Source organism: Nocardioides zeicaulis, from assembly GCF_042432345.1.
GTDB lineage: Bacteria > Actinomycetota > Actinomycetes > Propionibacteriales > Nocardioidaceae > Nocardioides > Nocardioides zeicaulis.
In genome coordinates, this window is sequence record NZ_JBHLXH010000001.1 from 2,187,839 (window position 1) to 2,243,249 (window position 55,411).

The 55,411-nt window shown below is 73.2% G+C and carries 52 protein-coding genes and 1 tRNA gene (2 of these 53 cut by a window edge); 27 read left to right on the forward strand and 26 right to left on the reverse strand.

What is annotated here, in order from left to right:
* The 3 genes from ACFFJG_RS10695 to ACFFJG_RS10705 all read left to right on the forward strand — a co-directional run.
* Positions 1–279: the final stretch of a cation diffusion facilitator family transporter gene (locus ACFFJG_RS10695; protein ID WP_378518683.1), read on the forward strand. The gene continues 624 nt to the left of window position 1, outside the view; 279 of the gene's 903 nt are visible here — the last part of the coding sequence; its start codon lies off the left edge, out of view; its stop codon occupies positions 277–279.
* A gap of 175 nt (positions 280–454) precedes the next feature.
* Positions 455–721, forward strand: coding sequence for a GlsB/YeaQ/YmgE family stress response membrane protein (locus tag ACFFJG_RS10700; protein WP_378518684.1), 267 nt, complete (start codon positions 455–457; stop codon positions 719–721).
* 179 nt (positions 722–900) lie between these two features.
* Positions 901–1,140, forward strand: a complete 240-nt coding sequence (locus ACFFJG_RS10705; RefSeq protein WP_378518685.1) for a hypothetical protein — start codon at positions 901–903, stop codon at positions 1,138–1,140.
* Positions 1,141–1,165: 25 nt separating this feature from the next.
* Here the strand turns inward: ACFFJG_RS10705 and ACFFJG_RS10710 are convergent, their stop codons facing one another.
* The gene (locus ACFFJG_RS10710; RefSeq protein ID WP_378519481.1) at positions 1,166–1,945 is read right to left on the reverse strand and encodes an HAD-IIA family hydrolase; all 780 of its coding nucleotides are present in this window, start codon (positions 1,943–1,945) and stop codon (positions 1,166–1,168) included.
* Positions 1,946–2,137: 192 nt separating this feature from the next.
* Between ACFFJG_RS10710 and ACFFJG_RS10715 the strand changes: the two genes are divergently transcribed.
* Together ACFFJG_RS10715 and ACFFJG_RS10720 are read left to right on the forward strand one after the other, a co-directional pair.
* Positions 2,138–2,872: a hypothetical protein gene (locus ACFFJG_RS10715; protein WP_378518686.1), complete on the forward strand. Its 735-nt coding sequence runs from the start codon at positions 2,138–2,140 to the stop codon at positions 2,870–2,872.
* Positions 2,869–4,764, forward strand: a complete 1,896-nt coding sequence (locus ACFFJG_RS10720; RefSeq protein WP_378518687.1) for a YhgE/Pip family protein — start codon at positions 2,869–2,871, stop codon at positions 4,762–4,764. The genes ACFFJG_RS10715 and ACFFJG_RS10720 overlap by 4 nt, the downstream gene beginning before the upstream one ends.
* A 9-nt stretch (positions 4,765–4,773) precedes the next feature.
* On the opposite strand, the gene ACFFJG_RS10725 is transcribed toward ACFFJG_RS10720, so the two are convergent.
* From ACFFJG_RS10725 to ACFFJG_RS10735, 3 genes are all read right to left on the reverse strand, one after another.
* Positions 4,774–7,299 (reverse strand): MMPL family transporter, encoded by a 2,526-nt coding sequence (locus ACFFJG_RS10725; protein ID WP_378518688.1) that lies wholly within the window; start codon positions 7,297–7,299, stop codon positions 4,774–4,776.
* Positions 7,300–7,353: 54 nt separating this feature from the next.
* Positions 7,354–7,992: a TetR/AcrR family transcriptional regulator gene (locus ACFFJG_RS10730; RefSeq protein WP_378518689.1), complete on the reverse strand. Its 639-nt coding sequence runs from the start codon at positions 7,990–7,992 to the stop codon at positions 7,354–7,356.
* A gap of 188 nt (positions 7,993–8,180) precedes the next feature.
* Entirely contained in the window at positions 8,181–9,833 is a 1,653-nt protein-coding gene (locus ACFFJG_RS10735) for a methyl-accepting chemotaxis protein (protein WP_378518690.1), read from the reverse strand.
* A gap of 164 nt (positions 9,834–9,997) precedes the next feature.
* Here ACFFJG_RS10735 and chrA point away from each other — a divergent pair, with 164 nt between their 5' ends.
* Complete coding sequence (gene chrA / locus ACFFJG_RS10740) at positions 9,998–11,359, forward strand: chromate efflux transporter (protein ID WP_378518691.1); 1,362 nt, start codon at positions 9,998–10,000, stop codon at positions 11,357–11,359.
* Positions 11,360–11,363: 4 nt separating this feature from the next.
* Here the strand turns inward: chrA and ACFFJG_RS10745 are convergent, their stop codons facing one another.
* On the reverse strand, positions 11,364–12,401 hold the full coding sequence (locus tag ACFFJG_RS10745; protein WP_378518692.1) for a zinc-binding dehydrogenase: 1,038 nt from the start codon (positions 12,399–12,401) through the stop codon (positions 11,364–11,366).
* A gap of 161 nt (positions 12,402–12,562) precedes the next feature.
* Between ACFFJG_RS10745 and ACFFJG_RS10750 the strand changes: the two genes are divergently transcribed.
* Positions 12,563–13,030, forward strand: a complete 468-nt coding sequence (locus tag ACFFJG_RS10750; protein WP_378518693.1) for an aminoacyl-tRNA deacylase — start codon at positions 12,563–12,565, stop codon at positions 13,028–13,030.
* 12 nt (positions 13,031–13,042) lie between these two features.
* Here ACFFJG_RS10750 and ACFFJG_RS10755 read toward each other — a convergent pair whose 3' ends face one another.
* Together ACFFJG_RS10755 and ACFFJG_RS10760 are read right to left on the reverse strand one after the other, a co-directional pair.
* Positions 13,043–13,375: a YidH family protein gene (locus ACFFJG_RS10755; protein ID WP_378518694.1), complete on the reverse strand. Its 333-nt coding sequence runs from the start codon at positions 13,373–13,375 to the stop codon at positions 13,043–13,045.
* 59 nt (positions 13,376–13,434) lie between these two features.
* A tRNA-Ser gene (locus tag ACFFJG_RS10760) sits at positions 13,435–13,524 on the reverse strand.
* Between the two features lie 154 nt (positions 13,525–13,678).
* On the opposite strand from ACFFJG_RS10760, the gene ACFFJG_RS10765 reads away from it, so the two are divergent.
* The 3 genes from ACFFJG_RS10765 to ACFFJG_RS10775 are packed head-to-tail and all read left to right on the forward strand — an operon-like array spanning position 13,679 to position 18,425.
* A complete protein-coding gene (locus tag ACFFJG_RS10765; protein WP_378518695.1) occupies positions 13,679–15,598 on the forward strand; it encodes a lysophospholipid acyltransferase in 1,920 nt (639 codons plus the stop codon).
* Positions 15,595–17,028: an HAD-IB family hydrolase gene (locus ACFFJG_RS10770; protein WP_378518696.1), complete on the forward strand. Its 1,434-nt coding sequence runs from the start codon at positions 15,595–15,597 to the stop codon at positions 17,026–17,028. Before ACFFJG_RS10765 ends, ACFFJG_RS10770 begins: the two co-directional genes overlap by 4 nt.
* Positions 17,025–18,425: a wax ester/triacylglycerol synthase domain-containing protein gene (locus ACFFJG_RS10775; RefSeq protein ID WP_378518697.1), complete on the forward strand. Its 1,401-nt coding sequence runs from the start codon at positions 17,025–17,027 to the stop codon at positions 18,423–18,425. The genes ACFFJG_RS10770 and ACFFJG_RS10775 overlap by 4 nt, the downstream gene beginning before the upstream one ends.
* A 4-nt stretch (positions 18,426–18,429) precedes the next feature.
* Here ACFFJG_RS10775 and ACFFJG_RS10780 read toward each other — a convergent pair whose 3' ends face one another.
* Complete coding sequence (locus ACFFJG_RS10780; protein WP_378518699.1) at positions 18,430–18,894, reverse strand: GNAT family N-acetyltransferase; 465 nt, start codon at positions 18,892–18,894, stop codon at positions 18,430–18,432.
* 33 nt (positions 18,895–18,927) lie between these two features.
* Positions 18,928–20,106 (reverse strand): ROK family transcriptional regulator, encoded by a 1,179-nt coding sequence (locus ACFFJG_RS10785; RefSeq protein ID WP_378518700.1) that lies wholly within the window; start codon positions 20,104–20,106, stop codon positions 18,928–18,930.
* Between the two features lie 88 nt (positions 20,107–20,194).
* On the opposite strand from ACFFJG_RS10785, the gene zwf reads away from it, so the two are divergent.
* From zwf to eda, 3 genes are read left to right on the forward strand one after another with little or no spacing between them, the layout of a single operon-like run.
* Complete coding sequence (zwf, locus tag ACFFJG_RS10790) at positions 20,195–21,697, forward strand: glucose-6-phosphate dehydrogenase (RefSeq protein WP_378518701.1); 1,503 nt, start codon at positions 20,195–20,197, stop codon at positions 21,695–21,697.
* The gene (gene edd, locus ACFFJG_RS10795; RefSeq protein ID WP_378518703.1) at positions 21,694–23,568 is read left to right on the forward strand and encodes a phosphogluconate dehydratase; all 1,875 of its coding nucleotides are present in this window, start codon (positions 21,694–21,696) and stop codon (positions 23,566–23,568) included. Before zwf ends, edd begins: the two co-directional genes overlap by 4 nt.
* Positions 23,569–23,581: 13 nt before the next feature.
* Complete coding sequence (gene eda, locus ACFFJG_RS10800; protein WP_378518704.1) at positions 23,582–24,211, forward strand: bifunctional 4-hydroxy-2-oxoglutarate aldolase/2-dehydro-3-deoxy-phosphogluconate aldolase; 630 nt, start codon at positions 23,582–23,584, stop codon at positions 24,209–24,211.
* Between the two features lie 520 nt (positions 24,212–24,731).
* Here the strand turns inward: eda and ACFFJG_RS10805 are convergent.
* Positions 24,732–25,163, reverse strand: coding sequence for a nucleoside deaminase (locus tag ACFFJG_RS10805; protein ID WP_378519482.1), 432 nt, complete (start codon positions 25,161–25,163; stop codon positions 24,732–24,734).
* 14 nt (positions 25,164–25,177) lie between these two features.
* Positions 25,178–25,663, reverse strand: a complete 486-nt coding sequence (locus tag ACFFJG_RS10810) for a tRNA adenosine deaminase-associated protein (RefSeq protein ID WP_378518705.1) — start codon at positions 25,661–25,663, stop codon at positions 25,178–25,180.
* 133 nt (positions 25,664–25,796) lie between these two features.
* Between ACFFJG_RS10810 and upp the strand changes: the two genes are divergently transcribed.
* The 3 genes from upp (at position 25,797) to pntB (ending at position 29,577) form a co-directional block, all read left to right on the forward strand.
* Positions 25,797–26,438, forward strand: a complete 642-nt coding sequence (upp, locus tag ACFFJG_RS10815; RefSeq protein WP_378518707.1) for a uracil phosphoribosyltransferase — start codon at positions 25,797–25,799, stop codon at positions 26,436–26,438.
* 184 nt (positions 26,439–26,622) lie between these two features.
* Positions 26,623–28,152 carry a Re/Si-specific NAD(P)(+) transhydrogenase subunit alpha gene (locus ACFFJG_RS10820; RefSeq protein WP_378518708.1) on the forward strand — a complete coding sequence of 510 codons (1,530 nt, stop codon included), beginning with the start codon at positions 26,623–26,625 and terminating at the stop codon, positions 28,150–28,152.
* A 3-nt stretch (positions 28,153–28,155) separates the two neighbouring features.
* Positions 28,156–29,577 carry a Re/Si-specific NAD(P)(+) transhydrogenase subunit beta gene (gene pntB / locus ACFFJG_RS10825; protein WP_378518709.1) on the forward strand — a complete coding sequence of 474 codons (1,422 nt, stop codon included), beginning with the start codon at positions 28,156–28,158 and terminating at the stop codon, positions 29,575–29,577.
* Between the two features lie 4 nt (positions 29,578–29,581).
* On the opposite strand, the gene ACFFJG_RS10830 is transcribed toward pntB, so the two are convergent.
* A complete protein-coding gene (locus ACFFJG_RS10830; protein WP_378518710.1) occupies positions 29,582–30,589 on the reverse strand; it encodes a LacI family DNA-binding transcriptional regulator in 1,008 nt (335 codons plus the stop codon).
* 144 nt (positions 30,590–30,733) lie between these two features.
* On the opposite strand from ACFFJG_RS10830, the gene ACFFJG_RS10835 reads away from it, so the two are divergent.
* The 5 genes from ACFFJG_RS10835 (at position 30,734) to ACFFJG_RS10855 (ending at position 37,494) form a co-directional block, all read left to right on the forward strand.
* The gene (locus tag ACFFJG_RS10835; protein WP_378518711.1) at positions 30,734–32,023 is read left to right on the forward strand and encodes a sugar ABC transporter substrate-binding protein; all 1,290 of its coding nucleotides are present in this window, start codon (positions 30,734–30,736) and stop codon (positions 32,021–32,023) included.
* 117 nt (positions 32,024–32,140) lie between these two features.
* Complete coding sequence (locus tag ACFFJG_RS10840; protein WP_378518712.1) at positions 32,141–33,766, forward strand: ABC transporter permease subunit; 1,626 nt, start codon at positions 32,141–32,143, stop codon at positions 33,764–33,766.
* Between the two features lies 1 nt (position 33,767).
* Positions 33,768–34,724: a sugar ABC transporter permease gene (locus tag ACFFJG_RS10845; RefSeq protein WP_378518713.1), complete on the forward strand. Its 957-nt coding sequence runs from the start codon at positions 33,768–33,770 to the stop codon at positions 34,722–34,724.
* An 8-nt stretch (positions 34,725–34,732) separates the two neighbouring features.
* Complete coding sequence (locus tag ACFFJG_RS10850; protein WP_378518714.1) at positions 34,733–36,625, forward strand: alpha-amylase family glycosyl hydrolase; 1,893 nt, start codon at positions 34,733–34,735, stop codon at positions 36,623–36,625.
* A gap of 5 nt (positions 36,626–36,630) precedes the next feature.
* On the forward strand, positions 36,631–37,494 hold the full coding sequence (locus ACFFJG_RS10855) for a phosphotransferase family protein (protein WP_378518715.1): 864 nt from the start codon (positions 36,631–36,633) through the stop codon (positions 37,492–37,494).
* A gap of 10 nt (positions 37,495–37,504) precedes the next feature.
* On the opposite strand, the gene ACFFJG_RS10860 is transcribed toward ACFFJG_RS10855, so the two are convergent.
* The 4 genes from ACFFJG_RS10860 to ACFFJG_RS10875 all read right to left on the reverse strand — a co-directional run bounded on the left by ACFFJG_RS10860 (position 37,505) and on the right by ACFFJG_RS10875 (position 40,588).
* On the reverse strand, positions 37,505–37,987 hold the full coding sequence (locus ACFFJG_RS10860) for a DUF2231 domain-containing protein (RefSeq protein WP_378518716.1): 483 nt from the start codon (positions 37,985–37,987) through the stop codon (positions 37,505–37,507).
* A gap of 25 nt (positions 37,988–38,012) precedes the next feature.
* Positions 38,013–38,747: a VIT1/CCC1 transporter family protein gene (locus ACFFJG_RS10865; protein ID WP_378518717.1), complete on the reverse strand. Its 735-nt coding sequence runs from the start codon at positions 38,745–38,747 to the stop codon at positions 38,013–38,015.
* Between the two features lie 135 nt (positions 38,748–38,882).
* Positions 38,883–39,443 carry an RNA 2',3'-cyclic phosphodiesterase gene (thpR, locus tag ACFFJG_RS10870; protein ID WP_378518718.1) on the reverse strand — a complete coding sequence of 187 codons (561 nt, stop codon included), beginning with the start codon at positions 39,441–39,443 and terminating at the stop codon, positions 38,883–38,885.
* Positions 39,443–40,588 carry an acyl-CoA dehydrogenase family protein gene (locus ACFFJG_RS10875; RefSeq protein WP_378518720.1) on the reverse strand — a complete coding sequence of 382 codons (1,146 nt, stop codon included), beginning with the start codon at positions 40,586–40,588 and terminating at the stop codon, positions 39,443–39,445. Before ACFFJG_RS10875 ends, thpR begins: the two co-directional genes overlap by 1 nt.
* Positions 40,589–40,702: 114 nt before the next feature.
* Between ACFFJG_RS10875 and ACFFJG_RS10880 the strand changes: the two genes are divergently transcribed.
* Complete coding sequence (locus ACFFJG_RS10880; protein WP_378518722.1) at positions 40,703–42,475, forward strand: sensor histidine kinase; 1,773 nt, start codon at positions 40,703–40,705, stop codon at positions 42,473–42,475.
* Between the two features lie 65 nt (positions 42,476–42,540).
* Positions 42,541–44,325: a sensor histidine kinase gene (locus ACFFJG_RS10885; protein ID WP_378518723.1), complete on the forward strand. Its 1,785-nt coding sequence runs from the start codon at positions 42,541–42,543 to the stop codon at positions 44,323–44,325.
* 29 nt (positions 44,326–44,354) lie between these two features.
* On the opposite strand, the gene ACFFJG_RS10890 is transcribed toward ACFFJG_RS10885, so the two are convergent.
* The 4 genes from ACFFJG_RS10890 to ACFFJG_RS10905 are packed head-to-tail and all read right to left on the reverse strand — an operon-like array spanning position 44,355 to position 47,659.
* Positions 44,355–45,035 (reverse strand): hypothetical protein, encoded by a 681-nt coding sequence (locus ACFFJG_RS10890; RefSeq protein ID WP_378518725.1) that lies wholly within the window; start codon positions 45,033–45,035, stop codon positions 44,355–44,357.
* 59 nt (positions 45,036–45,094) lie between these two features.
* Positions 45,095–45,790, reverse strand: coding sequence for an NAD-dependent deacylase (locus tag ACFFJG_RS10895; RefSeq protein WP_378518726.1), 696 nt, complete (start codon positions 45,788–45,790; stop codon positions 45,095–45,097).
* Positions 45,787–46,947 carry a sterol desaturase family protein gene (locus ACFFJG_RS10900; RefSeq protein ID WP_378518727.1) on the reverse strand — a complete coding sequence of 387 codons (1,161 nt, stop codon included), beginning with the start codon at positions 46,945–46,947 and terminating at the stop codon, positions 45,787–45,789. Before ACFFJG_RS10900 ends, ACFFJG_RS10895 begins: the two co-directional genes overlap by 4 nt.
* A gap of 28 nt (positions 46,948–46,975) precedes the next feature.
* Positions 46,976–47,659 carry an NUDIX hydrolase gene (locus ACFFJG_RS10905; protein WP_378518729.1) on the reverse strand — a complete coding sequence of 228 codons (684 nt, stop codon included), beginning with the start codon at positions 47,657–47,659 and terminating at the stop codon, positions 46,976–46,978.
* A gap of 94 nt (positions 47,660–47,753) precedes the next feature.
* Between ACFFJG_RS10905 and ACFFJG_RS10910 the strand changes: the two genes are divergently transcribed.
* Together ACFFJG_RS10910 and ACFFJG_RS10915 are read left to right on the forward strand one after the other, a co-directional pair.
* The gene (locus ACFFJG_RS10910; protein WP_378518730.1) at positions 47,754–48,779 is read left to right on the forward strand and encodes an SPFH domain-containing protein; all 1,026 of its coding nucleotides are present in this window, start codon (positions 47,754–47,756) and stop codon (positions 48,777–48,779) included.
* The gene (locus ACFFJG_RS10915; RefSeq protein WP_378518731.1) at positions 48,776–49,654 is read left to right on the forward strand and encodes an NAD(+)/NADH kinase; all 879 of its coding nucleotides are present in this window, start codon (positions 48,776–48,778) and stop codon (positions 49,652–49,654) included. Before ACFFJG_RS10910 ends, ACFFJG_RS10915 begins: the two co-directional genes overlap by 4 nt.
* A 3-nt stretch (positions 49,655–49,657) precedes the next feature.
* Here the strand turns inward: ACFFJG_RS10915 and ACFFJG_RS10920 are convergent, their stop codons facing one another.
* On the reverse strand, positions 49,658–51,112 hold the full coding sequence (locus ACFFJG_RS10920; protein ID WP_378518733.1) for a hypothetical protein: 1,455 nt from the start codon (positions 51,110–51,112) through the stop codon (positions 49,658–49,660).
* A gap of 144 nt (positions 51,113–51,256) precedes the next feature.
* On the reverse strand, positions 51,257–52,192 hold the full coding sequence (locus tag ACFFJG_RS10925; RefSeq protein ID WP_378518734.1) for a 1,4-dihydroxy-2-naphthoyl-CoA synthase: 936 nt from the start codon (positions 52,190–52,192) through the stop codon (positions 51,257–51,259).
* A gap of 217 nt (positions 52,193–52,409) precedes the next feature.
* Here ACFFJG_RS10925 and ACFFJG_RS10930 point away from each other — a divergent pair, with 217 nt between their 5' ends.
* Together ACFFJG_RS10930 and ACFFJG_RS10935 are read left to right on the forward strand one after the other, a co-directional pair.
* On the forward strand, positions 52,410–52,850 hold the full coding sequence (locus tag ACFFJG_RS10930; RefSeq protein ID WP_378518735.1) for a nitroreductase family deazaflavin-dependent oxidoreductase: 441 nt from the start codon (positions 52,410–52,412) through the stop codon (positions 52,848–52,850).
* A gap of 41 nt (positions 52,851–52,891) precedes the next feature.
* Positions 52,892–53,551: a response regulator gene (locus ACFFJG_RS10935; protein WP_378518736.1), complete on the forward strand. Its 660-nt coding sequence runs from the start codon at positions 52,892–52,894 to the stop codon at positions 53,549–53,551.
* Between the two features lie 9 nt (positions 53,552–53,560).
* On the opposite strand, the gene csrA is transcribed toward ACFFJG_RS10935, so the two are convergent.
* The 4 genes in view from csrA to flgK are tightly spaced (at most 34 nt apart) and all read right to left on the reverse strand, a layout consistent with a single transcriptional unit that may run on beyond the window.
* Positions 53,561–53,824 (reverse strand): carbon storage regulator CsrA, encoded by a 264-nt coding sequence (csrA, locus tag ACFFJG_RS10940; protein ID WP_378518738.1) that lies wholly within the window; start codon positions 53,822–53,824, stop codon positions 53,561–53,563.
* A gap of 34 nt (positions 53,825–53,858) precedes the next feature.
* Positions 53,859–54,278 carry a flagellar assembly protein FliW gene (gene fliW / locus ACFFJG_RS10945; protein ID WP_378518739.1) on the reverse strand — a complete coding sequence of 140 codons (420 nt, stop codon included), beginning with the start codon at positions 54,276–54,278 and terminating at the stop codon, positions 53,859–53,861.
* 8 nt (positions 54,279–54,286) lie between these two features.
* A complete protein-coding gene (flgL, locus tag ACFFJG_RS10950) occupies positions 54,287–55,183 on the reverse strand; it encodes a flagellar hook-associated protein FlgL (RefSeq protein WP_378518740.1) in 897 nt (298 codons plus the stop codon).
* Positions 55,183–55,411 carry the 3' portion of a flagellar hook-associated protein FlgK gene (flgK, locus tag ACFFJG_RS10955; protein ID WP_378518742.1) on the reverse strand. It continues 1,169 nt past the right edge of the window, so 229 of the gene's 1,398 nt are visible here — the last part of the coding sequence; the start codon falls outside the window, past its right edge; its stop codon occupies positions 55,183–55,185. The genes flgL and flgK overlap by 1 nt, the downstream gene beginning before the upstream one ends.

Below are 55,411 nucleotides of genomic sequence, written 5' to 3' on the forward strand. Positions count from 1 at the left end.
GTCCTTGGCCAGCACGCACCCCAAGGACTCGACCTCGACGCCGTCGTGCGCGACCTCGAGGCGGTGCCGGGGGTGGCCGAGGTGCACGACCTGCACGCCTGGACCCTCACGTCGGGGATGAACGTCGCCACCGCCCACGTCGTCGTCCGGGTGGGCGCCGATCCCCAGGCGGTGCTCACCGGAACTCAGGCGGCCCTTCGCGAGGGGCACGGCATCGACCACGCGACCCTCCAGGTGGAGGCCAGCAAGGCACGGGAGTGCCACGCCGCGTCCTGGTAGGCCGAGGGCCGCGCCCACGCCCGAGGGGGTGAGCGCGAGGCGGCGTACGGACGATCTGGGTCACACGTCCCGCCCGTGCGGGCGTGCGGATCCGGCGCCGCGCCGGCGGTCCGGACTACTGTCGTCGACGTGGGACATGCCGTCCCGCGTCCACCCGAGCCACAGGAGCACTCACATGGCCATCATCGGTTTTCTCGTCTTCGGGCTGGTCGTCGGAGCGATCGCCCGTCTCATCAAGCCCGGCAAGCAGAACCTGAGCATCCTCGCGACGCTGCTCCTGGGCGTCGTGGGCTCGCTCATCGGCGGCATCGTCGCCAGCGCCCTCGGCACCGGTGACATCTTCGAGCTCAACATCCTCGGCGCGATCGTCGCGATCATCGCCGCCGTGCTGCTGATCGGCGTCGCCGAGGGCCTCTCCGGCCGCAACAAGGCCCACGTCTGACCTGCGCCTGACGAGCGGCGCCCGCGCCGCCCCGTCCCGCCGCCCCCGCTCCGCCGCCCAGGCCGGAGCCGGGGCGGCGGTGTCGTTCCCGGGGCGAGCGAGATCACAGCGTCGCGGAATTGGATCGTTCCAAAGAGGTCGTCAGACTGGAGGGGAAGAGTCCTATCCGAGGAGATGACATGCGACTCATCGACGAGCTCAACGAGCTCCACGACCACTACGCCGGACGCATCGACGAGGCCGTGGCCCGCGACGACGTGGCCGGTGCGCACGACCTGGCCCAGGCCTACGAGGACGACGCGATCCGGCTGATGGCCGAGCGCGAGGGCCTCACCCACCTGCTGCCGCTGGAGCGTCAGCGCCCGCAGAGCGCGCTGCGCACGCTGGTCCGCCGGCTGGTCCCGGGCCGGGCCGCCTGACCCCTCCGCCGCAGGGACGACGACGTCAGATGGCGTCGTCGTCCTCGGGGAGCTCCATCGCGGTGACCATCGCGACCACGTCGGCGATCGAGTCGACGACCCGCGTCGGCCGGTAGGGGAACTCCTGCACCTGGTGCCGCTCGGTGGCGCCCGTCGCGACCAGGATCGTGCGCATGCCGGCCTCGAGGCCGCTGATGATGTCGGTGTCCATCCGGTCACCGATCATCACGGTCGTCTCGGAGTGCGCCTCCAGCCGGTTGAGGGCGCTGCGCATCATCAGCGGGTTGGGCTTGCCGATGAAGTACGGCTGGCGTCCCGTCGCGGTGCTGATCAGCGCCGCCACCGACCCGGTCGCCGGCAGCATCCCCTGCGCGCTGGGACCGCTGGGGTCGGGGTTGGTGGCGATGAAGCGCGCGCCGTCGTTGATCAGCCGGATCGCGCGCGTGATCGCCTCGAACGAGTAGGTGCGGGTCTCACCGAGCACGACGTAGTCGGGGTCCTGGTCGGTCATCACGTAGCCGATGTCGTGGACGGCGGCGGTGAGCCCGGTCTCGCCGACGACGTACGCCGACCCGCCCGGTCGCTGGTCGTCGAGGAACTGCGCCGTCGCCAGCGCCGAGGTCCAGATCGACTGCTCGGGGACGTCGATGCCGCTGCTGCGCAGCAGGCGCACCCGCAGGTCGCGCGGGGTGAAGATCGAGTTGTTGGTCAGCACCAGGAACGGCACGTCGGCCTCGCGCAGCGCGGCGATGAACTCCTTCGCGCCCGGGATCGGGTCCTCCTCGCGGACGAGGACGCCGTCCATGTCGGTCAGCCAGGTGTGCACGGGTCGGGGTTCGCTCACCGACCCATCGTCCCATCCCGCCGGCCCGCTCCGACGTGAGCAGCGTCCCACCGCCGGACGGGGGCGGGAACTGGTGCCGCGGACCCCGGAGGGACAGGGTGGTCAGGTCGCCACCCGACACCGTGGGACCAGCACGACCAGAGCAGGAGCGCCGTGGACACCGAGCAGACCCCCGCCGAGCAGGAGCCGGACCGGCCGGCCCCGGAGCCGGCCCCCGAGCCGGCCCGGATCGAGGCACGCGCCGTCGCGATCCGCCGCCGGCGCGCGTGGCTGCTGCCGGCGACCAGCCTGGAGGTGGTCGAGGGCGAGGTCACCCTCGCGGTGGGCGACCCCGACGACCGGCACGCGCTGCTCGCGCTCGCGGTCGCCGGACGGCTGGCCGGCGTGGAGGGCGAGGTCCTGGTCGACGGCGTCGCCGACGCGCGTCGGCTGCAGCGCGAGGTCGCGCTCGTCGACGTGGTCGGCGTGACCGCGCCCGAGCCGGTGCTGCCGGTGCGCGCGGTGGTGGGGGAGGACCTCGCCATGGCCGGGCGCCGGGCGTGGTCGCGCGACGTCGCCGCCTGGCTCGCCGAGGCGGCGCCGGAGGTCGCCGCCGACGCGCAGCTCGGCGACCTCGAGCCGGCCGCCCGGGTCGCCCTGATGACCCGGCTGGCGCTGCTGCGCTCGCCGCGGTTCCTCGTGCTCGCGCTGCCCGAGCGCCACGGCGCGCTGCCGGCGGGCTGGTGGCAGGTCGTGGCCGACGCCGCCGCCGACGGGCCGGGCGTGCTGGTGACCGCCAGCCCGACCGCCGCCTCCCACGTCGCCGGACGCGCCGACCGGACCGCGCCCATCGGGCCGGGCCACGACCAGCCGACGCGGTCGGCGCAGACCGAGGAGGTCTTGTCATGACCGGGTTCCGGATGGCGCTCAACGAGCTGCGCCGCATCACTGCCGGGCGGCTGCCTCGCATCGCCGTGGTCGCCCTCGTGCTGGTCCCGACGATGTACGCGGGGCTCTACCTGTGGGCCAACTACGACCCCTACGGCAACCTCGACCAGGTGCCGGCCGCGATCGTGGTCGAGGACGCCGGGGCCGTGCTGCCCGACGGCACCCGCCTCGACGCCGGCCGCCAGGTGGCCGACGACCTGCTCGACCGCGGCGACTTCGACTGGCGCGAGGTCAGCCTCGCCGACGCCGAGGAGGGCGTGCAGGACGGCACCTACGACTTCGCGCTCCACGTCCCGAAGGGCTTCTCCGCCTCCCTCGCCAGCAACGCCGACCTCGACCCCCAGCGCGCGCGGCTGGCGCTGCTGACCAACGACGCCAACTCCTACCTCTCGACGACCATCGCCGGCACGGTGACCGACCGGGTGCGCGACGCGCTCGCCAGCCAGGTCGGCGCGGAGGCCGCGACGACGTTCCTCACCGGCTTCGCCGACATCCGCAGCCAGCTCGCCTCGGCCGCCGACGGCGCCGGGAGGCTGGGCGACGGCCTCGGCGACGCCCGTGACGGCGCGGCGAGCCTCGCCGACGGTGCCGACCGGCTCGAGGGTGGCGCCGACGAGCTCGCCGGCGGGCTCGGCACCCTCGCCGACAGGACGTCCTCCCTGCCCGGCCAGACACGGCGCCTGGCGACGGGCGCGCGCCAGGTGGCGCGGGCCAACCAGCGCATCGCCGGGCTCGGCGACCAGGCGGCGGCCGCCGCGACCCGGATCGACCGGGCCCGGGCCGAGCGCCGGCGCGAGCTGGTGGAGCGGATGCGCCAGCAGGGCCTCACCGCCCAGCAGCGGCAGGCCGTGCTCGCGGTCTTCGACGACCTCGGCGCCGCGGTCGCCGACGGCACCGCCACCGTGCGGCGCACCTCCTCCCAGCTCGACCGGCTCGCCACCGGCGCCGACCGGGTCGCCGACGGCAACGAGGCGCTCGCCGCAGCGGTCCCCGACCTCGTCGACGGCATCGGGCAGGCGCGCGACGGCGCGGGCCGGCTGCGCGACGGCGCCGAGCGGCTCTCCGGTGGCGCCGACGAGCTCGGTGCCGGGCTGGAGAAGCTCGACCGGGGCGCGTCGCGCCTCCAGCGCGGCCTGGAGAAGGGCGTCGAGCAGGTGCCCGACGTCGACGGCACCACCCGTGAGCGCCTCGCCGACGTGATCGGTGACCCGGTGCGGGTCGACTCGCGCTCCGACGCGACCGCCGGGACCTACGGCGCCGGGCTCGCGCCGTTCTTCCTCAGCCTGGCCGCCTGGATCGGTGGCTACGTCCTCTTCCTGCTGGTGCGCCCGCTGTCGCCGCGCGCCCTGGCCGGCGACCAGCACCCGCTGCGCGTCGCGCTCGGCGGCTGGCTGGCGCCGGTGCTGCTCGGGGCCGTGCAGATGGTCGTGATGTCCACGATCGTGTTCGGCGTCCTCGAGATCGTCCCGGCGAACATCCCGGGTGCGCTGGCGTTCCTCGTGCTGACCTCGGCGGTCTTCGTCGCGATGGTGCACGCGCTCGCGACCTGGTTCGGCAAGGCGGGGCAGTTCATCGGGCTGGTGCTGATGGTGCTCCAGCTGATCACCGCCGGTGGCACCTTCCCGTGGCAGACGCTGCCGCCGGCGCTGCACCCGCTCCACCACGTGCTGCCGATGTCGTACGCCGTCGACGGCCTGCGGCAGCTGGTCTACGGCGGCCCCGACGTGCGGGTGCTCTCCGACGTGCTGGTGCTGCTCGCCTGGCTCGCGGTGGCGCTCACCGCCACGACGGTCGCGGCCAGGCGGCAGCGGGTCTGGTCGCTCAAGACGGTGAGTCCCGAGCTCCAGATGTGAGGCAGCCCGTCAGGCCTGGGCCGCGTGGCGCCCGGGCACCGTGTCGTCGGCCGTGTGGTCGTCCTGCACGGGGTGGCTGCGCTCGAGCCCGGCACCCTCGACGTCCACGTCGGGCAGGATCCGGTCGAGCCACCTCGGCAGCCACCACGCCGCCTCGCCGAGGAGGTGCATCGCGGCCGGGATGAGCAGCATCCTCACCACGAACGCGTCGAGCAGCACGCCGAACGCCAGCCCGAAGCCGATCGGCTTGATGGTCGCGTCGTGGGAGAACACGAAGCCCGCGAAGACGGAGATCATGATGATCGCCGCGGCGGTGACGACGGAGCGGCCGGCGTGGAGGCCGTGCTGCACCGCGACGCGCGCCGGTGCCCCGTGGGCGTACGCCTCGCGCATCCCGGAGACCAGGAACAGCTGGTAGTCCATGGCGAGCCCGAAGAGGATGCCGGTGGCGATGATCGGCAGGAAGCTCAGGACCGGGCCGGGGGCGTGCACGCCGAACAGGTCGCCGAGGAAGCCGAGCTGGAAGATCGCGGTGATGCCGCCGAAGGCCGCGAGCAGCGACAGCACGAAGCCGAGCGTCGCGGTCAGCGGCACCAGGATCGAGCGGAACACCAGCACCAGGATCAGCAGCGACAGCCCGACGACCAGGACGAGGTAGACGGGGAGCACCGAGGCGAGCTTGTCGGAGATGTCGATGCCGGCGCTGGCGTTGCCCGCGACGCCGAGGGTGGCCCGCTCGCCCGAGGTGGTGGTGGGCTCGAGGGTGCGCAGGTTCTGCACGAGCTCGGCGGTCGACTCGCTCGACGGAGACCCGTCGGGGACGACCTGGAAGGCCAGGGCGGTGCGGTCCTTCGACACACCGATCGGCACGACCGCGTCGACGCTCCAGGTCCGGCCGATCTGCTCGGCGATCTGCGCCTGCTCGGCCACCTCGCCGTCCGCGGCGACCGGCTCCGGCAGGTCGGCGACCACGAGCAGCGGGCCGTTGGAGCCCTCGCCGAGCTTGTCGGCCTGGACCTCGTAGGCCCGGTAGGCCGCGGAGTCCGGCGGCTGGGTGGAGCCGTCGGGCAGCCCGAGGCGCATCTGCGTCGCTGGTGCAGCCACGGCCAGCAGGGCCACCACACCGACGCCGAGGACCGTGAGCGCGCGGCGGTTGGACATCGGGGTGTCGCGCGCGGTGACGGCGGTGGGGTCGGCGGCGTGCTCCCCGGCGCCGAGCCGGGCGCGCTCGCGGCGGCCGAGGATGCGTCGTCCGACCAGCGACAGGACGGCGGGGGTCAGCGAGACCGCCATGAGGATCGCGACCAGCACGGCGACCGCGCCGACGGTGCCCATCAGGCCGAGGAACGGCACCCCGGTCACGTTGAGCGCGAGCAGCGCCACGATGACGGTCACGCCGGCGAAGACGACGGCGTTGCCGGACGTGCCGTTGGCCAGCCCGATCGACTCGTGGAGGTCGGCGCCCTGCTTCAGCTGGCGGCGGTGCCGGTTGATGATGAAGAGGGAGTAGTCGATGCCGACGGCGAGGCCGAGCATCACTCCGAGGACCGGCGTGACGGAGACGAAGTCGAAGACGCCGGAGAGCGACAGCGACGCGAGCGAGGCGACGCCGACGCCGAGCAGCGCGGTGACGAGGGGGAGCGCGGCGCCCAGGACGGTCCCGAGCATCACGAAGAGCACGATCGCCGCGACCACGACGCCCGCCACCTCGCCCGGACCGAGGATCGACGGCACGGTCTGCGCGATGTCCTGCGAGGGGTGGAGCGCGACGCCGTCGATGTCGGCGTCGGTGACCAGGTCCTCGATCGCGGACTTGGCCTCGAGGCTGACCTCGTTGATGGAGACGTCGAAGGTCACGTTGGCCACCGCGGCGCTGCCGTCCTCCGAGACGGTCCGGAAGCCCGAGGAGAGCTGCGAGAGGGTCAGGCCCTGCTGGAGCGCAGGCTCCTGCTCCTCGATCTTCGCGCGGTTGCGGTCGATGCGGGCCTGCCCGGCGTCGAGCTGTGCCTCGGCGTCCGCGAGCGCGCCCCGCACCGCGGCCAGGGTGCCGTCCTGCCGGGCCTGCTCGCGCTGGGCCTCGACGGCCGCACGCCCGGCGTCGACCTGCCCTTGGGCGGCGCTGAGCTTGCGCAGCCCGTCGTTGAGCTGCTGCTGGCCGTCGGCGACCTTACGGGCCGAGGCGTCGAGCTGGTCCTGGGTGGTGAACGGGTTGCTCACCTCGGTGACCTGGTCGACCTCCGCCACCTCGTCGAGGAGGTCGCCGACCTCGCGCCGCTGCGTGTCGGTGAAGGCCTCGCCGTCGGTGGTCTCGACGACGATCGCGCCGTTGCCGCCGCCGGTGCCCTCGAAGTCGCGCTCGAGCTGGGCCGAGACGCGCGTCGTCGGGGTGTCGGGCAGTGTGATCGAGCTGGACAGCGTGCCGGCGAAGGCGGCGTACGTCGCCGCGGTGATCGCGAGCACGACCAGCCACGCCCCGATGACGGTCCAGTGGCGGCGCGCGGCGAAGCGTCCGAGGCGGTAGAGGAGCTCGGCCATGTCGGGCCTTTCAGGTGGCGGTGCGGAGTCGGGAGGGGAGCGGGTGGGCGCTGGTCAGCCGGCGTAGCCGTGCTGCAGGCGCAGCAGCAGGCGGTCGAGGAGCCGGTCCCAGTCGGCGCGGGCGTCGGGCGCCACGTCGGGGGTCAGGTCGGGGTGGTCGCAGATCCAGAGCGCGGCGATCGCGGCGAGCCCGTTGGTCAGCAGCACCAGCGTGAGCTCGAGGTCGAGCGGGTCCAGCGCGGGCGCGCGGTCGTGCAGCCGCTCGCGCAGGCGTACGCCGACGTGCTCGAGCGCGGTCCGGGAGATGGCGTCGGTGCGCTCGTCGGCCTCGCCGGGACCGCCCAGCACGCGGGCGATGGTGGCGACGGCGGTGGCGAGGTCGACGCCGCGGGCGGACTCGCACACGGCGGCCAGGGCGGCCCGCGACCCGGGCTCGCCCGCCGGGAGGTCGACGGTGTCGCGGTCGACCGCGTCGAGCAGGTCGGACGTGACCTCGGCCAGGATCTGCTCGCAGACCGCCACCAGCAGCTGGTCGATGCCGGCGACGTGGTTGAAGACCGTGCGCCGGGAGACCCCCGCGAGCGCGGCGACCTGGTCGACCGTGAAGCCGTCGGCTCCGTGCTCGGTCGCCAGCGTGCGGGCCGCGTCGAGGATCGCGCGGCGGCGCTGCTCGCGGGTGCTGGTCAGGGTCACCGCTCCAGTGTTGCACTCAGTGCAAAAGCGGCGTTCGTCGCCCGCCCTTTCCGGGTAGTCCAGTGGCAGAACGCTGTCGTTCGGGCCCTTCCGCGACGTTGTGCCACTGGACTACCCCCGCGGGGAGGGCCCGACACAGGAACGACCTGCAGCCGGGCGGCTGCAGGTCGTTCCGTACGGAGGCTTCGTCAGGCGGTGCGGAAGCGGCCGACCTCGGTGGTGAGGCCCGCGGCCATGGCGACGAGCTCGCTGATCGCGGACAGGGTCTGGTTGACCGCCGCCGTGGTGCTGTCGGCGGCCGCGGAGACGCCGGAGATGTTGCTGGCGATCTCGCCGGTGCCGGTCGACGCCTCGCCCACGTTGCGGCTCATCTCCTGGGTCGTCGCGGTCTGCTGCTCGACGGCCGCGGCGATCGTGTTCTGGTGGTCGTTGATCGTGGTGACGATCTCGCCGATCTCGCGGATCGCGACGACGGCCCCTGAGGTGTCGGCCTGGATGGCCTGCACGCGCTGGGCGATGTCGTCGGTGGCCCGGGCGGTCTCCTGCGCGAGCTCCTTGACCTCGTTGGCGACCACGGCGAAGCCCTTGCCGGCCTCGCCGGCGCGGGCGGCCTCGATGGTCGCGTTGAGGGCGAGCAGGTTGGTCTGCTCCGCGATCGAGGTGATCGTCTTGACGACGGCGCCGATCTCCTGGCTGGACAGGCCCAGCTTGGCGATCGTGTCGTTGGTGGTGTCGACCATCGTCACGGCCTGGGCGGCGACGCGGGCGGCCTCGTTGGCGGAGTGCGCGATCTCGCGGATCGCCGAGCCCATCTCGTCCGAGCCGGCGGCGACGGTCGCGACGTTGCGCGAGACCTCGGAGGCGGCACCCGAGACCACGCCGGCCTGCACGCTGGTCTCCTCGGCGCCGGCCGCGATCTGGTGGCTGGCCGTCGACAGCTGCTCGGTGGCGGCGGCCACGGCGGTGGCGGAGCCGCCGACGGTCTCCACGATGCCCTTCACCGAGGCGATCGACTCGTTGACCGCCTTCTGGAGGTTGCCGGTGCACCCGGTCGCGGTCTCGGGCACGCGCTGCGTCAGGTCGCCCCTCGCGAACTCCTGGAGCGCGGCGATCGCCTGCCGCATCGGGCCGACGAGGCTGCGGGTGATCACCCACGCGAGCGCGCTGAGCACGACGAGTCCCAGCAGCGCGACGAGGAGGACCACCGTGCGCATGCGGTGGGACGTGGCGATCAACGCGGAGGAGGCCGCCTTGGCGTCGCCGCTGATGCTGTCGAGGGTGTCGGAGAGGATCGCGTCGGTGGTGTCGTTCGCTGCCTGGACCGCCTCGATGCCAGCGACCCGTGCCGCCGCGTCCTCGCCACCAGCGGAGTCGACGATCGACCCGATGGTGGTCGTGTAGTCGCCGAACGCCGCCTCCACCTCGTCGACCCGGGCCTCGTCGTCGGGGTCGAGGTCGAGGCTGCGCAGGTCGGCGACCAGCGAGGCGACCGTGCCGGTGTCCTCGTCGACGTCGCCGCGCAGCGCCGCGGGGTCACCGCCGGCGAGCGCCTTCAGGGCGGTCACCTTGAGCTCGCTCGCCCGGGTGTCGAGCGACTTGTAGTCCGACAGGGCCGCGTTGTGGTTGCGGGCGACGCCCGCATCGGACTCGACCCCACGGGCCGAGGTCCAGGCCACGCCTGCGACCGTGGCCGTCGAGGCCAACCCCACCGCGGTGATCACCGCGATCCTGCGACCGATGGTCCAGTTCATCTTCATCCCGCACGTCCCTCGCCGTGTCTGCGCGCACCGCGCGACGGCGCGCTCGTGGTGCGCGTCGCGCGTGTGGCGCGACTCACTCATGATCGGCACGGTCCGCCCCACCCTGAGGGGTACGGCGTCGCGAGGTGTGCCGCTCGAGGGTGGCGGCAGACGACATCGTGCGGGCCGCCGGGGATGTCGTACGCCGCCAGGGTGGGGCGGCCACGGGCTTGACCGCGCGACGCGAGGCCGTGTTCGGTTCCTCCGTGCCCTCGGTCGACCGGTCCCGCGACGTCATCCCGCTCCGCACCGCCGCGCGGACCTGGTTCGCGATCTCGCTGCAGACCTTCGGCGGCCCGGCGGGGCAGATCGCGGTCATGCAGCGCACGCTGGTCGAGGAGCAGCGCTGGATCGGCCAGCAGCGGTTCCTGTTCGCGCTGTCCTACTGCACGCTCCTGCCCGGGCCCGAGGCCCAGCAGCTCGCGACCTACGTCGGCTGGCTGCTCAACGGCGTGCGGGGCGCGCTCGTGGCCGGGATCCTCTTCATCCTGCCGGGCGTCGTCGCGCTGCTCGCGCTCTCCGGCATCTACGTCGCGTTCGGCGACACGACCCTCGTCGAGTCGCTGTTCCTGGGCCTGGCGCCCGCCGTGGTCGCGATCGTGCTGCAGGCCGTCGTCCGGGTGGGCCGCAAGGGCCTGGGCCATCCCGCTCTCGTCGTGCTCGCGGTCGCGTCCTTCGTGGCGCTGACCTTCTTCGGGGTGCCGTTCCCGGCCGTCGTCGCGATCTCCGCCCTCGCCGGGTGGCTGCTCGGGCGCCGGATCCCGACGCTCACCGCGCCTGCGCGGGCCGCGGTCGACGACGGGCCACCTCCGCTGGTGCCCGACGACGCGCTGCACGCCGAGCCCCCGTCCCGACGGCGTACGACCCTCGTCCTGGCGGTCGGGCTCCTGCTCTGGGCGGCGCCGGTCGCCGTCGCCGCGCTCGCGTTCGGGCGCAGCAGCATCTACGTGGACCAGGGGCTGTTCTTCTCCGGCGCCGCGGTCGTCACCTTCGGGGGTGCCTACGCCGTCCTGGCCTACGTCGCCCAGCAGGCCGTGGAGGTCTTCCACTGGCTGGCCCCGGGGGAGATGGTGCGCGGGCTGGCCCTGGCCGAGACGACGCCGGGGCCGCTGGTGATGGTCGTGCAGTTCGTGGCCTTCGTCGGCGCCTATCGCGCGCCCGGTGCGCTCGACCCGTGGGTGGCCGCGGTCCTCGCGGCGCTCCTGACGACCTGGGTGACCTTCGTGCCGTGCTTCCTCTTCATCCTGCTCGGCGCGCCGTACGTCGAGCGACTGCGCGGCAACCGCGACCTCGCCGCGGCGCTGGCCGGCATCACCGCGGCGGTCGTCGGGGTGATCGCGAGCCTCGCGGTGTTCTTCGCGGTGCACACGCTCTTCGGCGAGGAGGCGCGGCTCACCACAGGACCGCTCGACGCGGCGTACCCGGTGCTGTCCTCGGTGCAGTGGGACGCGGTCGCGATCGCGGTGCTCGGGGCCGCGCTGGTGTTCTGGCGCGGCTGGTCGGTGCTGCGCGTGCTCGGGGCGTGCGCCCTCGCGGGCATCGTGCTCGGGCTCGCGCAGGCCGCCTGACGGCTCATCGGGTGGGGTCGATGATCGTCATCCCCGCGACGGTGGCGGTGTCGAAGACCGGGAGCAGGGCGGCTGCCTCCGCGAGGCCGATCGTGCGCTCGACGAGCCGCTGCGGCGCGAGCGCGCCCGACTCGACGAGGGCCAGCATCGGTGGGTAGTCGGCGGCGGCCATGCCGTGGCTGCCGAGCAGGTCGAGCTCCCACGCGATGACGCGCGACATCGGCACGCGCGGGTGCCCCTCGACCGGCGGCAGCAGCCCCACCTGGGCGAGCCGGCCCCGGCGGCGCAGCCCGAGGATGGCGTCGGCGCAGGTCTGCTCGCTGCCGACGGCGTCGACGGCGACGTGGCTCCCGCCACCGGTGAGGTCGGCGACCGCGGCGGGGACGTCGACGCCGTCCGCGAGGACCGTGTGCTCGGCCCCGAGGTCGGTGGCGACGGCCAGCGCCTCGGGGGTGCGGTCGACGGCGACGACGCGGGCTCCCAGCGCGCGGGCGATCATCACGGCGCTGAGCCCGACGCCGCCCGCGCCCACGACCGCCACCCACTCGCCGTCGGCCACCCGGGCGCGTCCGACGAGGGCGCGGTATGCGGTGGCGAAGCGGCAGCCGAGACCGGCGGCGGTCGCGAGGTCGACGGACGCCGGCACCGCGACCAGGTTGGCGTCGGCGGCGTGGAGGGCGACGAGCTCGGCGAACGAGCCCCAGTGGGTGAAGCCGGGCTGCTCCTGGGCGGGGCAGACCTGGGCCTCGCCGCGCAGGCACCACTCGCAGCGGCCGCAGCCGCAGACGAACGGCACCGTCACCCGGTCGCCGACCCGCCAGCGGGTGACGCCCGCGCCGACCTCGGCGACGTGCCCGGCGAGCTCGTGGCCCGGCACGTGCGGCAGCGCGACGTCGTCGTGGCCGGCCCACGCGTGCCAGTCGCTGCGGCACAGCCCGGTGGCGCCGACCCGCACCACGACGCCGCCGGGGGGCGCGACCGGGTCGGGCACCTCCCGCACCTCGGGGACGGACCGGACCTCGTCGAAGACCACCGCGCGCACGCCCCGATCCTCGCACCGGTGCGGACGCCCGGGGACGCCCGTTCGGGGCAGTCCACCGGGTCGTGGTCGGGTCGACGGCCCTCGGGCCGCCGGTTCCCGGTGGACCACCCCCGGCTCGGGTCGGGGCAGCCGGGGCTCGGGCGCGTCGTACGCTCGACGACGTGGACGAGCCGAACCCCGCCATCCGCGCGCTCGAGGAGTCCGGGATCGCGCACACCGTCACCCACCACGGCCGCGTCGGCTCCCTCGCCGAGGCCGCGGCCGCCCGCGGCGTCGAGCCGTCCGCGATCGTCAAGACGATGGTCGTACGCCGCGGCGAGGACGACCACCTGCTCGTCCTGGTGCCCGGCGACCGCCAGATCGCCTGGCCCAAGCTGCGTGCCCTGCTCGGCGTCAACCGGATCTCGATGCCCGACGCCGAGGCCGCGCGCGAGGTCACCGGCTACGAGCGGGGCACGATCACGCCGTTCGGCACCCGCACCCGGCTGCCCGTCGTCGCCGACGAGCGCGTGGTCGGGCGCACCGTCTCCCTCGGTGCCGGCGCCCACGGCGTGGCGGCGACCCTGGCCGCCGACGACGTCGTGCGCCACTTCGACGCGCAGGTCGCGGACGTCACCGACCCGGCCTGAGCGGCCGAGGCGTCAGGCGAGCGCGTACGGCGGCACGAGCAGGCCGGCCACCACGCACGCCCAGCCGAGGAAGAGCCACGGGTAGTGACGACCCGTCGAGGGCCGGGCGCTGCGGATCTCGCGCAGCCGCCCGCGGTAGCCGAACGCGGCGGACGCACTGCCGAGGAGACCGAGCGGGACCCCGACCCAGAACTCGGGGAGGTCGCTGGAGAGGGCGAAGCAGGTGTCGAGGCCGGCCACGCCGAGGCCCGCGGCGATGAGGGGGACCGCGCTGCGCAGCAGCTGGGCACCCTCGAGCCGCTTCACCGTCAGGTCGAGCGGCGTGGCCCCGTCGTCGTCCGTCACACGCGACATCCTGCCCGGACGACGATCGGGCCGGCCCCCAGGGGACCGGCCCGATCGGCTGGCGGTGGCGGTGGGATTTGAACCCACGGTGGGTGTGACCCCACACAACATTTCGAGTGTTGCACCTTCGGCCGCTCGGACACGCCACCGCGCGGAACACTACCGGAGTCCTGCCGCCAGCCCGAAACCGGCGGTGACCGGGCGCGGGGACCTCGCTCAGCACCATGGTCACCGCGCCGCGGCGGCGGTACGTTTCGGCGCACGACCGTGCTCGCGCCCCGGCGCCGGCAGGAAGGAGGGGCGGTGACGACCGTCCGACGCGTCCGAGACCTCGCCCGTGCCGGCCTGCCCCGGAGCGTGGGCGAGCGCCTGCCCGCCGCCCCGCCGCAGGAGGTCACCGAGCTGCTGCACGACAAGCGGTTCCAGGCCGCGGTCGCGACCTGGGCGCACGAGAACGACGTCGAGGAGCCGGCTGCGTGGGACGAGGTCACCGGCTACCTCCACGAGATGGCCGCCGACCACGACGACCGCACCTCGCAGGGTTGGGCGCGGCTGGGCGACTGGTTCCTCCGGGCCTACGACGTGCTGGTCGACGAGGACCAGATGCAGCGGCTGCGCAAGGTCGACCGCCGGCACAGCCTGGCCCTGGCCTTCAGCCACCGCTCCTACCTCGACGGCATGGTCATCCCCAACGTGCTGATGGCGCGCCGGTTCTCCCCGACCTACACCTTCGGCGGCGCGAACCTCAACCTCCCGGTCATCGGCACCGTGGCCAAGCGCACCGGCATGATCTTCATCCGACGCTCGACGCAGGAGATCCCGGTCTACCGGCTCGCGCTGCGCTCCTACATCCGGCAGATGGTCACCAACCGGCGCAACCTGGCCTGGTCGATCGAGGGCGGTCGCACCCGCACGGGCAAGCTGCGCCCGCCGGTGCACGGGATCCTGAAGTACCTCACCGACACCGTGCAGGGCGACGGCGAGGGCGACGACGCACCCGACGTGCAGGTCGTGCCGGTGTCGGTGGTCTACGACCAACTCCACGAGGTCTCCCTCATGACCGAGGAGGCGCGCGGCGCCAGCAAGACCCCCGAGGACTGGCGCTGGCTGGTGCGCTTCGCCCGGCTGCAGCGTCGCCGGCTCGGGCGGGCCTACCTCACCGTGGGCGAGCCGTTCTCGCTCCGCGAGCGGATGGACGAGCTGGCCGCCGAGGGTCTCACCGGGCACCAGGCCGTCGAGCGGGTCGCGCTCGACATCTCCCACCGCCTCAACCGCGCCACGCCCGTCACCGTGACCGCGATCGTGAGCCTCGCGCTGCTCGGCGCCGACCGCGCGCTGACCGTCGACGAGGTGCTCGACACCGTCGAGCCGCTGGCCGCCTACATCGACGCGCGGCACTGGCCGGTCGCCGGCGCCGCGGACCTCCGCGACCGCTCGACCATCCGGCGCGCGCTCTCCGAGCTCGCCCGCAGCGGGGTGCTGACGGCGTACGACCAGGGCACCGAGCCGGTGTGGAAGATCGGCGACGACCAGCACCTGGTGGCGGCGTTCTACCGCAACACCGTGATCCACATCCTCGTCGAGCGCGCGATCGGCGAGCTCGCGCTGCTGACCGTCAGCGAGCTCGAGCCCGGTGCGGAGCTGCCGGACGGCGGGGAGCTGCAGGTGGGCTGGGAGGAGGCCAAGCGGATGCGCGACCTCCTCAAGTTCGAGTTCTTCTTCCCCAGCCGCGCCGAGTTCGAGGACGACCTGCGCACCGAGCTGCACCTGCTCGTCGGCGACGACGTCGGCGAGCTCACCCCCGTCCGGGCCCGCGAGCTGCTCGTCACCGCCCGCCCGCACCTCGCCCACCTGGTGCTGCGCCCGTTCCTCGACGCCTACCTCGTCGTCGCCGACCGGCTCGCCGAGCACGGCGACGGACACGTCGACGAGGCCGACCTGCTCGCCGACTCGCTGGCGGTCGGCCAGCAGTGGGCCCTCCAGCGCCGCGTCGCCAGCGCGGAGTCGATCTCCCTGGAGCTCTTCCGCACCGCCCTCGCGCTGGCGCGGCACAAGGGCCTGCTCGCGGAGGGTGAGGGCGTCGGCTCGGCCCGCGAGGCGTTCGCCGCCGAGCTGCGCGACTCGGTGCGGCGGGTCAACGTCATCGGGGAGATCGCGGGCGAGCCGGTGCAGGTGGTCGCCCCGCCCGTCCCGTCGTCGTCCCCGCGCCGCGAGACGGTATGAGCGGACTCTCCGCCGCCGCCCGGGAGGCGGTCGAGGCGATCGAGGACGGCCCGCAGGGCCCGGAGGTCGGCGCCTTCTTCGACCTCGACGGCACCCTCGTCGCCGGCTACACCGCCGCCACCTTCTACGGCGACCGGCTCAAGGGCCGCGAGGTCTCGCCCGCGGAGTTCCTGCGCACGGTCGTCACCGCCGTCGACGGTGAGCTCGGCGGCGACCCGACCCGTATCGCCCACGTCGCCTTCTCCGCGATGCGCGGCGAGTCGGAGGAGGCCTTCGCCGACCTCGGGGAGCGGCTCTTCCGCGCCAGGATCGCCGGGACCATCCGCCGGGAGTCGCGCGCCCTGGTGGCCGCCCACCAGCGCGCCGGGCACACCGTCGCGGTGGCCTCGGCCGCCACGTCCTACCAGGTCGCGCCCGTCGCCCGCGACCTCGGCGTGGAGCACCTCGTCTGCACGCGGCTGGTCGTCGAGGACGGCCAGTTCACCGGCGAGACCGACGGCCCGATGCTGTGGGGACGCCACAAGGCGCGCGGCGTGCGGGCGTTCGCGCGCGAGCACGGGATCGACCTGTCCGCGTCCTACGCCTACGGCAACGGCTACGAGGACGTCGCCTTCCTCTCCTCCGTCGGGCACCCCACGGCCCTCAACCCGCACCGCGACCTGCGCACGGCCGCGGGCCGGCTGGGATGGCCGGTGCTCGACCTCGCCGACCCCGTCGGGGGCTCGCTCGTCGCCGCCGGACGTACGGTCGCGGCGCTGGCCGGGATGAACGCCGGCGTGGGTGCCGGGCTGGCCTACGGGCTGCTGCGCCGAAGCCGGTCGGAGGGCCGCGCCACCGCGGTGCGCCTGGCGACGCGGCTGCCGATGGCGATCGCCGGGGTGTCGCTGGGGGTGCTCCACGAGGAACGGCTCTGGACCCACCGCCCGGCGATTTTCGTGGCCAACCACCAGAGCTCCCTCGACATCCCGGTGCTCGGCCGGCTGCTCGACCGCGACTTCACGATCGTGGCCAAGAAGGAGGCGCGCTGGGACCCTCGCACGTTCGTCGGCTCCGTCGTCGTCGACCCGGCGTGGATCGACCGGTCCGACTCCGCCTCGGCGCGCGCGACCCTCGACGGGGTCGTCGACCGGATCCGCGGCGGCACCTCGCTGATGATCTTCCCCGAGGGCACGCGCTCGCCGACCCCGGTGCTCGGCCCGTTCCGCAAGGGCGCCTTCCACCTCGCCGCCCAGGCCGGCGTGCCGGTCGTGCCCGTCGTGCTGCGCAACACCGGCGAGCTGATGGGGCGCAGCTCGCTCGTGCTCAACCCCGGCGTGGTCGACGTCTGCGTCCTCGAGCCAGAGACCGACTGGAGGACCGACGACATGGACGAGCGGATCGCCGCGCTCCACGCGCGCTTCGAGGAGACCTTGGCGAGGTGGCCGTCGTGACGGGCTCGGACGACCTGGAGCGTTGGGGCGCCGCGGCGACCTGGGCGAGCGCCCGCGAGCTCACGCCGATGCAGACGCTGCTCTGGCGCGCCGAGCGCCACCCCGTGCAGTCGTCGACCACGACGGTCGTCATCGACCTCGACCGAGCCCCCGACTGGCAGCGCTTCGTCGCCGCGACCGAGTGGGGCACCGGGCTCGTACGCCGGCTGCGCCAGCGCGTCGTGGACCCCGTCGTGCCGACCGCGGCACCGACCTGGGCCGACGACCCCACCTTCGACCTCGGCTACCACCTGCGCCGCGAGCGGGTGGCCTCCCGGGAGGAGGCGCTCGCCGAGGCGGCGCAGGTCGCGCTGCGTCCCTTCGACCGCTCGCGCCCGCTGTGGGAGGGCGTGCTGCTCGAGCTCGACGGCGGAGGAGCGGCCTACGTCCTCAAGATCCACCACGCGCTCGCGGACCCGCTCGGCACCGTGCAGCTGCTCTCCCTGCTCCAGTCGGGACGCCGCGCCCACACCCCGCGCAAGCCGGCCGGCGACCCCGCCGCCGCCCCCGCGACCGCCGACCCGGTCGAGCTCGCGGTCGCGGGCGTGCGCGAGGACGCCGTGGCCCTCGTCGGCACGGCCCGGGGCGCCCCCCGCGCGCTGCTGGCGACCCGGCCCTCGACGGTCGTCGCCTCCGCGCTGCGCTACGGCGCGTCGGTGCGTCGCCTGCTGACCCGCGCGGCGCCGTCGTCGCCGGAGCTGCTGCCCCGCACCGGCCGCACCTGGCGCTTCCTCACCCTCGACGCGCCGCTCGACCCGCTGCGGACCGTCGCCCGGCTGGGCGGTGCGAGCCTCGACGACGTGGCGGTCGCGCTGGTGCTGGGCGGCCTCCGGCGCTACCACGAGCGGGTCGGCAGCGACGTGCGCGAGGTGCCGGTCGGCGTGCGGGTCTCGCTGAGCCGCGCCGACGACCTCGGCAACCGCTTCGCTGCCGCCGTCATCCCCGGGCCGATGTCGATCGTCGACCCCGTCGACCGGGTCGCCGCGGTGCGCGGCGAGGTGCTCTCGCTCCACACCGAGCGCGCCCTCGAGGTGCTCGAGGCGGCCGCGCCGCTCCTCAACCGGGCGCCCTCCGCCGTCGGTGCCGCCGCACTGCAGGCCGCGACGCCGCCCGACGCCTTCGTGCTCACCCTCCCCGGCCCGCCCCGCCGCCGCTACATGGCCGGCGCCGAGGTGCAGGGGATGTACGTCCTGGGCCCGCTGCCCGGATCGGCGCTCACGGCGTGCGTGACCACGGTCGGCGACACCGCCTGCGTCGGCGTCAACGTCGACGCCGGCGCGGTCGCCGACCTCGACGCGCTGCGCGAGTGCCTGGTCGAGGCGGTCGAGGAGATGGTGGCCGCCGCACCGGCGGGATGAGGTCTCACGCCGTGCTCCCGACGTAGCAGAGCATGCGGCCGTCGGCCTCGGACTCGACGTTGGTGAACCCGTGCCGCTCGTAGAACCGGCGGGTGTCGGCGTCGACCTCGTCGACGTTGATGTGCATCTCCGGCGCCCCCGTCTCGCGTGCGAGCCGGCGGCACAGGTCGAGGACCTGGGTGCCGGTGCCGCGGTCGCGCAGGTGCGGCACGACGTAGAGCTCGTCGAGCGTGGCGACCGGCCCGTCGAACCAGATCGCCGGGCGCAGCGTGACCAGCGCGAAGGCGGTGGCGTCGTCGCCGTCCTCGGCGAGCACGGCGTACGCCGCGTCGAGGTCGAGCAGCCGTGCGAACCGGGAGGCCAGCACGTCGACGTCGTCGGTCTCGGCGCCGAACTCGGTGTTGAAGTCCCACAGCAGGCGGGCCAGCACGCCGGCGTCACCGGGGGTCGCGCGACGGACCTGCGTCATGACGGCGAGCGTACGCCGCCCGGGCCGGGCCGGTCAGTCGTCGACGCGGGACCCCAGCCGGACGCCCTCGAGCAGCATCGCGTCGACCGCGGCCGGCGCGAGCGCCTTGTCGAGGGCCAGGACCGCGCACCCGACGAGACCGGCGCGGTCGCCGTAGGTCGAGGGCAGCACCTGCAGGTCGCGGGTGGCCAGCGCGGTGGCGCGGGCGTAGATGCTCTCGCGCAGGCCGGCGGCGTAGACGTCGAAGGCGGCCGACATGTCGCCGCCGACGACGAGGGCGTGCGGGTTGAGCAGCGTGATGGCGGCCGCCACCACCTCGCCCACCAGGCGGCCGCTCTCGCGGAGCATCGCCTTGGCGTCGGCGTCGCCGCCGAGCGCGAGCGCGGTGAGGTCGCGGACGTGGCTGGCCTCGCGACCCTGCTCGACGAACTGCGCGACCAGCGCCCAGCCCCCGGCGACGGTCTCCAGGCAGCCCTCGCCGCCGCAGCGGCAGGCGCGACCGGCGGCGGCCTCGGTGCGGACGTGGCCGATCTCGCCGGCCCCGCCGAGGTGCCCGCTGACCACCCTGCCGTCGGCGATGATGCCGAGGCCCAGGCCGGTGGAGACCTTGAGGACCAGCACGTCGTCGTAGCTCGCGGCGTGGCCCAGGCGCTCGGAGAGCGCGAGCACGTCCGCGTCGTTGCCGACGTGGAGCGGCGCGTCGGTGACGGCGGCGAGGTAGGGAGCCAGGTCGACGCCGTCCCACCCGGCCATGACCGGGGAGTCGATGCTCACCGCGCGCACCGGGTCGACCGTGCCGGGCAGGCTGAGGCCGACGCCGAGCACCGGACGGCCCGCGGCGCGGACCAGGTCGGCGAGCTGCTCGGCGACCGGCGGCATCACCTCGTCGGGACCGGCGCCCACCGTGTGCTCGACCGAGACCGAGCCGAGCTCGGTGCCGCCGAGGTCGAAGGTCGCGAGCTGGCTGCGGGAGCGGCCGATGGCCACGGCCAGCACCACGCCGGCGTGCTTGTCGAAGACCAGGCTCCCGGGCGGACGGCCGCCGGTGCTGGCCAGCTCCTCGCCGAGCAGCACCAGCCCGGCGTCGGCCAGCGCGGTGACGCGGGCGACGACGGCGGTGCGCGACATGCCGGTGAGGCGGCGCAGGTCGGAGCGGGTGTGGGCACGCCCGCTGCGCAGCAGTGCGAGCAGGTCGCCGGCGGTCTCGTTCATCACCGGGGATCCTAAGCCCCACCCTCTTATGTCTCACAAGAACCAAAGAAGTGGTTACAAAGGACCGAACATCGCCTACGGTGGTCGGGTGACCCTCCCGACCACCGAGCTCGCGACCGAGCTCCCCGCGTGCGACTTCGTCGTGTTCGGGGGCACCGGCGACCTGGCGCTGCGCAAGCTGCTCCCGGCGCTCTACCACCGCGAGCGCGAGCACCAGCTCCCTCGTGACTTCCGCATCGTCGGCGCCTCCCGCAGCGAGATCGACGACGACGGCTACCGCGCCATGGCCCGCGAGGCCCTCGGCCGCCACGTCCCGGCCGACGAGCTCGAGCCGGTCGCCGTCGACCGGATGCTCGAGCGGATCCACCACCTCACCGTCGACGCGAGCGACCCCGACGGGTGGCACCTGCTGCACGGCCTGCTCAAGGAGCACGACCGCGGCCAGGTGCGGGTGTTCTACCTCGCGGTGGCGCCCGCCCTCTTCGGCCCGATCTGCGACCGGCTCGACGAGATCGGCGTCGTGGAGCCGACCTCGCGCGTGGTGATGGAGAAGCCGGTCGGCACCGACCTCGCCTCCGCCCGCCGGGTCAACGACGCCGTCGGCCGGGTCTTCGAGGAGCACCAGGTCTTCCGCATCGACCACTACCTCGGTAAGGAGAGCGTCCAGAACCTCCTCGTCACCCGCTTCGCCAACACCTTCCTCGAGCCGCTGTGGAACTCGCGGTGGGTCGACCACGTGCAGATCACCGTCGCCGAGACGCTCGGCGTGGGGGAGCGCGGGGCGTACTACGACACCTCCGGCGCCCTGCGCGACATGGTGCAGAACCACCTGCTCCAGCTGCTCTGCCTCGTCGCGATGGAGCCGCCGACCTACGTCGGTCGCGAGACCGTGCGCGACGAGAAGCTCAAGGTCCTCCAGGCGTTGCGGCCGCTCGGTCCCGACGACGTCGACCGCGACACCGTCCGCGGCCGCTACGGCCAGGGCGTGGTCGACGGCGCGGTCGTGGCGTCGTACGACGAGGACCTCGGCCTCGCGCCCGGCACCCCGGGCAGCGGCACCGAGACCTTCGTCGCGCTCCGCGCCGAGGTGCAGAACTGGCGGTGGGCGGGCGTGCCGTTCTTCCTGCGCACCGGCAAGCGGATGGGACGCCGGCTCTCCGAGATCGTGGTGGTCTTCAAGGAGCCGCCGCACGCGATGTTCCCCCACTCCGAGGGCGCCGTCCTCGGCAACCGGCTCCACATCCAGCTGCAGCCCGAGGAGGGCATGCGGCTGCACATGACCGCCAAGGAGCCGGGCCCCGGCGGCATCCGGCTGCACCCGGTCTCGCTCGACCTCAGCTATGCCACGGCGTTCTCCGAGCGCTCGCCCGACGCCTACGAGCGCCTGCTCATGGACGTCATCAAGGGCAACCCCACCCTCTTCATGCGCCGCGACGAGGTCGAGGCCGCGTGGACGTGGGTGGAGCCGATCCTCCGCCGCTGGCAGGCCGCCGGCGTCGCCCCGAAGCGCTACCCCGCCGGCACGTCCGGCCCCACCGCAGCGGCCATGCTCCTCGAGCGCGAGGGCCGGGCCTGGCAGGAGATCGAATGAGCACCCATCAGCTCCACCCCGTCGTCGCGGAGGTCACCGCCCGCATCGTCGAGCGCAGCGCCGAGGGTCGCGCGGCGTACCTCGCCCGGGTGCGCGCCGCAACCGGCACGGGCCCCGCCGCGCGCACGGACCTCGGCTGCGCCAACCTCGCCCACGGCTTCGCGGCCAGCGAGCCGGCCGAGAAGACGGTGCTGCGTGGGCGCACGAAGCCCAACCTGGCGATCGTCACCAGCTACAACGACATGCTCTCGGCCCACCAGCCGTTCGTCGACTACCCGCCGGTGCTCAAGAAGGCCGCGGTGCGCGCGGGCGGCCTCGCCCAGGTCGCCGGTGGCGTGCCGGCGATGTGCGACGGCATCACCCAGGGCCGCGACGGCATGCAGCTCTCGCTCTACAGCCGCGACGTGATCGCGATGTCGACCGCGATCGCGCTCAGCCACGACATGTTCGACGGCGCGCTGCTGCTCGGCGTGTGCGACAAGATCGTGCCGGGCCTGCTCATCGGCGCCCTGTCCTTCGGCCACCTGCCCACCGTGTTCGTGCCCGCCGGGCCGATGCCCTCGGGCCTGCCCAACGGCGAGAAGGCCCGCGTGCGCCAGCTGCACGCCGAGGGCAAGGCCACCCGCGAGGAGCTGCTCGAGGCCGAGGCGGCGTCGTACCACTCGAAGGGCACCTGCACCTTCTACGGCACCGCCAACTCCAACCAGCTGCTCATGGAGGTCATGGGCCTCCACCTGCCGGGCTCGTCGTTCGTGAACCCCGGTACGCCGCTGCGCGAGGCGCTGACCCGCGCCGCCGCCGCGCGGGCCGTCGCCATCACCCGGCAGGGCGGCGAGCCGACCCCGATCGGCGAGCTGGTCGACGAGCGCACGATCGTCAACGCCTGCGTGGCGCTGCTCGCCAGCGGCGGCTCGACCAACCACACGCTCCACCTCGTGGCCATCGCGCGCGCGGCAGGCATCGCGCTGACCTGGCAGGACCTGTCGGACCTGTCGGCGGTCGTGCCGCTGCTGTGCCGGATCTACCCCAACGGCCAGGCCGACGTGAACCACTTCCACGCCGCCGGCGGCATCGCGTTCCTGGTCCACACCCTGCTGCGCGCCGGCATGCTCCACGAGGACGTCCGCACGATCGCCGGCCACGGCCTCTCGCTCTACACCCGCGAGCCCGTGCTGCGCGGCGACGACCTGACGTGGGAGGAGGGTCCCAAGGCCAGCCTCGACCACGACGTGCTGCGCCCGGCCGACGACCCGTTCTCCGCCGACGGTGGGCTCAAGGTGCTCACCGGCCCGCTCGGCACCGCCGTCATCAAGACCTCGGCGGTGAGGCCCGAGCACCGGGTGGTCACCGCGCCCGCGCTCGTCTTCGACGACCAGGCCGACTTCCTCACCGCCTTCGCCGAGGGCCGCCTCGACGGCCGCGACCTCGTCGCCGTCATCCGCTACCAGGGACCCGCCGCCAACGGCATGCCCGAGCTGCACAAGCTGACCCCCGCGCTCGGCGTCCTGCAGGACCGTGGCCAGAAGGTCGCGATCGTCACCGACGGGCGGATGTCCGGCGCGTCCGGCAAGGTCCCCGCGGCGATCCACGTGACGCCCGAGGCCGCGCTCGGTGGTCCGCTGTCGCGGGTCGTCGACGGCGACGTGATCACGGTCGACGGCACCACCGGCCTGCTGACGGTCGAGGACGCCGAGGCGCTGCGCGCCCGCCCGTCGACGGGCCGCGCGCCGGTCGGGGAGGAGTTCGCCGGCACCGGCCGCGAGCTCTTCGCCGCCTTCCGCGCCACCGTCGGTCCCGCCGACGCCGGTGCCAGCGTCTTCCCCGCGTTCGACCTGCCCACCCCGGAGGTGCCCGTTGCCCAGCACGCCTGAGTCCCCGTCCGTCGTGCCGTCCCTCTCCGGGTCCGTCCTCGACGTCGTCCCCGTGATGCCGGTCGTCGTCGTCGACGACCTCGCCCACGCCGTGCCCATCGCCCGCGCGCTGGTGGCCGGCGGGCTGCCCGCGATCGAGCTCACCCTCCGTACGCCGGTGGCGCTCGACGCCATCGCCGCGATCGCGGCCGAGGTGCCGGAGATCCTCGTCGGCGCGGGCACGATCGTGACGCCCGGCCAGGCCAAGCTGGCCCTCGACGCGGGCGCGCAGTTCCTCGTCTCGCCCGGCGCGACGCCCGCCCTGCTCGACGCGATGGCCGGCACCGGGCTGCCCTTCCTGCCCGGCACCGCCACCGTCTCGGAGGTCCTCGCCGTCCTCGAGGCCGGCTTCACCGACATGAAGTTCTTCCCCGCCGAGGCCTCCGGCGGCGCAGCCTGGCTGAAGTCCGTCGCCAGCCCGGTGCCCGACGCGCGCTTCTGCCCCACCGGCGGCATCACCGCCGCCACCGCACCGGCGTACCTCGCCCTCCCCAACGTCGGCTGCGTCGGCGGCTCCTGGCTGACCCCGGCCGACGTCGTCGGTCGCGGCGACTGGGCCGAGGTCGAGCGCCGCGCCCGGGAGGCCGCCGCCCTGTCGGGGTAGTCCAGTGGCAAACGGTCGTCCTGTCCGGGTAGTCCAGTGGCAGGACGTCCTCCGCGGTCCCGGCTTGCAGCGTTTTGCCACTGGACTACCGGAGCACCCGCCCGCACCGGGGTAGTCCAGTGTCAGTACGTCGTGCCGGCGGCCGTCCGGCAGCGTTTTGCCACTGGACTACCGCCCGCCGCCGCCCGCCCGGGGTAGTCCACCGGGAAGTGGTTGCGGGAGAGCTGTCCGGACGACCGGAAGCCGGTGGACTACCGGCAGTCGCTCGCCGGCGCCGGGTAGTCCAGTGGCAGGACGTCGTGTCGGCGGCCGTCCGGCAGCGTTTTGCCACTGGACTACCGCCCGCCGCCGCCCGCCCGGGGTAGTCCACCGGGAAGTGGTTGCGGGAGGGCTGTCCGGACGACCGGAAGCCGGTGGACTACCGGCAGTCGCTCGCCCGCGCTGGGTAGTCCAGTGGCAGGACGTCGCCCAGGGCGCCGGCCAGCAGCGTTTCGCCACTGGACTACCCCGACGGGCAGCGTCAGCGGTGGGCGGCGAAGAAGCCGTCGAGGAGCGCGGCGGACTCGCCGGCCAGCACGCCGGCCACCACCTCGGGGCGGTGGTTGAGGCGGCGGTCGCGCACGACGTCCCAGAGGGAGCCGACGGCGCCGAGCTTGTCGTCGTACGCACCGAAGACCAGGCGGTCGACGCGGGCGAGGACGAGCGCGCCGGCACACATCGTGCAGGGCTCGAGCGTCACCACGAGCGTGCAGCCGGTCAGCCGCCACTCCCCGCGCCGGGCCGCGGCCGCCCGCAGCGCGACCACCTCGGCATGGCCGGTGGGGTCGCCCTCGGCCTCGCGGGTGTTGCGACCTGCGCCGATGACGGTGCCGTCCTCGTCGAGCACGACGGCCCCGACCGGTACGTCGTCACCGGCGAGCGCCGCGCGCGCCTCGGCGAGGGCCAGGCGCATGGGGTCGTCCCAGATCATGCAGAGGTCAGCCCGACCATGTCGTCGAAGAGGGTGCCGAAGCCGAGGCGGCCGGCGATGTCGGAGAGCACCTCGTCAGGGTAGAGCTCGACTTCGTCGAGCAGCGCTCCCATCTCGTCCGCGTGGAGGCCGAGGTCGGCGAGCAGGTCGAGGTCGCCCGCGGGCACCTCGACGTCGTCGTCCTCCGGGGGCGGCAGGCCGAGGAAGTCGATCGCCGACTGCGCGAGCTCCCACTCGTCGGCGGCCGTGACGTCGGAGAGCAGGACCCGGGTCGTGGAGCCCTCGACGCGCACCAGCACGAAGAAGTCCTCGTCGACCACGACCATGCCGACCGCGCCGGCGTCGCCGGGCAGCCGGCGCAGCGCGTGGCTGAGCGACTCGACGGACTCGAAGGCGGGGGAGGCGATGTCCTGGAGCTGCCAGGCGCCGTCCTGGCGGAAGGCGGCCAGCGCGAAGTCGACCTCGCCGAGCTGGTCTGGCACGTCCCACCTCCCCACCGGTCGTCGTCCTGCTCCAGCGTCGCAGACGGGAGGGTGTCCGCCAACCCCGTCCGGACCAGCGGTCCGGGGCGCTCTGCGTCGGTGCGCGCCCCCGTTCCCCACTAGGGTGACCACCATGCGCCTGCACGTGGTGAACCACCCCCTCGTCTCCCACAAGCTCACCGTCCTCCGCGACGAGAACACCGACTCGCCGACCTTCCGGAGGCTGACCGACGAGCTCGTCACCCTGCTGGCCTACGAGGCCACCCGCGAGGTGCGCGTCGAGCCGATGGGCATCACCACCCCGGTGGCGCCCACCACCGGCGTCTACCTCGCCCAGCCCAAGCCGATGGTCGTCCCGATCCTGCGCGCCGGGCTCGGCATGCTCGACGGGATGATGCGCCTGCTGCCCACGGCCGAGGTCGGCTTCCTCGGCATGGTGCGCAACGAGGAGACCCTCGAGGCCTCCACCTACGCCGAGCGCCTCCCGGAGGACCTGTCCGGGCGCCAGTGCTACGTCCTCGACCCGATGCTCGCCACCGGTGGCACCCTCGCCGCGGCGATCCGCTTCCTCACCGACCGCGGCGCCGACGACATCACCGCGATCTGCCTGCTCGTCGCGCCCGAGGGCGTGGCCAACCTCGAGGCCGGCCTCGAGGGCCTCGACGTCCCCGTCACGGTCGTGACCGCCGCGCAGGACGAGAAGCTCAACGAGAAGGGCTACATCGTCCCGGGCCTCGGCGACGCCGGCGACCGGCTCTACGGCGTCGCGCACTGACCTCCTGCTCCTCGGACGACCCCGGAAGTCCCCGGACATCCCGGACCACCGGGGTGGGCCGCGGATGGATCGATCCAACCGCCGACGGAGTGACGACCCTCACCTGAGACCCCGGTGACAGGGGGTCGTCCTTCGGTACGTTGAGCGCGCCCAGGTACCCCATGCCCCACCCAGGAGGCAGCACGTGCGCATCGGCATCCCCCGCGAGTCCCGTCCCGGCGAGACCCTGGTCGCGGCCACCGCGACCACGGCCGCCCAGCTCGCCGCCCTCGGCTACGACGTCGTCGTGGAGCGGGGCGCGGGGGCGGGTGCGGCCCAGCCCGACACGGCGTACGCCGACGCGGGCGTCGCGCTCGGCTCCGCCGACGACGTGTGGTCCAGCGACGTGGTGGTCAAGGTCAACGCGCCCACCGACGAGGAGGTCGCGCGCCTGCGACCCGGTTCGACCGTCGTCGGCCTGATGGCCCCCGCGCGCAGCCCCGAGCTGGTCGACCGGCTCGCCGCGCAGGGCGTCACCGCGCTCGCGATGGACGCGGTCCCGCGCATCTCGCGCGCGCAGTCGATGGACGTCCTGTCGAGCATGGCCAACGTCGCCGGCTACCGCGCGGTCATCGAGGCCGCCCACGAGTTCGGCCGGCTCTTCACCGGCCAGGTCACGGCCGCCGGCAAGGTCCCGCCGGCGCGGGTCTTCGTCGTCGGCGCTGGCGTCGCGGGACTCGCGGCCATCGGCGCGGCCGGCTCGCTCGGCGCGGTCGTGCGCGCGTTCGACGTCCGCCCCGAGGTGGCCGAGCAGGTCGAGTCGATGGGCGCGCAGTTCGTCACGGTCGACATGGAGCAGGAGGTCTCCGCCGACGGCTACGCCAAGGAGATGACCGCCGAGCAGGAGGCGGCGACCGCGGCGATGTACGACGAGGAGGCGCGCGCCGCCGACATCGTCATCACCACCGCCCTCATCCCCGGCCGCCCGGCGCCCCTGCTGGTCACCGCGGAGACGGTGGCCGCGATGCGGCCCGGCTCGGTCGTCGTCGACATGGCCGCGGCCAACGGCGGCAACGTGGCGGCGACCGTGGCGGACGAGAGAGTGGTGACCGCGAACGGCGTCACCGTCCTGGGCTACACCGACCTCGCCGGCCGGCTGGCCGCCCAGACCAGCCAGCTCTACGGCACCAACGTGGTCAACCTCCTGCGGCTGCTCACCCCCGGCAAGGACGGCGTGCTCGTCCTCGACCTCGACGACGTGGTGCAGCGCGGCATCACCGTCACCCGCGACGGCGCGACGATGTGGCCGCCCCCGCCCGTGCAGGTCTCGGCGGCAGCGGGCGCCCCGGCGCCCGCAGCGCCCGAGCCCGCCCCGGCCAAGGCGCCGCCCGACCCTCGGCGCCGGCTCTACGCCGCCGGTCTCGCCGCCGTGCTCTTCCTGGCCCTGGCCACCGCGGCGCCGGCCAGCTTCCTGCCGAGCCTCACGGTCTTCGTGCTCGCCGTGGTGATCGGCTTCTACGTCATCGGCAACGTGCACCACGCGCTGCACACCCCGCTGATGAGCGTCACCAACGCGATCAGCGGGATCATCGTGGTCGGCGCGATCCTGCAGGCGCCGAGCGCCGACCCGGTGGTCCAGGTGATCGCCGGGATCGCCGTCCTGCTCGCCAGCATCAACGTCTTCGGTGGCTTCACGGTCACCCGGCGGATGCTCAACATGTTCGCGAAGGACTGAGCCGTGGTCTCGTTCGTGTCGGGCGCCTACATCCTCTCCGCCCTCCTGTTCATCCTCGCCCTCGCCGGCCTCAGCAGGCACGAGACCGCACGCCGCGGCAACCAGCTCGGGATGGCGGGCATGACGCTGGCGCTGGTGGCGACCCTGCTGCTGGTGCTCGACCTGCTCGGCGACGACCACCTCGACCAGGGCCCCGTGGTGGTCGGGCTGGTGATCGTCCTCGTCGCCGGCGGCATCGGGGCGGCGATCGGCCTGCGGCTCGCGCGGCGCGTCGAGATGACCGGCATGCCCGAGCTCATCGCGATGATGCACAGCTTCGTCGGCCTGGCCGCGGTGATGGTCGGCTACAACACCTACCTCGAGGTCGCCGACCTCGGCCTCCGCGCCGACGCGGTCCACGACGGCGAGGTGTTCCTCGGCGTCTTCATCGGCGCGGTCACCTTCACCGGCTCCGTGGTGGCCAACCTCAAGCTGAGCGCGCGGATGGGGTCCGCGCCGCTGACGCTGCCGGGGCGCCACCTGCTCAACCTCGCGATCCTCGTCGCGTCGGCGCTGCTCATGGTGTGGTTCATGAACGCCGACGGCTGGGCCGCGCTCGCGCCGCTGGCGATCATGACCGTCCTCGCGCTCGTGCTCGGCTTCCACCTGGTCGCCGCGATCGGCGGCGGCGACATGCCCGTCGTGGTCTCGATGCTCAACAGCTACTCCGGGTGGGCGGCGGCCGCCGCCGGGTTCATGCTGTCCAACGACCTGCTCATCATCACCGGAGCCCTCGTCGGGTCGTCCGGTGCGATCCTCAGCTATCTCATGTGCCGCGCGATGAACCGCTCGTTCGTCAGCGTCATCGCCGGCGGCTTCGGCTCCGACGGTGCGGTGAGCGGGGAGGCCCGCGACTACGGCGAGCACCGCGAGATCCAGGCCGACGCGGTCGCCGAGCTGCTGGCGGGCGCCTCGTCGGTGGTGATCACCCCTGGCTACGGCATGGCGGTCGCCCAGGCGCAGTACCCCGTGGCGGAGATGACGAAGAAGCTGCGCGAGCGCGGCGTCGACGTGCGCTTCGGCATCCACCCGGTCGCCGGCCGGCTCCCGGGCCACATGAACGTGCTGCTCGCCGAGGCCAAGGTGCCCTACGACATCGTGCTCGAGATGGACGAGGTCAACGACGACCTCCCCGACACCGACGTGGTCCTGGTCATCGGCGCGAACGACACCGTGAATCCCGCCGCCATGGAGGAGCCCGGATCGCCGATCGCGGGCATGCCGGTGCTGGAGGTGTGGAAGGCCCGCGACGTGGTCGTCTTCAAGCGGTCGATGGCCACGGGCTACGCCGGCGTGCAGAACCCGCTGTTCTTCAAGGAGAACACCCAGATGCTCTTCGGCGACGCCAAGGACAGGGTCGCCGAGATCGTCGCCGCCCTGGGGTGAGCGCTCAGGCGGGAGCGCTCGCGGTCGAGCCGCGCACCACGAGCTCGGGGCGGTAGAGCACCTCGCCGCCGCGGGGGCGGCTGCCGGCGATCTGCTCGGCGATCTCCTGGCTGGCGGCCTGGGCGAGCGCCTCGGCGGGCTGCCGCACGGTGGTCAGCGGCGGGTCGCAGAACTCCATCATCTGGCTGTCGTCACTGCCGACGACCGAGACGTCCTCGGGGACCCGCAGGCCGCGCCCGCGCACCGCCCGCACGACGCCGAGCGCCATCACGTCCGACCCGCACACGATGGCGGTCACGCCGCGGTCGAGCAGCCGCTCGGCCGCGCTCTGGCCCCCCTGCACGGAGTACGTCGTGCTCTCCACGAGGTCGGTCGCGTCCAGGCCGTCGGGCACCAGCCCGCGGCGGGTGATCGAGTCGACGAACGCCTGCTTCTTGCGGAGCGCGGGAACGTAGCGCAGCTGGCCGAGCGCGGCCCCGATGCGGCGGTGGCCCATGTGCTCGAGGTGCTGCACGGCGAGCTCGACCGCCGCCACGTCGTCGGTGGACACGCACGGCGCCTCGAGGCCCTCGAGCGCGCCGTTGACGAGCACGATCGGCATGCCGAGGTCGAGCAGGCGGCGGTAGCGCGCCGGGTCGCTGCTGACCAGGGCGTGCACGCCGGAGACGAAGACGATGCCGGCCACGGAGTGCTCCAGCAGGTTGGCCACGTAGTCGTCCTCATGGGCACCGCCGAGCGTCTGGCTGCACAGCACGGTGGACAGGCCCACGCGCGAGAGGTTCACCTCGAGGTGGTGGGCCAGGCGGGGGAAGAACGGGTTCTCCAGCTCCGGCATGACCAGGCCGACCAGGCCGCCGGAGCGGGGGCGCAGGCGCACGGGCCGGTCGTAGCCGAGCACGTCGATGGCGGTGAGCACCTGCCGCCGGGTCTGCGGGCTGACCCCCGGCTGCTCGTTGAGGACCCGGCTGACGGTGCTGATGCTGACACCCGAACGGACGGCGATCTCGCTCAACCTGATCCTCACCCGCGCCACCTTAGTGACGTACCCCCAGCACGGCAGCAGACCGGGATGAAAAAATTTGCAGAGACTTTTCATGGCTGGGAATCACTGCTACGTTGTGGCGACCCTCACACCTGCCGCCCCCTCGGAGGACCCATGCGCAGACTGTCCCGCACCCTCGGCCCCGTCGCCGTCGCGGTGCTCGCCCTCACCGCCGCCGGCTGCGGCGGCGGAGGCTCCGGCTCCGGCGACGGGTCGTCCGACGCCGCGAGCAGCTCGAGCTCCAGCCCGTCCGCCGACTCGGGCGGCGGCGACGCCGACCTCCTCGTGTGGACCGACTCGCTGAAGATCGACGCCGTGAAGAAGGTCGCCGACGACTTCGGCGCCGCCAACGGCATCACCGTCAAGGTCCAGGCCATCTCCGAGGACCTCCAGGGCAGCTTCGTCACCGCCGACGCCGCCGGCAACGGCCCCGACGTCGTCGTCGGCGCCCACGACTGGATCGGCAACCTGGTCCAGAACGGCGCCATCGAGCCGCTCAACCTCACCCCCGACGAGCTCTCCGGCTACTCCGAGAAGGCCGTCCAGGCCACGACCTACGACGGCAAGCTCTACGGCGTGCCCTACGGCGTCGAGGCGCTGGCGCTCTACCGCAACACCGAGGTGGTGCCCGACGAGCCGAAGACGATGGACGACGCCATCGCCGAGGGCCAGGCCGCGGTCAAGGCCGGCAAGGTCGACTCCGCGCTCAACCTGCCGGTCGGCGAGCTCGGCGACGCGTACCACATGGAGCCGATCCTGACCTCGTTCGGCGGCTACATCTTCTCCTACGACGACGCCACGGGCTACGACGCCCAGGACGTCGGCATCGGCAAGGAGGGCTCGGTCAAGGCGGCCCAGGAGATCTCGCAGCTGGCCAGGGACAAGGTGCTGCGCACCTCCATCAGCGGCGACAACTCCATCGCCCTCTTCACCAGCGGCAAGGCCGCCTTCCTGGTCTCCGGCCCGTGGGCCCTCGCCGACGTGAAGAAGGCCGGCTTCGACTACGCCATCCAGCCCGTGCCCGGCTTCGCCGGCCAGGAGGCCGCCGCCCCGTTCATGGGCGCCCAGGCGTTCATGGTCGCCGCGAACGGCAAGAACAAGGACATCGCGCAGGAGTTCGTCAACAACGGGGTCAACAGCGAGGACGCCATGACGACCCTCTACGAGGGCACCCAGCTCCCGCCTGCGATGACCGCGGTGCAGGAGCAGGTCGACGACCCCGACCTGAGCGTGTTCACCGAGGCCGCCAACGCCGCCGCCCCGATGCCCGCCATCCCCGCGATGGCCTCGGTGTGGGAGCCGCTCGGCAAGGCCTACGCCGCGATCGTCAGCGGCAAGGACCCGGTGTCCACCATCCAGTCCGCCGGCGACACCATCACCAAGGCCATCGCCGACGCCGGCTGACCCAGGACAGGCCCCGGTGGGCGGTGCACACCACCGCCCGCCGGGCGCCGTCCCACGCGCGCACGCCGCGCCCGACGCACCTCGCCAGCCCGCGCGGACCCTGAAGGGGAACTGACCATGGCCGACCCCCGGACCAGCGACCCCTCGCCCGGCTTCCCGGACGAGACCGAGCCCCGTCGCTCCCGGTTCACCCAGCCCGGCCGCGACGGCGTCCTCGCCCTGCTGGTGAAGGTCGTGTTCCTCGGCGTCGTGGTGGGCACCGCGATCGCGTTGACCCCGACCCTGGCCGGCAACGGCTCGTGGGGCTTCCTCGTGGCGATCTGGGTGATCGCCGCCGTCCTCGTCGCGACGTACGCCACCGGGCGCGCGCTGCCCGCCAAGTACCTCGTGCCCGGCACGCTGATGCTGGCGCTGTTCGTGGTCTACCCGATCGTGCTGACCGCGAAGACGTCGTTCACCAACTACGGGGACGGCACCCGCAACGACAAGCAGACCACCGTCGACCAGATCGTCGGCTCCTCGGTCACCCGCGCCGACGACTCCCCGCAGTACAACCTCACCGTCGCCACCGACGGCGACCCTGCCTCCGGCCCGTTCACCTTCTTCCTGGTGCCGCAGGACGATCCGTCGACCGTCTACGAGGGCACCCCCGACGGCCTCGAGGACGCGCCCGACGGCGTCACGCTCGCCGACGGCCGGGTCACCGCCGTCGACGGCTTCACGGTCTTGGACATCAAGCAGGTCAGTGCCGCCTCCGAGGCCCTCGACGAGATCGCCGTGCCGACCGACAGCGACACCTTCATCGTCCGCGACGGCACGAGCGAGGCGTTCGAGGGCGCCCCGACGCTGGTCTACGACGCGGACGCGGACACGATCACCGACACCACCAGCGACACCGTCTACACCGTGCAGAAGAAGGGCGACCGCGAGTACTTCGTCGACGACGCCGGCAAGCGGATCTCCGACCAGTCGTGGACCGCCGACGTCGGCACCCGCAACTACGAGCGGATCTTCACCGACAGCCGGATCAGCAGCAGCTTCCTCGGCATCTTCGTGTGGACCTTCGTCTTCGCGTCGGTGTCGGTGATCGGCACCTTCCTGCTCGGGCTGCTCTTCGCGATCACGCTCAACGACCCGCGGGTGCGCGGGCAGAAGGTCTACCGCTCGCTGCTGATCCTCCCGTACGCCATCCCGGGCTTCATCTCGCTGCTGCTGTGGTCGAGCTTCTACAACCGCGACTTCGGCCTGATCAACGGCCTCACCGGTCTCGACGTCAACTGGTTCGGAGGGGCGACGACGGCCAAGGTCGCCGTGATCATCACCAACCTGTGGATGGGCTTCCCCTACATGTTCCTGGTCGCCACCGGCGCCCTGCAGGCGATCCCCGAGGACCTCAGGGAGGCCGCGACCCTCGACGGTGCCGGCGGGTTCGCGGGCTTCCGCAGGATCACCTTCCCGCTGCTCCTCGTCACGGTCGCGCCGCTGCTGGTGGCGACGTTCGCCTTCAACTTCAACAACTTCGGTGCGATCTACCTGCTGACCGGGGGCGGGCCGTTCAGCCCGGACAACCCGACCGCGGGCGGCACCGACATCCTGATCAGCTACACCTACCGGCTCGCGTTCGGTGCCGGCGGCGTGCAGATCGGCTTCGCGGCCGCGGTCTCGGTCGTGCTCTTCGTCATCACCGGCGTCATCGCCGCCCTGCAGTTCCGCGCCACCCGCTCGCTCGAGGATGTGAACTGACATGACCCAGGTCCAGGGCCCTCCTCCGGGCACCACCGTCGTCGAGGACGCTCCGCCCGCCGAGGCCGGCGGACGAGGACGCCGCCGCGACCCCGCGCCCAGGGCGAGGATGCCGTTCGGCCGGTGGTTCCGCGAGGTCGGTTGGCGTCACGTGGTCGGCGTGCTGGCCGTCGTGTGGGCGCTGTTCCCGGTGTCGTACCTCGTCTCGGCCTCGCTCAACCCGCTCGGCAACGTGGTCACCTCCACGCTCGTCCCGCAGTCGTTCAGCCTCGACAACTTCACCACGCTGCTCGACGAGCAGCCCTTCGGCACGTGGGCACGCAACAGCATCATCGTGTGCGTCTGCGTGGTCTTCGTGCAGCTGCTCTTCAGCGCGCTGGCGGCCTTCGCGTTCAGCCGGTTCCGCTTCCGGGGCCGCCGCGGCGGGCTGCTCGCGCTGCTGCTGATCCAGATGTTCCCGCAGTTCCTCGCCGCCGTCGCGCTCTACCTGATGTTCACCGACATCGGCGACGTCGTCCCCGCCATCGGCCTCGACACCCTGCCCGGCTACATCCTCATGATGTGCGGCGGCTCGCTCGGCCAGGTCTGGTTGATCAAGGGCTTCTTCGACTCGATCCCGATGTCGCTCGACGAGGCCGCGATGATCGACGGCGCCAGCCACGTGCAGGTCTTCTTCCGGATCATCCTGCCGCTGGTGCGCCCGATCCTGGCCGTCTGCGGCCTGCTGGTGTTCGTCGGCACGATCGCGGAGTTCCTGATGGCCTCGATCTTCCTGCGCGACGAGGGCAACAAGACCCTCGCGACCGGCCTCTACGGCCTCATCGACTCCGACCGGTCCAACAACCTCGGCGTCTTCGCCGCCGGCTCGATCCTCACTGCGATCCCCGTCGTGCTGCTGTTCCTGTACCTCCAGAAGTTCATCGTCGGCGGCATCACCGCCGGCGGCGTGAAGGGCTGAGGCCGCCGATGCCCCCGCACCCCCACCCGCTCGACCCGCACCACGACGGCTCCCCCCACTACGTCCTCGGCGGCGAGGGCCCGGGCCTGGGCGACACGGTGACCCTGCGCGTGCGGGTGCCCCACGACGAGGACGGGTCGCCGGGGGCGGCGCGGGTGGTGCTGCGCGCCGTTCGCGACGGCGAGCCGGCCGTGCGCCTCGCCGAGCAGGCCTCCTCCGACGCCGCGGGCGCGTGGTGGGCGGTCGACCTGGAGCTGGTCAACCGGCTCACGTCCTACCGCTTCCTCGTCTCCCGCGGTCCCGACGACTTCCGGTGGCTGACCGCGACCGGCGTCCACGACCGCGACGTCTCCGACCAGGGCGACTTCCGGATCAGCACCGAGCACCGGCTGCCCGACTGGGTGGCCGACCAGGTGGGCTACCAGGTCTTCCCCGACCGCTTCGGCCGCACGGCGACCAACGCCCCCGTGCCCGACTGGGCCATCCCCTGCGCGTGGGACCAGCCGGTCGTGCACCAGGGTCCCGACGTGCCCTTCCAGCTCTACGGCGGCACCCTCGACGGCGTCGCCGAGCACCTCGACCAGCTCGACGCCCTGGGCGCGACGCTGCTCTACCTCACCCCGGTGTTCGAGGCGTGGTCCACCCACCGCTACGACGCGGTGTCCTTCGACCGCGTCGACCCGCTGCTCGGGGGCGACGAGGCGCTGGAGCGCCTCGCGAAGGCGGTGCACGAGCACGGCCTCCGCCTGGTCGGCGACCTCACCACCAACCACACCGGCGAGCACCACGACTGGTTCCTGCGGGCGCAGGCCGACCCCGGCTCGCCCGAGCGCTCCTTCTACCGCTTCGGCGAGCAGTACACCCACGGCTACGCCGCGTGGTTCGACATCGCCAGCCTCCCCAAGCTCGACCACACCTCGGAGGAGATGGCCCGTCGGCTCTACGCCGGGCCCGGGTCGGTGGTCGCCCACTGGCTGCGCCACGGCCTCGACGGCTGGCGCGTCGACGTCGCCAACATGACCGGCCGCCTCGGCGGCGACGACCTCGCCCACGCGGTCGCCACCCGGCTCCGCGCGACCATCGACGAGGTCTCGCCCGACGCCTGGCTCCTGGCCGAGCACGGCCACGACGCGGCCGCCGACCTCACCGGCCCCGGCTGGCACGGCACGATGGACTACGCCGGCTTCACCCGCCCGGTGTGGTGCTGGCTCAACGGCGGCTCTCCCGACGGTCCCGGCCACCCCCACGGCCTCGACTACCTCGGCCTGCCCGTCGACATCCCCGTCCTGCCCGCCACCGCCGCCGTGGCGACCATGCGCGAGGTCCACGGGTCGATGCCGTGGACGGCGTGGCAGGGCTCGACGATGCACCTCGACTCCCACGACACCCCCCGCTTCCGCACCGTCACCGGCGGCGGCACCGGCGGTGGCACCGACCTGGAGGGCACCGGCCGCGACCTCCACCTGGTCGGCCTCGGGCTGCAGATGACGATGCCCGGCGTGCCGGTGGTCTTCATGGGCGACGAGCTCGGGCTGACCGCCGTCGACGGCGAGCACGCCCGCACGCCCTACCCGTGGGACCGCCCCGAGACCTGGGACCGCCCCACCTTCGAGGCCTACCAGCAGTGGATCGCGCTGCGCCGCGAGCACGTCGCGCTGCGCCGCGGCGGCCTGCGCTGGCTGCACGCCGGTGAGGACTCGATGACCTACGTGCGCGAGCACCCCGACGAGACCCTGCTGGTCCACGCCGTACGCAGCCCCACGGACGCGGTGACCCTGCCGGTGCACGCGCTCGGCCCCGGCGTCGCCCTGGCCGCCCTCGTCGGCGCCGACGCCACGGTCGCCGACGGCGTGCTCACCCTGCCCGGCACCGCCGGCGTCGCCGTCCACCGCGTGGGGTGACGCCGGTGAGCGCGCTCGCCCGCCTGCGCGCGGCCGGCTACCCCGTGACGCACGAGGTCGGCCGCGGCATGGAGGGCGTGGTGGCGGCCCTCGGCGACGAGCGGGTGGTCAAGGTCTGGGACCGCCGGCCCCGTGTGGAGGTCGACCGCCTGCGCGTCTTCTACGACGCCGTCGCCGCCGGTCTGCGCGAGGTGGGCGCCCCGCTGGCCGTGCCCGGCATCCTCGACGTCGACGAGGTCCACGGGCTGGTCGTCACCGTGCACCCCCTCCTCCGCGGACGCGCCCTGGCGCTCGACGGTGCTCGACCCGAGCCGGTCGTCGAGGTGCTGGAGTGGCTCTCACGGGTGGAGCCCGACCCCGGCATGGCGGTGCTGCCGGTGCCCGACGGCGAGGTGGCGTTCGACCCGGCCGTGCCGTTCGGGACGTCGATGGCCGACCTGGTGGAGCGCCGGGCGCCCCTGCTCGGCGACGCGGTCGGGCCGGACGTCGTGGCCCGCCTCGCAGAGGCCCTGCGCGGGCTCGCGCCGGTGCCGCCGCGCCTCGTGCACGGCGACCTCGGACCGGTGCACGTCCTGCTCGAGGACGGCCGACCGACCGGCCTGCTCGACTTCGGCTACGTCTCCACCCTGGGCGACCCGGCCTTCGACGCAGCCGTCGCGGCGTGCCTGCAGGACATGTTCGGCCCGGGCGCGGCGGCCGCGACCGCGGCGTTCGACGCGCTGTCGGTCACCCGGCTCGGGCACGACCCCGACGTGCTGGTGCTGCACCGCGCGGCCTACGGCCTCGTCACCGCGAGCTGCCTGGCCGGCCACCCCGGCCCGCACCGGGACTGGTGCCTGGACCTCGTGCGGGTGTGGGAGCGGCGCTGACCTGGGTCGGTCAGTCGTCGTCGCCGCCCTCGCTGCTCGGCGAGGTGTTGGCGACGATGTCCTTCCACACCGACGAGGCGCCCGAGTGACCGGCGTTGACGACCGCGAAGATCGCGAAGCCGGCCGCGGCGAGCGCGACGACGGCGCCGACCACCGACGTCCTCGCCGCCTGACCGGCGCGGGCGAGCAGGAAGACGACGACGAGCGTGGCGCCGGCGAGGACGTACATCGAGATCGCGGCCAGGTCGCCCTTCTCGGCGTGGTCGTAGCCCGGGTCGCCGACGCGGTGCTCGAGCGCCTCGCCGCTCTGCGTGGCCACCCACGCGGCCACGGCGGTCCCGACCGCGAGCACCACGGTGGGCCAGCGCAGGCCGGTGCGCCACCCCGGACGCAGGGCGTACGCGAGCAGCATCAGGGCCGAGAGCGGCCCCAGGACGACGACCGCGTGGACCACGAGGGCGTGGACGGGCAGGCCTGCGATGGTGTCGAACACTCGTGCTCCTCTGGTCCGGCGGTTCTCAGCCGAGGCTAGTGCCTGCCACCATGCCGATCAGGTAGGTGACACCCATCGCCAGCAGGCCGCCCGAGACGTTGCGGACCACCGCCGGCACCCGCGGGCTCAGCCCGATGCGGGCGCTGACGAAGCCGGTGAGGGCCAGCGCCGCCGCGACGCTCAGCACGGTGACGAGCACGCGGGCCGCGTCGGGGACGAACGCCACGACGAGCAGCGGGAGCAGGGCGCCGACGGTGAAGGCGACCATCGAGGCCCACGCGGCGTGCCACGGGTTGGTGAGGTTGTCGGGGTCGATGCCGAACTCGATGTCGGCGTGCGCACGCAGCGCGTCGTGCTCGGTGAGCTCGCGCGCGACCTTCTCGGCGGTCTCGGGCGTGAGTCCCTTCTCGACGTACATCCTGGCGAGCTCGCGCTCCTCGGTCTGCGGCATCTGCCGCAGCTCGGCGGCCTCGAGCGCCAGGATCGACTTCTCCGAGTCGCGCTGCGTGCTCACCGAGACGTACTCGCCCGCACCCATGCTGAGGGCGCCGGCGGTGAGCGCCGCGATGCCGGCGATGACGATCGCGCCGCTGTCGTCGGTGGCGCCGGCGACGCCCATCACGACGCCCGCCGTCGACACGATGCCGTCGTTGGCGCCGAGCACGGCCGCGCGCAGCCAGTTGAGCCGCGCGCCGACGTGGTCGCCCAGCTCGTCGTGGAAGTGCTGCGGTTGCTCGTCCGTCCCGATCTCCAGACTCATGCGCGTACTCGCTCCGCTCCGTGCGCGCACGAGGCACGACGGGCCCTGTGCTGGATGGTTCGTTCGCTCCGCTCACTCACGAGTCGATCGTCGCGCCGTCGCACGGGGCGCGCAACGAAGGTGAGCCTGCGCTCATCACCCCAGCGGGTAGGTCGCGACGACCTCGTGGCGCGGCCGCCCGCGCGGTCCCTCACCGAGGTGGGAGTGCACCAGCGCGACCTCGTCGAGCTGCCAGCGCGGGCCCTCGTACGCGTCGAGCAACCGGACCCACGAGGTGAGGTTGTCCGGCCGACCGAGCCGGCCGAGCGTGAGGTGGGGCCGGAAGCGCTGCCCGTCGACGCGGGCACCCGCGCGGGACAGCGCCGACCGGCAGGCGACGGCGAGGCGCTCGAGCACGTCGTCGTCGTCGTCGACCTCCAGCCCGGCGAAGAGCACGCGCGCCGCGTCGGGGTGCGGGAACGCGCCACCGCCGCGGACGCGCGCACCGAGCGCAGGACGGCGGGCCGCGGCCTCGCAGAGCAGCTCGTCGGCCACGTCGAGGCCGCGCGGGGGCAGGTCGGAGGCGAACGCCAGCGTGAGGTGCCACTGCTCGGCGGCCGACCAGCGGAACCCGGCCGCCTCGCGGCGCGCCGACAGGAAGTCGTCGAGGTGGTCGACGACCTCGGGCGGCGGGAGCGCCGCGACGAACGCCCGCATCACAGGCCCAGGTCGCGCCCGATCAGCATCTTCATGATCTCGTTGGAGCCGGCCCAGATCTTGGTGACGCGGGCGTCGCGCCAGGCGCGGGCCACGCGGTACTCGTTCATGTAGCCGTAGCCGCCGTGGACCTGCACGCAGTGGTCGAGCACGTCGTTCTGGACCTGCGAGGTCCACCACTTCGCCTTGGCGGCGTCGACCGGCGTGAGCTCCTTGCGGTTGTGCGCGAGCACGCACTGGTCGACGAAGGCCTGCGTCACGTCGACGCGGGTGACCAGGTCGGCGAGCAGGAACTGGGTGTTCTGGAAGGAGCCGATCGGCTGGCCGAAGGCCCGGCGGTCCTTGGCGTACTGCACCGTCTCCTCGAGGATCTGCCGGGCGTGGGCGAGATTGGTGATCGCCGAGCCGAGGCGCTCCTGCGGCAGGAACTGCATCATCGAGATGAAGCCGGTGTCGAGGGGACCGACCAGGTCGGCGCCGGAGACGCGGACGTCCTCGAAGGACAGCTCCGCGGTGTCGGACTCGTCCTGGCCGACCTTGTCGAGCACCCGGCCGACGCTGAAGCCGTCGAGGGTCGTGTCGACGGCGAACAGCGAGATGCCCTTGGCCTTCTTCTCGGGGCTGGTGCGCGCGGCCACCAGGACCAGGTCGGCCGAGCCGCCGTTGGTGATGAAGGTCTTCGAGCCGTTGATCACCCAGTCGTCGCCGTCGCGCACCGCGGTCGTCCTGAGGTTCGCCAGGTCCGACCCGCCGCCGGGCTCGGTCATGCCGATGGCGGTGACGAGCTCGCCGGAGGCGGCGCGGGGCAGCCAGCGGGCCTTCTGCTCGTCGTCGGTGAGGTGCACGAGGTAGGGCACGGTGATGTCGGCGTGGATGCCCACGCAGCTGGGCAGGGTCATGTTGACCTTGGCCAGCTCCTCGGTGAGGACGGCGTTGAAGCGGTAGTCGCCCGCCTCGGACCCGCCGAACGCCTCGGGGATCTCCAGGCCCAGGAAGCCCTGCTTGCCGGCCGAGATCCAGAAGTCGCGGTCGAGGCCGTGGCGCTCGGCGTACGTCTCGAGGTGGGGGGTGACCTCACGGTCCAGGAACTGCTTGACCGACGCGCGGAACGCCTCGTGGTCCTCGTCGTAGATGTCACGCTGCATGACCCCTATGTTACCCGCCAGTCACCTAGGTGGGCCATCTCCGGCGAAACGTCGCACGCGGGGTGCGATCGCGTCGTAACCTCGCTGGTGCCGGTGATGGGGGGCGGAGCAGCCGTGACCGAAGGTCAGCCGACGTGGATCAGGCCACGTGAGCTCGCGTGGGGCAACGAGGCCCAGCGCGCGGTCCTGCACGCCATCGCGGAGGACGTCGCGAAGCGGACCGCCCACAAGGTCGTGGCCCTCGAGGTGCTGAGGTCCGACGGCTACCTGGAGTTCGTCGCGATCGCTGGCGACGAGGCGGCGCGGGCCAAGATGATGGGCCAGGCCTCCCCGCTGGAGCTCGGCCACATCCGCCGCCTGGGCCAGGAGATGGACGGGTGGTGGCACGTGCCCCACGACCGCCTCGACGACACCACGCGCGCCTGGCTCGACCAGTACGGCCACCGCCCCGACGTGCCGGCCTCCGGCGTGCCCGGCGGCTGGGACCCCGACGACCAGATGGTGCGCCTGCTGGAGGACGCCGACGGCGAGCTCCGCGGCCTGCTCTACCTCGACGAGCCGCTGTCGGGCCTGCGCCCCACCCCCGAGGTGGTCACCGCCATCAACGCCGAGGCCGGCGTGCTCTTCGAGGCCATCATCAGCATCGTCGAGCGCGAGCTCTACGCCGAGCAGGTGCGGATGGTCAACCAGGCCCGCGCGGCCATGCGCGACATCGAGCCGGGCCGTCGGCTCGAGGAGTTCCTGGAGGAGATGACCGCGGCGATGGCCGCGCGGATGAACGTCGACTCGGCCGACGTGGTGCTCAAGGGCGATGCGCTCGACCTGCTCGCGCCCGACCGCGAGCAGCTGGAGGAGGTGATGACGCAGGTGTGGCGCCGGCGTGGCCACCTCATGGTCGAGCGCGACCAGACCTGGGGCGCCCTCGGTGCGGCCGTCGCCACCCGACCCGAGCTGGTCTCGGAGATGGAGAAGCGGGGGCTCGAGTCGTGGCTCCTCGTGCCGATCGGCATGGGCGAGGACTTCCTCGGCACCCTCGGGCTCGGCCGGGCGGCGAACGGCGACCGCTGGACCGCCTCGGAGATCAACGCCGCGACCGTGGTGGCCGCCGACCTCGCCTCGATGGTCCTCGATGCCCGGGTCGTCGAGCGCGAGCGCGAGCTCAACTCCCGGCTGCGCGCGCTCAGCGACTACCGCCACGACATGATCTTCACCCTCGCCCACGAGCTCCGGAACCCGGTCAGCGTGCTGTGGACCAACCTGGAGCTGATCCAGGACGACGCACCACCGCCGGAGATGCAGGGCTCGCTGGCCGCCATCGAGCGCGCCGCGCGCCGCATCGAGGACATGGTCGAGGACCTGATGGCCCTCGGCCGGGTCAGCGACCCCCGCGCGGCGGCGACGGCCGAGGTGCGGCTGTCGGAGATGACGCGCGACGTGGCGGCGTTCCTCGCCCCGCTCGGGGAGCAGGACGGCATCGACCTCGAGCTGGCGGTCGCCGACGACCTCGTCGTGGACGGGGAGCCCGCCGGCCTGCAGCGGCTGGTGACCAACCTGGTCTCCAACGCCCTCAAGTACACCTCGTCCGGCGGCCGGGTGCGGGTGGTGCTGGAGGAGGCGAGCCGCGACGGCGCCGACGGCGTGCGCCTCACGGTGGCCGACACCGGCATCGGGATCAGCCAGGAGGAGGTCGCGCGGGTCTTCGAGGCGTTCTTCCGCTCCCAGGACCCCAGCGCGCGCCGCCGTCCCGGCACCGGCCTCGGCCTCGCCGTCGTCCGCCGCGTCACCCAGCAGCACCTCGGGCACGTCGAGGTCGCCTCGGTGCTCGGTGAGGGCACGACCTTCACCGTCTGGCTGCCTCGGCTGACACCGTCCCCCCCGGGGGAGTGAGCGAGGCCTTCCCGTGGGGCGTCGCGCCCCTTACGCTGCCCTCGGCAGGGAGGGACGGGGCACCAATGGACGAGGTGCGGGCAGGTGGACGCCGCACGCGCGACCTCAGCTGGGGTGATGCGCGCGCGCGTGCGCTCATGCACGCCCTGGCGCGGGACGCCGCCGCCCGGGCCGGCTTCGCCGTCTGTGCGATCGAGGTCGTCCGGCCGGAGGGCCTGCTCGAGTTCGTCGCCATCCACGGCGACACCGAGCACGCCGAGGAGCGGCTCGGCACCGCGTCGGGGCTGGCGGAGATGGAGGTGGTCCTCTCCGAGGGCGACACCGTCGGGCACTTCACCTGGATCCCGGAGGAGCAGCTGTCGACCGAGGCGCTGGCCCGCCTCGACGGCCTGGTCGTCGTGCCGGACCTGCCCCCCTCCGACCGTCCCGACGCCTGGCGCCCGATGGACATGCTGGTCGCCCGGGTCGTCGACGAGCGCGGCGACCTGCGCGGCCTGCTCTACCTCGACGTCCCCGACGACCTCGTGCGCCCCGACAAGCGGCGCCTGTTCGAGATCTCCGACGACCTGTCCATGACGCTGCGCTCCATCGTCACGGTCATCGAGCGCGAGGAGTACGCCGACCACATGCGGGTGATCCGGGCCACCCGGCGCCTGGCGCGGTCCAACCCGGCGCGCCACGACGTGGCCCACCTCGTCCGCGAGGCGCGCAGCACCCTCCTCGGCGCGCTCTCGGTCGACGAGCTGGAGATCCACCTCTTCCTCGGCGACGACGACGAGAGCCCCGACAGCCTCGGCCTCGGCATGGCGCCGGAGGTGCGCCGCTCCCTCGACGAGGCGGCGGCGCGCGCGTGGACCCACCAGCGGGTGATCATCATCGAGCCCGACCAGGTGTGGGGCGACGCGCAGCTGGGCCGCGACTCCGGGTGGTTCACCGACGCGCTGCGCGAGGCCGACCTCCAGGCCGTGGTGGTCGCGCCCGTCGGGGTCGACGACGAGGTGCTCGGCATGATGATCGCGGCCCGTCGCACCGGCGCGCGGCGCTGGACCGACGGCGAGGGCGTCGCGGCCCTCGAGCTCGGCCACGACCTCGGCCGGGCCATCGCCAACGCCCACGCGACCCAGCGCGAGCGACGGCTGCTGCAGGAGCTGCGCGAGCTGGAGGAGACGCGGCGCAAGTTCCTCCGCGTGCTGACCCACGAGATCAACAACCCGATGACGATCATCGCGGCCAACGCCGAGTTCCTCAGCCAGAGCGAGTTCTCCGACGAGCGCGACCGCCGCCGCGCCCAGGCCATCGTCCGCGGGTCCGAGCGGCTCGCCGGGCTGCTCGAGGGGCTCGCGCTCCTCTCGCGCGTCAGCGACCCCCAGCACCCGCCGGCGCGGATGAGGATCGACCTGCGCCAGGTCGTGCAGGACGCGGCGACCTCCATGGCCGCCGTCGCAGAGCGCGCCGGGGTCACCCTGCACCCCGCCTCGGGAGGCCTGCCCGCCCGCGTGCTCGGTGACCCGCGCGAGGTGGCCGGCGCGGTGGGCAACCTGGTCGACAACGCCGTGAAGTACTCCGACCCCGGCGACGAGATCTGGCTCGACCTCGACGTCGACGCCGACGGCGCCGTCACCTTCTCGTGCCGCGACGAGGGCATCGGCATCTCCGAGGAGGACCGCGCGGTCATCTTCACCCCGATGTTCCGCTCCACCAACGACGCGGCGCTGCGGCGGCCCGGCACCGGCCTGGGGCTGGGCATCGTCCGCGAGATCATGCAGCGCCACGGCGGGAGCGTCGAGGTGGAGTCCGAGCTCGGCGCGGGGACGACCGTGCGCCTGTCCTTCCCCGCCGTGCCGGCCTGAGCCCGAGGTCCACGGGCCCGGGCGCGGCCTCAGCGGACGGCCACCTCGCGGGCGGGAGGCCGCTGCACGTGCACCGGCTGGTCGAAGTCGGAGAACGACAAGGTGGCGCCGTCGCGGGCGTCGTCCTCGACGCGCACGACGTGGTGGGGGGCCTCGCTGAGCACCCACACGGTCCGGCCGGGCTCGGGGGAGTAGTGCACCGAGCGCACGCCGTTGCCGAGGTCGTCGTCCTCCTCGAGCACGAGGTCGTCGCCACCTCCCGAGACGGTGCCGACCCACCCGTCGAGGGCGCACAGCTCCAGCAGCCGCGGGGCGTCCGCACGCACCCATCCGTCCGCCAGGCGCGACCGGGACTGCGCCGGGAGCGCGACGCTGCCACCGAGCCGGTCGAAGAACCCCGCGTCGCCCGTGAGCCAGGCGGTGCCCCCGACGCGACGCAGCGTGATCCGGCCCTCGGCGGTGCGCATCGTCCCCGAGCAGCGTCCGCGCGCGTCCATCGCGAGGTCGACGAAGACGCTCCGTCCCTCCAGCAGGACCTGGCCGGTGGCCCGCAGGCTGGTCAGGTCGGACATGGCCGCGGTCGCGGCCGCCACCACCTGGGCGGGCTCCTGCCGCGCGAAGTCCGAGGTGGTGAACCGGTCGTACGCCGAGCAGCCCGAGCCGGTCACCAGCAGCGCCGTGACCAGCGCAGCGCGCAGCGCGTGCCTCATCCTCGTCCTCCGTCGTGCGTCGAGGAACCATCCCACCACGCCGGACGGGGTCCGCGTGGTCAGACGGCCGGACCCACCAGCTCCTCGACCCACTGCGGGACGAGCACGGTCGCCGGTCCCTGCCGCGACTGCGCGAACCCGGTCGCCCCGGCGCTCGGCTCGAGGTTGAGCTCGAGGGTCGAACCGCGGGCCCAGTGCACGAAGGCGGCGGCCGGGTAGACGAGCCCCGAGGTGCCGATCGAGACGAACAGGTCGCACTCCTCGAGCGCGTCCTCGACGAGGGGGAGGCCGTGGGGGACCTCGCCGAACCACACGATGTCGGGACGCAGGTCGCGCGCCCCGCACGCCGGGCAGGGTGGGCGGTGCAGCAACGGGCCGTCCCAGTCGTGCCTCTCGTCGCACGCCGTGCACCAGGCCGAGCGCAGGCTCCCGTGGACGTGGTGCACCCGCCGGGACCCCGCCCGCTCGTGGAGGTCGTCGACGTTCTGGGTGACCAGGAGCAGGTCGTCGCCGAGCGCGTCCTCGAGGCGGGCGAGCGCGAGGTGGGCGGCGTTCGGCACGGCGTGGGCGAGGGCGTCGCGCCGCTCGTCGTAGAAGCGGAGGACGAGGTCGGGGTCGTCGGCGTACGCCTCGGGTGTGGCGACCTGCATCGGGTCGTGGCCCTCCCAGAGCCCGCCGGAGTCGCGGAAGGTGGCCAGGCCGCTCTCCGCGGAGATCCCGGCGCCGGTGAGCACGACGACGCGCGGTCCGTTCATGCCGCGCCTGCCGCGGCGCGCCGTGCGTAGGCCCAGCCCGGGCGGCGCAGGAGGAAGGACCAGCGGTCGTGCCAGGTGTCCGCCGCGGCGACGTCGACCGCGATGTCGGCCCACTCGTGCGTGGCGATGCGGACGGGCGAGTACGAGCCCAAGTCGCTCGTCAGGCCGTAGACGACCGGCTCGTCCTCCTCCTCGAAGGTGCCGAAGAGGCGGTCCCACAGGATGAGGATGCTGCCGTGGTTGCGGTCGAGGTACTCGCGGTTCGACCCGTGGTGCACCCGGTGGTGGGACGGGGTGTTGAAGACCTTCTCGACCCAGCCGAGGCGCCGGATCGCCTCGGTGTGGATCCAGAACTGGTAGATCAGGTTGATGCCCCGCGCCTGCTCGATCAGCGCCGGCCGCACGCCGAGGAGGGCGAGGAGGCCGTAGGGCACGGTCAGCGTGACGCCCTCGGCGACCGGCTGCCGCAGCGCAGTGGAGAGGTTGTAGCGCTCGCTCGAGTGGTGCACCACGTGCACGGCCCACAGCCAGCGGCTCTCGTGGCTCAGGCGGTGGTTCCAGTAGTAGACGAAGTCCCAGCCGAGCACCGCCACCAGTGCCGCCCAGGGGCCGCCCCCGAGGTCGAGCGGCGAGCAGGCGTGGAGCCGACGGCCCGAGGTCATGGCGGCCCAGGTGGTCGAGGTGACCAGCGCGGTGGAGGCGACGGCGCTCACGGCGAGCGCGCCGTGGGCCTTCCTCAGCACCGGCGGCGTGCGGTCGCCGCGGGGGGTGGTCGGGCCCTGCCGGATCTCCGCGAGCTCGTCCTGGACCTCGCGCACGTCGGCCGGGACGGTCCGGGGGGCGGGCAGCGCCCCGTCGCGGAGCCGACGGCGTACGACGTCGCCCACCGTGGTGAGCGCGGCCGCGGCGGCACCGAGCGCGAGCAGCGTGCGCCCGTGGCGGCCCACCCCCGGCGTCAGCGGGTCGAGCAGTCGCTTGGCCACCCACGGCGCGGCGAGGCTGCCGATGCCCATGGTCAGGCTCGCCACGGTGTCGGCGAGCTGGTAGTCGCCGGCGCGGGTGCCCGGCTCGACCGGGTGCGTGCGCTGCCAGGCGTGCTCCGCGCCCATCGCGGCGACGAACGCCGGGATGGCCGCCACGGTCAGGTCGATCCTCACAGCCGCCATCGTGCCCGATCGGCGGTGCTCAGCGCAGCAGCGGCGGGTGCAGGGTGCGGGCGTCGCCGGCGCGGAAGAGGCGGGCCGGACGGCCGCCGTCGCGCGTGGTGGTCGCCCCGGTCTCCACCACGAAGCCGGCGGCCCCGGTGACCTTGCGGTGGAAGTTGCGCGGGTCGAGGCGGGTGCCCCACACCACCTCGTAGACCCGGCGCAGCTCGCTGATCGTGAAGTCCGCGGGGCAGAACGCGGCGGCGAGCGGGGTGTACTCGAGCTTGGCGCGGGCGCGCTCCAGCCCGGCGGCCAGGATCGCGCCGTGGTCGAAGGCCAGGTCGTCCTCGGCGAGCACGTCGGCCACGACCCGCCACTGTGCGTCCGCGGCGTCCGTCCCGGCCGTCGGCGCCGGGAGGTCGGGGGCGAGGGCGAGGTGGGCGACCGTGACCGTGCGCATCCGCGGGTCGCGGTCGGGCGCACCCCACGACCCGAGCTGCTCGAGGTGCACCCGGGCGACGTCGAGGCCGGTCTCCTCCCGGAGCTCGCGGGCAGCGGCCTGGTCGAGGTCCTCGTCGGGGCGCAGGAAGCCACCGGGCAGCGCCCACCGCCCGAGGTGCGGCTCCTCCCCGCGCCGGACGAGCAGCACCTGGAGGTCCTCGTCGCGCACGGTGAGGACCACGAGGTCGACGGTGACGGCGACGGGTGGGTGGGCGGACGGCATCCCCGGATCGTACGCCCTTCTCGTCATCTTGACGATTAAGGCGGGAGGTAGTTATCGTCAGGTTGACGAGAACAACTCACCCAGGAGAACCGCCATGGCTGACATCGCCCGCTACCCGTTCGTCCGGCACCTCCGCGGATCCGGCACCACCCACGTCGAGCAGATCCGCAACGGGCGCACCGTGCGGTCCGGCGTCGGCGCCTCGTTCTGGTTCCGCCCGCTCAGCGCCGTACTCAACGAGGTCCCCGTCGACGACCGGGAGCTGCCGCTGCTCTTCCACGCCCGCACCGCCGACTTCCAGGACGTGACGGTGCAGGCCACGATCACCTACCGCGTCGCGAGCCCCGCGACCGCCGCCGGCCGCATCGACTTCTCCATCGACCCCGAGCACGGCCAGTGGCGCGGGTCGCCCCTCGACCAGGTCGCGGCCCTGCTGACCGAGTCAGCCCAGCAGTACGTCGTCGACCTGCTCGCCACGCTCGCCCTCACCGACGCGCTCGCGGGCGGCGTGGGCCCGCTCCGCGCGGTCATCTCCGAGGGCCTCTCCGGCGACGCGCGGCTCACGCAGACCGGCATCGAGGTGGTCGGCGTGCGGGTGGTGGCGCTGCGTCCCGAGCCCGAGGTCGAGAAGGCGCTGCGCACGCCGACGCGCGAGCAGGTCCAGCAGGACGCCGACAAGGCGACCTTCGAGCGCCGCGCGGTGGCCGTGGAGCGCGAGCGCGCGATCGGCGAGAACGAGCTCCAGACCCAGATCGAGCTCGCCCGCCGCGAGGAGCAGCTCGTCGCCCAGCGCGGCGCGAACGCCCGCCGCCAGGCCGAGGAGCACGCGGCCGCCGATGCGGTCGCCACCGAGTCGGAGGCCCGGCGCACCGTGGCGCTCGCCGAGGCGAACGCCGAGGGCACCCGCCTCGCCGGCGCCGCCCAAGGCGACGCGGAGGCCGCGCGGGTGGCGGCGTACGCCGACGTCTCCGAGGCGGTCCTGATGGCGCTGGCCCTGCGCGAGCTCGCGGCCAACCTGCCCCACATCGACTCGCTGGTCCTGAGCCCCGACGTGGTCACCCAGGCGCTCGCCCGGCTCGGCGCCGGAGCCGGCACCGCTGCCGCCCGGGAGCAGGCATGAGCCTGACGCCGCGGGTGGTCGTGGTGACGCGTCGCACCGAGTACGACGAGCTGCTGGCCACCCACGGCACCCGCGGACAGGCGGCGTTCTTCCTCAGCACGCGCGGGCGTGACATCGCCGAGCTGGAGGAGCGCCACCACCGCACCGTGCAGGCGGTCGAGCAGGCGACCGCGGCCATCCCGCTCGACTGGCGTCGGGGCACCGTGGAGCGTGCTGACGTCTCCCGGTTCCTCTTCGCCCCCGAGGACGTCGTCCTGGTCGTCGGGCAGGACGGGCTCGTGGCCAACGTCGCCAAGTACCTCACCGGCCAGCCGGTCGTCGGCGTCGACCCCGAGCCGGGCCGCAACGCCGGCGTCCTGGTCACCCACCCCGCTGCGGACGTGGCCGACCTGCTCCGCGCCACCGACCGCGTCGAGGAGCGGACGATGGTCGAGGCCCGCCTCGACGACGGCCAGCGGCTGGTCGCCCTCAACGAGGTCTTCGTGGGCCACCCCAGCCACCAGACTGCCCGCTACACCCTCCGCACCCCGGACGGGGCGGAGGAGCCGCAGGCCTCGTCGGGCGTGATCGTCGCGACCGGCACCGGCGCGACGGGCTGGTGCCGCTCCGTCGCCCTCGAGCGGCACAGCGAGCTCGCCCTCCCGGCGCCGGCGGAGCAGCGCCTGGCGTGGTTCGTGCGCGAGGCCTGGCCCTCGCCCGCCACCGGCGCCGGCCTGACCGAGGGCGACCTCGTCGACGGCGAGCTCACCCTCACCGTCGCCTCCGACCGCCTCGTGGCCTTCGGCGACGGCGTCGAGGCCGACGCCCTCACCCTCACCTGGGGCCAGACCGTCCGCGTCGGCCGCGCAGGGACGGTGCTGCGGCTCGTGCGCTGAGGCTCAAGACGGCATATGAACTACGAACGGGATGCCCGCTCGAGTCAAGGAATCCGTGATGTCTGGAGCTATCGCCATACCGGTGGGGCCTGGGTAGAAGTGCCACTCGACCTTGAATCCGCGGCCGGCGATCAAATGATCGGCATCGATCTGACCCTGCACGGTGGACGACCAGATTTGGGAGCCGATCTTGGCGACAAGAAGGGTCGATCGGCCTTGAACTGGGCCATGCGCGCACGCGGTGCAGACGTCGTAGAGGCGCCCACCCGTGCCGGAGGGTGACGGCACGAAGACAGGTCCTGAACGTGCCGTGTCGTCGTTCTGCGCAGTGAGGGCGGTCAGATCAGCGGTCGCATCGTCGATCGTGAGGAAGAAGCCGTCCTCGTCCTGGACAGAGTCACTACGGGGTGGGCCAACGGCTAGACCGGCCGCCTTGTTGATCAGTTGTACGGTTCCGGCCAGGTCGGCGCCCCTCGCTATCAACGCAACGAGGTTCTTGTCGCTCAACTTCGCCTTGACCGCGGCGTCATAGCTGTCTGGATCCGTTGCACCGAGGAGCCTCATCCTCATGCCGTCGGGGATCTTGTCCCACGTCGCAAGGCGACGGGCCAGCTCACCAACCAGTTGAGGGTGCTTCGCGACAAACTGTGACGTCTTCCTTACCGCCTTGGCCGCATCGCCGACGTAGGGAAGAAGCCCGGCGCCCGAGATGCCAGCATCTGCCCAACGACGGTGGACTGCGTTCGCGACGACGTCCCTCGCGTCGGCAAGCGACCCTGTGAACCATCCGGCGACCGGGATGATACTGCTTGCGCCTCCTGAGAGTGAGCCGACGAGTTGCGCCACGGTGTCGCTCTCCCGGGCATCGCCGTAGTAAAGGCCCTCGGTGTACTCGTCCAGCCAGGCGTCGGGGCTTTCGAGATGATCCGCCACGACGGGCGACTGCTCATTATGAACGTCCTCGACGTCAGGGAACCCGTCGCCATCGCTGTCTGTGGCGTTCGGATCGGATCCCCACTTCCACTCGGCGGCGTCGAGCAAACCGTCGCCATCACTGTCCTGCGAGAAGACGTCGCTCCCACCACTCAACTCGACCGCATCGGTCAGGCCGTCGAAGTCCGAGTCCGGCCGAGCCGGATCGGCCAGCGAACGGTACGTCTGATGCTCGCAGTCCCACAGCAAGCGAAGTTCGCCCAAGGGGCTAGTCGCCATCCGCTCGCCGACCTCGTCGGAGTCCGGAACGAGGTCACCGTCGCTGTCGGCCGCCGCTGGATCGGTCACGTAGGTCGCCGCGCCACCTTCTGTTCGCAGGCCGGCGCGCTCACGGCAGTCGGACAGGCCGTCGCCGTCGGAGTCGTGATTGACCCAGACTGCGCGTAGGGGTAGGGCAAGCAAGACGAGCGCCATGACCGCGATCAGGACGCCGTACGACGCGCGCCACAACTTTCGTAACATCATCCCCCCGGGATCATCGACATACCCACAGCCGTTGGGTCCGGGGCGGCAGCCCGAACGCTATGCGACCAGACGCGGCGTCGCGCGGGTTTAGAGCGGTCCGCGCCGATCACCGGGCGCGTGCTGCGGCTCGTGCGCTGAGGGCGCTCAGTAGTACCAGGGGTAGGGCGACCAGTCGGGCTCGCGCTTCTCGAGGAACTGGTCGCGCCCCTCCTGCGCCTCGTCGGTCATGTAGGCCAGGCGGGTGGTCTCGCCGGCGAAGAGCTGCTGGCCCACCAGGCCGTCGTCGAGGAGGTTGAAGGAGTACTTCAGCATCCGCTGGGCGGTGGGGGACTTGCCGTTGATCCTCCGCCCCCAGTCGAGGGCGACCTTCTCGAGGTCGGCGTGGTCGACGACGCGGTTGACCGCGCCCATGCGGTGCATCTCCTCGGCGTCGTACTCGTCGGCGAGGAAGAAGATCTCGCGGGCGAACTTCTGACCGACCTGGCGGGCGAGGTAGGCCGAGCCGTAGCCGCCGTCGAACGAGCCGACGTCGGCGTCGGTCTGCTTGAAGCGCGCGTGCTCGCGGCTGGCCAGGGTGAGGTCGGCGACGACGTGGAGGCTGTGCCCACCGCCCGCGGCCCAGCCGGGGACCACGCAGAGGACGACCTTGGGCATGAAGCGGATCAGCCGCTGGCACTCGAGGATGTGCAGGCGGGCGAGCCTGGCCTTGTCGATCGGGTTCGGCGCCTCGCCCGCGTCGACGTGGCCGTCGGTCTCGTACTGGTAGCCCGCCCTGCCCCGGATCCGCTGGTCGCCGCCGGAGCAGAACGACCACTTGCCGTTCCTCGGGCTCGGGCCGTTGCCGGTGAGGATCACGCACCCGACGTCGGCCGACGTGCGGGCGTGCTCCAGCGTGCGCAGCAGCTCGTCGACGGTGTGGGGGCGGAAGGCGTTGAGCACGTCGGGGCGGTCGAAGGCGATCCGCACGGTGCCGTGCTCGCGGGCGCGGTGGTAGGTCAGGTCGGTGAGGTCCTCGAAGCCGGGGACGACGTCCCACGCCTCGGGGTCGAAGATCTCGCTGACGCCCTCGATCGCACTCATGGCCGGAGGCTATCTCCCGGTCGTCCACCGGGACCCGGCTGCCCTGCCGGTGCCCGGACGACCGTCTCCCGGTGGACCACCGGCACGGCGGGCGGGGGTAGTCCAGTGGCAGGACGCTGTCGCGCGGGCGTCAGGACAGCACTTCGTCACTGGACTACCCCGGGAAGGCGGGGTGCGGGTCTGGAAGAACGGGCCGGGCCGTGGTGTTGTGGTGCGCATGGCACTGACTGGCACCTATGTCCCCAGCACGTCCGAGTGGGTCCGCAACCAGGTCGAGCAGTACGAGGCGACCGACGGTGGAGAGGCCGGCACCCTGCCCGGCACGGACTACCCGATCGTCGTCATCACCTCGGTCGGCGCGAAGTCGGGCAACCTGCGCAAGAACCCGGTGATGAAGGTCGAGCGCGACGGGGCCTACCTCGCGGTGGCCTCGAAGGGCGGCGCGCCGGAGAACCCGGAGTGGTACTACAACTTCGTCGCCCACCCCGAGGTCGAGCTGCAGGACGGCGCCGAGAAGCACGTCTACACCGCGCGGATCCTCGAGGGCGAGGAGCGGGCCGACTGGTGGGAGCACGCGGTCGCCACGTGGCCCACGTACGCCGAGTACCAGACGCGCACCGACCGCGAGATCCCGCTCTTCCTCCTCGAACGGGCGTGACGGGCGGCGGTCTGGGTACGGCAGGGCATGGAGGGACCCCGATGACGAGCGCGCCGGCGATCCGGGTCTACCTGCTCGACGACCACGCGGTCGTGCGCCGGGGGCTGCGCGCCGTGCTCGAGCTCGAGGACGACCTCGAGGTGGTCGGCGAGGCGGGCACCGTCGCCGAGGGCGTCCCCGACATCCTCGCGCTGGCGCCCGACGTCGCGGTGCTCGACGGCCGCCTACCCGACGGGCACGGGATCGAGGTCTGCCGGCAGGTCCGCTCGGCCAACCCCGACATCAAGGCCCTCATCCTGACCAGCTACGACGACGACGAGGCGCTGTTCAACGCGATCCTCGCCGGTGCGGGCGGCTACGTCCTCAAGCAGGTCGACGAGAGCGCGCTCGTCAACGGCATCCGGGCGGTCCACCAGGGTCAGTCGCTGATCGACCCGGCCGTGGCGGTCCGGGTGATCGAGCGGATGCGCTCACGCGAGTCGGCCGCGCCGGCGGGCCTGTCCGCGCTCACCGACGTCGAGTCGACCATCCTCGACCACATCACCGACGGGCTGACCAACAAGCAGATCGGCGACCGGCTCTACCTCGCCGAGAAGACGGTCAAGAACCACGTCACCAGCCTGCTCGCCAAGCTCGGCGTGCAGCGGCGCACCCAGGCGGCCGTGATCGCCTCCCAGCTGGGACGTACGCAGCGGGGCTGAGCCTGCGGCTCAGGCGTCCTCGTCGTCGGTGCGCTGGCCCTTGCCCCGGTCGCGCATCGCGGTCAGCAGCGAGTCGACCGCGTTGTCGCTGGGCGAGGCGGCCTCCTGGTTGGACTGGGCCAGCTGCGCCAGCAGCTCCTGGCGGTGGACCGCCACCGAGCGGGGCGCGTCGATGCCGATGCGGACCACGTCACCACGCACCTCGAGCACCGAGACGGTGACGTTGTCACCGATGACGATGCTCTCTCCCGCACGACGGCTCACGACCAGCATGTGGCCACGCTACCCGAGGCCGGGGCGAGACCGGTCAGGCGATCAGCGGCGTGGCGACCGAGAGCGACGGGTCGTCGAGGACGACCTGGAGCGCGCGGTGGGTGCTGATGTCGACCACGACGGGTGCGGCGAGGTTGGCGGTGGTGCTCGCCAGCGACGAGCCGGCGGTCAGCACGCACAGCACGACGAGGTCGTCGACCGAGCTCGAGCCGAGCTCCCCGAGGACCTCCTCCTCGACCTCCGGCGCGTAGTCGGGGAAGAAGGGAGTGGGCGGGACGACGAGGAAGCGCAGCCCGGGCTCGTCCAGCGAGGTGAGGCTGCAGAGCACCCCGTCGTCGTCGACCTGCACGAGCGCGAACCGGGCCAGGCCGGGGAAGCCGGGCATGGGCTGTACCAGCTCGATGACCGGGATCTCGGGCACGTCGGTCGGGACGCTCATCGTCGTGTTCTCCATCGTCGCGATCATCGCAGAAAGTCCACCAGGCTCGGTTGAAGGACGCGGGCCGTCGCTGCGAGGGCGGCCTGGTAGGCCGTCTCCTGCATCTTCAGGTCCATCAGGGTCTTGGGCAGGTCGGCGTTCTCGATCTCCGACAGGGAGTTGGTCAGGGACAGCTCGGTGTCACCGGCCTTGGTCGCGGCGGCCTCGATGGCGTTGGTCCGGGCGCCGACACCGGCCCGAGCCACGACGAGGCGGTCGCCGTCGCCGCTGAGCGCGCTGATCCCGGCCTGGATGCCCGCGGTGTCCCCCGAGCGGAGCGCCGCCGAGAGCGCGGTGAGGTGGTCGAAGACGTTGTCGCCGTCGGGTCCGAAGGCGGCGGGACCGGACGAGGACACGTCGATCGTCACGCCGTCGGCGACCGTGCGGTTCACGGGGTTGGTGTCACCGGCGAAGGTGACCACCCCGGCGGTCTCGGTGAAGGCCTTCGACCCGGCGGTGGTGCCGCCGAAGACCGGGCGTCCGACGTAGGAGGTGTTGGCCGAGGCGAGCAGGCCGGTGCGGATCTGGTCCACCTCGACCGCGAGCGACTCGCGGGACTGCTGGCTCATCGCTCCGTTGACGCCCTGGCTGCCGAGCTCGCGGGCGCGGCGGACGACGTCCCCGGCCGTGCCGAGCGTGGAGTCCAGCGAGTCCAGCCAGCCCTGGCCGTCCTCGGCGTTGCGGGCGTACTGCTGCTGGGCGTTGACGGCGGCGCGCAGCCGCATCGCGGTCGCGGCGTCGCCGGGGTTGTCCGAGGCCCGGTTGAGGACGCGCCCGGTCGACAGGTGCTCCTGGATCTCGCCCATGCGGGTCAGGCTGCTCTGCAGCCGGCTCATCGAGCGGTCGGAGAGCATCGACTGGGTCACCCTGCTGATCACCATCAGCGGGCCCCCGTCCGGTTGATCAGCGTGTCGAGCACCGAGTCGAGCGTCGACATCACCCGCGCGGCTGCCTCGTAGGCGCGCTGCGACTGCATCATCGTGACCATCTCCTCGTCGAGGTTGACGCCCGAGAGCTGCTCGCGGGCGCCGTCCACCTGGTCGGTGAGGTTCTGCTGCGTCGCCGAGAGCCGGCGGACGGAGGCGACCTCGTTGCCGAGGCCGGTGACG

What these genes read in the sequence shown, in the direction of transcription:
- ACFFJG_RS10805 (WP_378519482.1), bottom strand. Translation starts at nt 25,163, where the DNA reads ATGCGCCTGGCCCTCGCCGAGGCGCGCGCGGCGCTCGCCGGTGACGAC.
- thpR (WP_378518718.1), bottom strand. Translation starts at nt 39,443, where the DNA reads ATGCGGGCGTTCGTCGCGGCGCTCCCGCCGCCCGAGGTCGTCGACCAC.
- ACFFJG_RS10840 (WP_378518712.1), top strand. Translation starts at nt 32,141, where the DNA reads ATGGCCGACCCCCGGACCAGCGACCCCTCGCCCGGCTTCCCGGACGAG.
- ACFFJG_RS10770 (WP_378518696.1), top strand. Translation starts at nt 15,595, where the DNA reads ATGAGCGGACTCTCCGCCGCCGCCCGGGAGGCGGTCGAGGCGATCGAG.
- ACFFJG_RS10935 (WP_378518736.1), top strand. Translation starts at nt 52,892, where the DNA reads ATGACGAGCGCGCCGGCGATCCGGGTCTACCTGCTCGACGACCACGCG.
- ACFFJG_RS10925 (WP_378518734.1), bottom strand. Translation starts at nt 52,192, where the DNA reads ATGAGTGCGATCGAGGGCGTCAGCGAGATCTTCGACCCCGAGGCGTGG.
- ACFFJG_RS10785 (WP_378518700.1), bottom strand. Translation starts at nt 20,106, where the DNA reads ATGAACGAGACCGCCGGCGACCTGCTCGCACTGCTGCGCAGCGGGCGT.
- ACFFJG_RS10700 (WP_378518684.1), top strand. Translation starts at nt 455, where the DNA reads ATGGCCATCATCGGTTTTCTCGTCTTCGGGCTGGTCGTCGGAGCGATC.
- ACFFJG_RS10780 (WP_378518699.1), bottom strand. Translation starts at nt 18,894, where the DNA reads ATGACGCAGGTCCGTCGCGCGACCCCCGGTGACGCCGGCGTGCTGGCC.
- ACFFJG_RS10865 (WP_378518717.1), bottom strand. Translation starts at nt 38,747, where the DNA reads ATGAGTCTGGAGATCGGGACGGACGAGCAACCGCAGCACTTCCACGAC.
- ACFFJG_RS10845 (WP_378518713.1), top strand. Translation starts at nt 33,768, where the DNA reads ATGACCCAGGTCCAGGGCCCTCCTCCGGGCACCACCGTCGTCGAGGAC.
- ACFFJG_RS10920 (WP_378518733.1), bottom strand. Translation starts at nt 51,112, where the DNA reads ATGATGTTACGAAAGTTGTGGCGCGCGTCGTACGGCGTCCTGATCGCG.
- csrA (WP_378518738.1), bottom strand. Translation starts at nt 53,824, where the DNA reads ATGCTGGTCGTGAGCCGTCGTGCGGGAGAGAGCATCGTCATCGGTGAC.
- flgL (WP_378518740.1), bottom strand. Translation starts at nt 55,183, where the DNA reads ATGGTGATCAGCAGGGTGACCCAGTCGATGCTCTCCGACCGCTCGATG.
- ACFFJG_RS10885 (WP_378518723.1), top strand. Translation starts at nt 42,541, where the DNA reads ATGGACGAGGTGCGGGCAGGTGGACGCCGCACGCGCGACCTCAGCTGG.
- edd (WP_378518703.1), top strand. Translation starts at nt 21,694, where the DNA reads ATGAGCACCCATCAGCTCCACCCCGTCGTCGCGGAGGTCACCGCCCGC.
- ACFFJG_RS10910 (WP_378518730.1), top strand. Translation starts at nt 47,754, where the DNA reads ATGGCTGACATCGCCCGCTACCCGTTCGTCCGGCACCTCCGCGGATCC.
- ACFFJG_RS10875 (WP_378518720.1), bottom strand. Translation starts at nt 40,588, where the DNA reads ATGCAGCGTGACATCTACGACGAGGACCACGAGGCGTTCCGCGCGTCG.
- ACFFJG_RS10930 (WP_378518735.1), top strand. Translation starts at nt 52,410, where the DNA reads ATGGCACTGACTGGCACCTATGTCCCCAGCACGTCCGAGTGGGTCCGC.
- ACFFJG_RS10725 (WP_378518688.1), bottom strand. Translation starts at nt 7,299, where the DNA reads ATGGCCGAGCTCCTCTACCGCCTCGGACGCTTCGCCGCGCGCCGCCAC.
- ACFFJG_RS10735 (WP_378518690.1), bottom strand. Translation starts at nt 9,833, where the DNA reads ATGAGTGAGTCGCGCCACACGCGCGACGCGCACCACGAGCGCGCCGTC.
- upp (WP_378518707.1), top strand. Translation starts at nt 25,797, where the DNA reads ATGCGCCTGCACGTGGTGAACCACCCCCTCGTCTCCCACAAGCTCACC.
- ACFFJG_RS10705 (WP_378518685.1), top strand. Translation starts at nt 901, where the DNA reads ATGCGACTCATCGACGAGCTCAACGAGCTCCACGACCACTACGCCGGA.
- ACFFJG_RS10720 (WP_378518687.1), top strand. Translation starts at nt 2,869, where the DNA reads ATGACCGGGTTCCGGATGGCGCTCAACGAGCTGCGCCGCATCACTGCC.
- ACFFJG_RS10890 (WP_378518725.1), bottom strand. Translation starts at nt 45,035, where the DNA reads ATGAGGCACGCGCTGCGCGCTGCGCTGGTCACGGCGCTGCTGGTGACC.
- ACFFJG_RS10895 (WP_378518726.1), bottom strand. Translation starts at nt 45,790, where the DNA reads ATGAACGGACCGCGCGTCGTCGTGCTCACCGGCGCCGGGATCTCCGCG.
- ACFFJG_RS10915 (WP_378518731.1), top strand. Translation starts at nt 48,776, where the DNA reads ATGAGCCTGACGCCGCGGGTGGTCGTGGTGACGCGTCGCACCGAGTAC.
- ACFFJG_RS10835 (WP_378518711.1), top strand. Translation starts at nt 30,734, where the DNA reads ATGCGCAGACTGTCCCGCACCCTCGGCCCCGTCGCCGTCGCGGTGCTC.
- ACFFJG_RS10710 (WP_378519481.1), bottom strand. Translation starts at nt 1,945, where the DNA reads ATGGACGGCGTCCTCGTCCGCGAGGAGGACCCGATCCCGGGCGCGAAG.
- fliW (WP_378518739.1), bottom strand. Translation starts at nt 54,278, where the DNA reads ATGGAGAACACGACGATGAGCGTCCCGACCGACGTGCCCGAGATCCCG.
- ACFFJG_RS10850 (WP_378518714.1), top strand. Translation starts at nt 34,733, where the DNA reads ATGCCCCCGCACCCCCACCCGCTCGACCCGCACCACGACGGCTCCCCC.
- ACFFJG_RS10905 (WP_378518729.1), bottom strand. Translation starts at nt 47,659, where the DNA reads ATGCCGTCCGCCCACCCACCCGTCGCCGTCACCGTCGACCTCGTGGTC.